Here is a 57671-nt window from a genome sequence, read left to right as displayed (position 1 = left end):
CCTGCGCCGCCCAGCGAGCATGCAGCGCATTCGGCTGCTTCGATCAAGGCCTGTGCCGCATCTGCGCCAATCATCTGCTGAAGAGTTCGTTCCCAAGCTGCAACGATTTCACGAATGCGTACGAGCTTGTCACGGCCCCGGTCGGACACGTGTACGGTGATCCGTCTGCGATCCGTGACGGCCGGCAAGCGATAGGCACAGGCCGTGTCTTCGAGCGCGTCTACCGTTCGACTCAGGCTTGCATTGGCCATACCCGACGCCTCCGCCAGCTCCCCCATCGTCGGTGAGTCGAGTCGCTCTAAAGTCTCCAAAATTCGCCACTGGTCGGGCGTTGCGTTCTCTTCCGATAGCGCAACCGTCAACCCGAGTGCGAGACGCCGTTCGAGGTTGGACAGCGTCCAGACCAACTCCGCGAGCGGGGCCGCGAATTTTGGCCCCGGCCGTACGCTGGGCAAGTCCTCGACCATTCCACTCCTTGGCAAGTGCGTGTGATGGTACCTGGTATTTCCTAGGCATAATAATGGGCTTATGACGTCACTGGTCAGCATATTACTCCCGAGCGAAGTTCTGCTGAGCGGCCCCGATCCGCACGTGCTTCGACTGGGACTTCTTGCACCGCTGTCGGGCTTGCTGGGCGTGGCCGGCCCGGCGATCATCAATTGTGCAATCCTGGCCGGGGAAGAAATCTGTCTGGCCACCGAGACAGTCATGCAACTCGTCCTGATCGATGCGGGCGGAATGCCCGACGCCGTCGCACGCGAAGTCGACCTACTGGTCGGAGCAGGACTGGTCAACGGCTTGGTCGGTACGCATACGTCCAATATTCGAGTAGCCGTGGAAGCTCGTATTGCCGATCGGGTGCCCTACGTTTTTACTCCCCCGCACGAATTCAGCCGCGCTCGCGCCGGGAGCGTTTTTCTCGGAAGCGATCCCCAGGAACACCTGCGCCAGGCGATCGCATGGTTGGCCAAAAATCGACGGGTGACCCGATGGGCGCTCATTGGCAATGATTATGTGTGGCCGCGCCAGGTTCATGCAGCGGCGAGTAGGGTGCTTCGTGAGCTGGGGCAGCGCGTCGTGTTGGACCGACTGGTGCCGATGGGTCACGTCGACGTGGCCGAACTCGTGGCGGTAATCCGGCAATCAGGCGCCGAGGCGGTTCTGGTTTCGCTGGTTGGCCGCGACGGCATCGAATTTCATCGGGGGATTACCGAGCTGGATGAGGGCCACTCCTTTCTCAGACTTTGTACCGCCCTCGACGAAAACTGCCTGCTCGCCGCGGGCGGCGACTCGAGTGGTGGGCTGTATTCCGCCATGCCCACGTTCCTGCAGCAGCGGGATGACAGACACCTTCGGCTGTTGGAATCCTACGTTGCACGCTTTGGGCTAACCGCACCCCTTCCAGGTTCCTACGCCGAGGGCTGCTACGACGGCGTGCACGTGCTGGCTGCTCTGTGTATGAGTGGCTTACTCGCAACCGACTCCGCTCTCAACGCGGCCAGGCAATTGTGTGCCGTAGGCGCGGGATTTTCAGCAGGTGGGCCGGAGCACGGATTCGACCTCACACGTCGACCGATGCGCCTGGCGCGTGCCAACGACACCGATCTGGAGATTGTCGGGATGCCCAATGGGGTGTAGCCTGATAAACATTTCCACTGGGAAACAATGACGTCTGTCAACGACGATTGGACCACGCTTGAGCACCACGACCAACCCTGGTGGCACGGCCACTTCCGGTATCGAACAATTTGGTTATAAGCAGGAGTTGAAGAGAACGCTGACGTTCAGCGATCTCATCATCTATGGCCTGATTTTCATGGTTCCTATCGCACCATTCGCCATCTTCGGCGGTGTCTTCCACGACTCGGGCGGGATGCCGCCGATCGCGTACATCATCGCGTTGGTCGCCATGATGTTCTCGGCCAATTCGTACTCGCAAATGGCTCAGGCCTTCCCGATGGCCGGGTCCGTTTACACCTATGCCGGTCGCGGAATCAACCGCCCGGTCGGCTTCATCGCCGGTTGGATGATTCTGCTCGACTACATCCTCATTCCGACATTGCTGTATTTTGTCGCTGCCATCGCGATGAACGGAATCATCAGCCAGATTCCAATTTGGCTGTGGCTGATCCTCTTCGTTGCACTGAACACATTAATCAACTACCTGGGAATCCACCTTGCCGCCGTCGTGATCCGCGTCATGCTGGTGCTCGAACTTCTGGTACTAGCTATTTTCCTGATCGTTGGCATTGTCGCCGTCTCACAGGGCAAGGGTCAGGGATTCAGCTTCGACGCGTTCTACAATGCGGATACCTTCTCCCTCCCCCTGCTCTTTGGCGCCGCTTCCATCGCCGTGCTGTCGTTTCTGGGCTTCGACGGAATCTCCACCCTGGCCGAAGAAAACAGCGGCAGCAGCAAATCTCTCGGTCGCTCGATGATCGCCGCGCTCTGTCTGCTGGGCGTTTTGTTCATCGCACAGACTTGGGTCGCCTCGATGCTGGTGGAAGACCCTGCAGCCCTGATCGCCAACGGCGACCCGACGGGAGTGGCCTTCTATGAGGCGGCCGCCGTCGCTGGTGGACCATTCATGTATATCCTGACCGCAGCCTCGACCGCCATCGCTTGGGGCTTTGCCAATGCACTCGTCGCTCAAGCATCGACGTCTCGCCTGCTCTACGCGATGGCGCGCGACCGCCAGTTGCCCAAATTCCTCGCCAAGGTGAGCGAGAAGCACAGCGTACCGGTCAACGCAACATTTCTGGTCGCCGCGATCTCTCTCGTCCTCGGACTGTTCCTGACTATTCTGCCGGACGGGCTCGGTGCCATCGCCGCGCTGGTCAACTTTGGCGCGCTGACCGCATTCCTGCTGCTCAACGTGTCGGTCGTGTGGTGGTTCATCGTCAGGCAGAAATCCCAGCGTTGGTTCGTGCACCTGGTTTTTCCGGTACTGGGCTTCGCGGTCCTCTCTTTTGTGCTCTACAACGCCCGAGTGTCCGCGCAGATCCTTGGCGTGGCCTGGCTGATCCTCGGAATTGTGGTCGCGGTTGTCCTCTACAAATCGGGTCGCATGACCAATCCCATCCCAGTCGAGTCCGAACAGACTGGGACGAGGTAGCAACATGGTCGTTCACCAGCTCACTCCGCTTCCCGAACAGTATTCCTACGTGTTCGGGGGGCGTGCCCCCTTGCTGAGCGTGCGCCCCGGCGACATTGTCGAGGTCAGCACGGAGGACTGCTTTGGCGGACGGGTAACGAACCCCCGTGACATTCCCAGTCAGATCGTTCCGTTCAACGAGCTCAATCCAGTCTCCGGTCCAATCGAAATGGTCGGCGCGGAACCCGGTGACCTGCTGGCCGTACATTTCGTTTCGATCGTCCCGGCGCGCCCATACGCCATCTCGAGCACTTTCCCACTCTTTGGTGCGCTCTCCGCGACGCACGAGACGGCGATGCTGCACGAGCCGCTCGAAGAGCGGGTATGGTTCTACGACGTTGATTTGGATGCTTGGACGGCGACTTTTCGCGCCAAGAATTCAGATTTTACGCTCGCACTCCCGCTCGATCCCATGCATGGAACGGTGGGAGTTGCTCCGCCTGGCGGTGAAGTTCGGTTGGTCGTGACGCCCTCCACCCACGGTGGCAATATGGACACACCGGAAGCGCGAGCCGGAACAACTCTCTATCTTCCGGTCAATGTCGCCGGGGCGATGCTGTCGCTCGGAGACGGTCACGCGCGCCAGGGCGAGGGCGAGGTGTGTGGCACCGGACTCGAATCGGCCATGCACTCGGTGATCGCCCTCGACCTGATCAAGGGCGGTGCCTCGGCATGGCCGCGGCTCGAAAACGATGAGTTCATCATGAGCACCGGGTCAGCGCGCCCGCTGGAGGACGCCTTCCGGATCAGCCAAAAAGATCTCGTGAACTGGGCCTCCGATCTCACCGGTCTCGACACCCTTGATGCGTACCAGCTCGTCAGCCAGATGGGACTCGCGCCGGCCGCAAACGTGTGCGATCCCAACTACACGATGGTGGCGAAACTGCCTAAGTGGACCTTGAAGGATGCACAGGCCTACGGTGGAGCTCACAGTCGGTTGCGCGCCACAGCCGAGGAATACACTGCGGCACGGTAGCCTTGGCGCTAAAATCCCATAGATTCAGTGCGCACTCGCCGGCGCTGATGATGAGTCGATGGCGCCCGCATGAGTGTGGCTGATTAGAATTGGTACTGCCCGCGAAATTTCGAAATCAGCCACCACGTTCACGCCGGATCGCGCGAACGACTGTCGTGACCTCGGCCCTACAGCACGTACCGGTGGCGAATGTGGTGGCGATCACTGCTCGCCTGCCAAAACTCCACCTCCGTGGGATGCAGGGCAAAAAGCTGCCAATCGGGGTTGTCACGGCCGTCGGCGCCGGGACGCTCATCCCAGTCGCGAGCGGATGCCTCGGCCGAAAGCAGGGTGACCGCGCCACTAACGCGCACCTGGCGACCAAATTTCGCCCAGTAGAAATTCATGGCGGCTTGCGGATTTGCGGTCAGTTCCCGGCCTTTGCGGGAACCTACCGTGCTGGCAAAGTGCCAGGCGCCCTCGTCGATGTTTTTCAGAATCATCATGCGCGAGGAGACCTGACCGGTTGCAGTCGTCGTGGCAAGACTGAACGCATGTGGCTGCGGTACCCCGTCCGCGAGCGCGGCTTCAAGCCACTCGAGAAACAGGTCAACGGAATCGGCCGGCGCAGTGGCTGGATCAAATTTCGGGAGATCGTTCGGAAAATCCGGGAGGGCCCGGAGGCGTTGACTGAAGGATTCGCTCACGCCGCGAGCTTACCCGCAGCTGCCAAAAATGACCGTTAGAGCGCTGTGGATGATCGACCTGGCTGGCACCGCCTCGAGCACTACCACCACTTACGCCGGAGGGTCTGCCGGACCCCCGGTCGGCGGTATCCGCAACTCGCGCTGCACCAGCAGCGCAAGTTCGCGCAATAGCACCTGGTCAACCTCGGCGAGCGAACGCGGGGCCGGATCAAAGACGCACAGCGATCCGATGCGTTCCCCCGACGGCGATTCGATCGGAAAACCGGCATAAAAACGAATGAGCGAATCACCGAGCACGAGCGGATTCTGGCTGAACCGCTGGTCTTTTTGGGCGTCTTCCACCACGAAAGGTCCGTCTCCGGCAATCGTGTAGGCACAGAGCGAGTCGGCGCGCGGAATCTCCGGTGCTGCCACTCCGACCCGCGCCTTGTGCCACTGCCGATCGTGGTCGATGACGCTGATCACCGCCGACTCGGTTTCAAACAGTCGCTGTGCCAGAGCAACGAGTTCATCGAATCGGGCCTCCGGCGGGGTGTCGACGATACCGAGGCTATCGACGGCCGCCTGCCGGGTGCGTTCCACACTGGCAGCATCCGTTAGCCGTTGACCGCCGTGTTCCTCATGGATGCCGAGGCGTGCCGCGTCGAGGGTGTCGGCCATGGCACCAGCCAGCAGCAGGGCCCAGTCCCGGTAGTCGGCTGGGCTGCGATGGCGGTCGGGCGTGAGCGTGGTCGCGGGTGAAAAGGGCAGAAAGGTCGTGCGCGGTGCCTCAGCAGCCAGCTGCGCGCTGACCCGGTTGAGATCTGCTGCGGAATGATCGGCGATGAATCCGAGCGGGAGGTTGAAGATCTCGATGCTCCGAATCGGTGCGATCCCAAGAATGTAGAAGTGGGTACTCTGCGAGGCCTCGCGTTGGAGCACCGTGAGCAGTTTTCCGAGTCGGGTGCGCCATTCGCGACGACTCACCAGTGTCAAAGCCTCATTGACGCCAATTGTCAGCACAACGGCGTCGAAGCGGCTGAGCCTCTGGACGTTCAACGCGGGGAGCGCGTTCGCCGCCGTCATGGTGCGACTGGCTACGAGGTCGATGTCTACTCCGCGGCCGGTGAGCACCGACAGCTCCCGGGCAAGCGATCCGGGCAGCGCGAGTTGGTGGCTGAGCACACCCCAACCGACAGCCGGTCCGCAGCCCAGAATGAGCACCCGATCGCTGTCGATTCCGGGAGCATGCGCCTGCGGGACATCGCTCGGCCGCGGTAGGTGGCGATCTTGACGCTCGGCGAATGCCGCCCACACGCGCATCAGCGGCCGGACGGCCCACCTGGTCAGGTCGTGCATTTGGCGCCTTTCGGGAATAGCAGAAAGATTAATTCTGCCCCGAATAAGGGGAAGCCCAAATACCCCAAAGGTAATTTTCAGCTACTTCTCGGGCTGTCGGCTCACATCAGCGCGGCCACCGCGTGCGCGAATGTGAAAATGGCCAGGCCGGCGAGAGCGCCGACCACGGTTCCATTGATGCGAATGAACTGCAGATCGCGGCCCACCTGCAGCTCGATCTTCTCGGCCGTTTCTCGGGCCGGCCAGCGCTCCACGGTTTCGGTGATCACCCCGGCGATCTCGTGACGATAGGTGGAGATGACATGACTGGCGGTGTCGGCGAGCCAGCGGTCAATGCGGGAGCCGAGGGCGGCATCCGTTGTGAGGCGGTTACCGATATCGTGCAGAGTCGAGCGGATGCCCACCAACAGCGCGCTCGTCGGATCGTCGAGCGCCTGCGTGAGGGAGGCTTTGATGGCTTGCCAGGTGTCGCCGGCAAATTCACGCAGCTTGGCATTGTCGAGAACCTCGGTCTTGAGGTTTTCGACGCGGTTGATCATGGCCGGCTCATATTGCAGGTCATGCATGACCTCGCCCAGGTAGTCGTCCAGCGCCTTGCGCACCGGATGCTGCCGGTCGTGGCGGGCGGACGCCACAAAAGCCAATACTTCACGGTAGGCCTTGTCGTCGACGAGCTTGTCGACGAATCCGGGCAGCCAGGTAGGCAATCGCTGCGACACGACGCGACCGAACGCTTCGGGGTGGTCGCGCAGCCAGCCGTCGGCGCGGTCGAGCAGCAGGTCGACGGCCGCGTGCTGCTGCCCGCTCGTGACCAGCCGTTCCCCGACCCGGCCGAGGCTCGGGCCCCACTCTGGTTGGATCAGGTGTTCGCGCGCGACGGATTCGATGAGGTTCTTGATGGCGTCGTCGCCGAGCAGGTTGAGTATGCCCTGGCCGGCGATCGCGAGCTCGTCAGTGAGCCTTGCAGTGTTCTTGTCGTCGCTGAGCCAGGCGCCGATGCGGCGGGCTGGTTCTACCGATTCGAGTTTGCCGCGGATGACGGCCTCGGACAGAAAGTTGGTCTCGACGAACTCGCCGAGGCTCGCGCCGATCTCGTCCTTACGGTTGGCGATGATGTTGGTATGCGGAATACGCAGGCCCATCGGGTAGCGAAACAGGGCGGTCACTGCGAACCAGTCGGCGATGGCGCCAACCATGCCGCCCTCGGCGGCGGCGCGCACGTATTCGAGCCAGGGGTAGCGCTCTTGTAAGGCGAACGAGACGGTGAAGATGATGGCCATGAGGGCGAGCAGGCCCGCCGCGAGTCGCTTCATGCGGGTCAGCGCGGTGCGGCGGTCGGTGTCGTTCGGGGATTCGGCGGGGGGTGCCGTGTATGTGCTCTGCGCCATGACGTAAGCCTGCCCGATTGCGCGGCAGAGTGGTGCTCATTCATGCGAGTTCCGCTCGGACGTGTGCGAATGCGCTACGTGGAGGCACGCTGTCCACTGGCACCACGCCCATACCCACGGCGACGAGCTCTGCAGCGCCAACCGTGCTCATCGGTACCGAAACAGAGAAAGGGATACCCTAAGGGGGTATGCTTCGACAGTATCGGCAGATTTGAAAATCGAGGAACGACATGACACAGCCCAACTCGAACCACGACGCGCATGGCAGTACGGCTCACCTGAAGCCGGATCACGCGGCCATGACCACGACGCTATGGACCACGGCGCCATGAACCACGATGCGATGGACCACAGCGCCATGAACCACAGCGGGCACGGCGATCACGTCGGGCAGTTTCGGCGCCTGTTCTGGACCATGCTCGTCATGGCGGTGCCCGTGGTGGCGTTCAGCCACATGTTCGGGGCGCTCGTCGGGTATGCCCTTCCGGATATAGCCGGCGTGACCTGGATCTCCCCCGTTCTCGGAACCGTCATGTATGTCTGGGGTGGACGACCGTTCCTGAGCGGAGCGGTGTCTGAGCTGAAGGCTCGCACGCCCGGAATGATGCTGCTGATCGCCTTGGCGATCACGGTCGCGTTTCTCGCCTCCTGGGGCGCGAGCCTGGGCCTCATCGACGCTGAGCTCGATTTCTGGTGGGAACTCGCGCTGCTGATCGTGATCATGCTGCTCGGCCACTGGATCGAAATGCGCTCGTTGGCGCAAACATCCACCGCACTGGAGTCGCTCGCTGCGCTGCTGCCCGATGAGGCCGAGCGGGTCGAGGATGATGGCCTCATCAGCGAGCACAGTGTCATGGTCTCACCGAGCGACCTGGTGTTGGGCGACCTCGTCGTGGTGCGGCCGGGCGGGCGCGTGCCCGCCGACGGCCAAGTCACCGAGGGCACGGCCGATGTCGACGAATCTATGATCACCGGCGAATCTCGGCCGGTGCAGCGCTCCCCCGGTGACCAGGTCGTGGCCGGTACGGTCGCGACCGATTCCGCCCTGCGGGTGCGCGTGAGCGCCATCGGCGATGACACCGCGCTGGCGGGAATCCAGCGGCTCGTCACCGAGGCACAGAACTCATCATCACGGGCGCAGCGCATCGCCGACCGGGCCGCCGGCTGGCTGTTCTGGTTCGCGCTCAGCGCCGGTATCGTCACCGCACTCGTCTGGACGCTGCTCGGCCAGCCACAGGATGCCGTCGTGCGCACGATCACCGTGCTCGTGATCGCCTGCCCGCACGCGCTCGGGCTGGCGATTCCGCTCGTGGTGTCGATCGCCACCGAACGCGCAGCGAAGGGCGGCGTGCTCATCAAGGATCGCCTCGCCCTTGAGAGCATGCGTCAGGTCACTTCGGTATTGTTCGACAAGACCGGCACGCTCACCAGGGGCGAGCCGACGGTCAGCCACGTAGCCGTTGCAAGCAGCCAGGCGGATGCCGCGGCGCGCGGCCCTGAAGCCGGCGCGGCTTCAGCGGGCGCCTCGCTGGGCGCTGACCTGTTTTCGAGCGACGATGTGCTCGCGTGGGCGGCGTCGGTGGAAGGTGACAGTGAACATCCGCTGGCTCGCGCCATCGTGACGGCTGCCCGCGGGCGTGGGCTGACCGTGCCGCGGGCGAGCGAGTTTCAGACTGCGGCGGCGATCGGCGTGACCGGCCTGGTCGACGGGCACAGCGTGAGCGTCGGCGGGCCGAGCATGCTCGACCAGCACGGGGCGACGCCGCTGGCCGAGACCGTGGCGTGGCAGAGCCAGGGCGCGATCATTCTGCACGTGTTACGCGACGGTACGGTCGTCGGCGCGATCGGCCTCGCCGATGAGATCCGCGAGGAGTCGCGGCAGGCAGTGGATGCCCTGCACCGACGGGGTATCGAGGTCGTCATGATCACCGGCGACGCTCAGGCTGTGGCCCAGTCGGTTGCAGCCGAGCTCGGCATCGACCGGGTGTTCGCGGGCGTGCATCCGGAGGACAAGGCGCGCAAAGTGGCCGATCTGCAGCGCGAGGGCCGCCGCGTGGCGATGGTCGGCGACGGAGTGAACGACGCCCCGGCGCTCGCGCAGGCCGACGTCGGCATCGCGATCGGTGCCGGGACCGATGTGGCGATCGCATCGGCGGGAGTCATTCTGGCCAGCGACGATCCGCGGTCGGTGCTCTCGGTGATCGAACTGTCGCAGGCGAGCTACCGCAAGATGAAGCAGAACCTCTGGTGGGCAGCCGGGTACAACCTGCTGTCGGTTCCGCTCGCCGCGGGTGTGCTCGCGCCCATCGGCTTCGTGCTGCCGATGGAGATCGGGGCCCTGCTCATGTCGGTGTCCACCGTGGTCGTTGCCCTGAACGCGCAGCTACTGCGCCGCCTCAATCTGCGCCCGGAGGCGAGTGTGCGCAAGCCGTAGGGCACGCCGGTCAGGCCAGGGGCCGTGGGTCTTGCGCACATTCAAACGATTAGGCGCCCCGAAACTCACGGCTGGGCGAAGGTGTGCGCTGACCGGATCACCCCAACGGGTACTCACCCCACGTTCAGACGGTGGCTGGCTTCGATGCGCTGGCCCCAGAACGTTCCCACAATGATGAGCACGGCACCGAGTGCCCCGATGAGGCCGAGGGCTTCGCTGCCGAGTGACACCCCCACGAGCACCGCCCAGATCGGTTCGGTGCCCATGAGGAGGCTGGCCCGTGCCGCCGAGGTGCGGCGGATCGCCCACATCTGCGCCAGAAACGCGAATACGCTGCAGGCCAGGCCCAGGTAGAGCACGCCCATCCACGCAGCTAAATCGAAGGTCGAAATCGCCGCGACGAGGCCACGGATGTCGAAGGCGGTGAAGACGACCGCCCCGACGAGCGCCTGCAGCAGGGTGAGCGTGATGGTGCTGTCGCTGCGCCCGCGAATCAGGTGGCCCATCATCGTCACGTGCAGGGAGCGCACGAGCGCCGCCGCCAGAATGAGCAGGTCGCCCACATTCGGCTGCGCAAACCCGTTATCGGAGACGAGCAGGGCAACCCCGACGACGGCGAGCACCGCGGCCACGAAGAAGGGGCGCGGCAGCCATCGACGGGCCGCGACCGACTCTAGCACCGGAGTGACAATGATGGTGAGGCTGATGATGAGGCCCGCGTTCGTGGCCGACGTGAATGCCACGCCCTGGGTCTCAAGCCAGAGGATGCTCGCCTGGGTCACCCCGAGCAATACGCCGACCCCGAACGCACGCCGTGACGGCAGGCGTTCGCGCCGCATCACCCAGACGATCAGCAGGGCGAGCGCCGCGACCAGAAAGCGCAGCGCGAGCACGGCCGATACGCTCGCCTGCTCGGTGAGCACCTTCGCACTCAGGTAGCTTCCACCCCAGACCAAGGCCACGAGCAGCAGCACGAGATCGACGCGATAGCGCCCGAGGTGCGGCAGCATGCGGTGCGTCAGGGTTGTGGTCACCTAGGGTTGGCTCTGCGAGTCGAACCCGGCATGACGGATGCCCCAGCGCACGATCCACTCCTCCCCCGGTTGCAGCCAGTGCAGGCCAGCGCCGGAGTTGAAGGCGTCGGCGGGCGCCGTCATCGGTTCGATGGCGATCGCCTGGCCGCGGGATGGCTCGGTGGCTCCGGTGCGAACCGGAAAGATGTGCGGCGTGAAGACCTGTACGTAGCGCATATTCTCATCGCCCCAGAGGGTGACGCTGCGGCCATCCGCTGCGGTGAGGGTGTGTTCGCCGGGCGTGCCCGAGCCGGGACGGGCCAGACCGACCCCGCCGAAGCCATCATCGAGGTCGAGGTCGCCGACCGCGACGCCCCCGCGCAGGTCGAACCGGGTGCCGTCGACGGGGGTTTCGCCGGTCGGGTTGAGGCGGTCGTCTACGTCGATGTGGGTTGCGGCATCCACTCGCACGATGAGATCGCCGGTCGGTACGTCGCCGATTTTCAGATACGGATGCGCCCCCACAGCGACCGGCGCCGCGTCGGTACCGACGTTGGTCAGTCGGTGTGTCACGTTCAGACCGTTGGGAGTGAGCGCATAACTCACCTCGGTGTCGAGGTGAAAGGGGTAGCCGGACTGCGGAAAGACCGTCGCGGCGAGCGTGACCGAATCGCTCTGCCTCGACACCTCGCGGTAGGAAGTGAAGCGGAGCAGCCCGTGGATGGCGTTGTGGCGCGCCGGCTCGGTGAGCGCGAGCTGGCGGGTGACCTCGTTCTGCGTCCATTGACCATCGCGAATGCGATTGGGCCATGGCACGAGAACGATGCCCGCAGCCATGGGAGGCTGCGATAGCTCGGGAAAAGTCTCAACCAGGTCGATTCCGTTCACGGAATATGCCCGGAGGCCAGCAGCCACCTCGGTCACGACGGCGCGGGCTGTTCCCCTCGCTGTCTGCACGGTTAGATCGTATTGAATCCCAGTTGGTGCGCGCATTCGTTCAGCCTAGGGCCGGTCCGGTGTCTGCGGCGCAGTTTCGGTTAGCTCGACGGTTAGCTCGACGGGGAGCAAGACTCTCAGTCCGACCTCGCGCAGCGACTCCAGCATCGCCGGATCTGCAGCGGCATCGGTGATGAGCGTGTGGAAGTCGCCGAGCGGGCCCACCCGGCCGAGATGCACCTGACCCAGCTTGGAGTGGTCGGCCACGACGACCACCCGCTCCGCCGCGGTGAGCATGAGCGCTTTGATTCCGGCCTCGGGCAGGTTGATGTTGGTGACACCGCCGGCGATGTCGACTCCATTACAACCGATGAAGGCCAGGTCGGCATGAACCTGGCTGAGCATCAGTCCGGCGAGCGGCTCGACCAACGAGTGCTGCAGAGGGCGCAGTGAGCCTCCGGTGACGATCACCGTGAACCGTGGGATGGCCTGTTCCAGTTCGAGGGCGATGCTGAGTCCATTGGTGATGATGACAACGTCGTGCAGGTCGTCCCGCGCAACCAGCGCTCGGGCCACAGCGTGAGTCGTGGTTCCCACGTCAAGAATCACGCTCTGCCCGCTGTGCACGAGCCCGGCCGCGATCTGGGCAATTTGTTGTTTGGGAACGATCGAGGCTTCCAGAGCTTCCTCGAACGAGTGCTCGCGTTCGGCGCGAAAACTTTCGCCCTCGCCGAGGGAATGCGCCGGCACCGCTCCGCCGTGCACGCGCCGAACAGCGCCCTGAAGCTCCAGGGCGTCAAGATCAGCCCTGGCTGTCACTCCGGAAATGTTGAAGGCGCTCCGTAATTCGCTCACGCGCACAAACCCGCGTTCGTCCACCAGGCGTTGTGCTTGCTCGCGGCGAACGTGAGCGGGAAGCGGATTGGGTATCGGGCTGCGCGTTGGTTCGGTCGCGGTCATCACATCAGTATCACTTAGTTTCTTTTGCTTATCAAAACGCAGTCATGTGGTTTCGCTTGCGCAAAAATTTGCTACTGTGACACTGCCATGACGAATCCACGCACCCACCGCCCGCACTTTGTCGCCGATGAGACGATCGGGCGGCAGTCCAGCACCCTCGCCGACGGTCGCGACCTGGTGTATTTTGACGACCCTGACACCGTGCTGTCGCCGGATCGGGCGCCCGACCTGCGTGAACCCGCCGAACGTGCGACCACCGCGACCATGCGCCAGGACGCACTGACCGGGGAATGGGTCTCCATTGCCGCCAATCGCCAAGATCGGGTGTTCTTGCCGCCGGCCAACCTCGACCCGCTCGCACCACAATCCCCCGACAATGCCTCGGAGATTCCGAGCAACTACGACGTGGCCGTCTTCGAGAATAAGTCCCCGTCATTTGGTCCTCTTTTGGCGGATGCCGCCACGCCGGTCGATCTCGCCGATTTTGACCGCATCGGCATCGGCCGTACCCGCCGGTCCGTTGGCCGCTGCGAGGTGGTGTGCTTCAGTCCCGAGAACGAGGGATCCTTTGCCAGCCTGTCGGTGATTCGAGCCCGAACCGTCATTGAGGCCTGGGCAGAACGCACCCACGTGCTGTCGCAGTTGCCCGGCGTTGAGCAAGTATTCCCGTTTGAGAACAGAGGTGAGCAGATCGGGGTGACCCTGCGGCATCCGCACGGTCAAATCTATTCGTACCCCTATGTCACACCAAGAACCCAGCGCTTGGTCGACTCGATCGAACGCTATGGACCAACCCTCTTCGCCGATATTCTGGTGAGCGAACAAGCCAGCGACCGGGTGATTCTTCGCGGCGAACACTGGACCGCCTTTGTTCCCTTCGCGGCGCGCTGGCCAATCGAAGTGCACATGCTGCCGCACCGCCAGACACCCGACTTCGCCGAAACCACCCTCGCTGAACGCGATGAGCTGGCCGTGTTGTATCGTCGGCTGCTGCGCGGCATCGACGCGATCTACTCGACTCCGACTCCCTATATCGCCGCGTGGCATCAGGCGCCGGTGCGGACGCACCGGGCGGACATCCGTTTGATGCTGCAACTGACCAGCCCGCGACGCGCCGAGGACAAGCTCAAGTTTCTCGCCGGGTCGGAGGCCGCCATGGGCGCCTGGATCGGCGATGTCACTCCAGAAGATGCTGCCGCCCTGATTCGCGCGGCCGTCGCGCGCGCCGCCGAGGCGGACTTTGCCACAGTGGCTTCGAGGACACACCCGTGACGGGCCAAAATGCTGACGGCCCCGGCATCGTCAGTACGTTGGATCGCGCGGCCCAGGCGGGCTTTCAGAGTCGCTTTGATCGATCGGCGACAGGCCTGTGGTCGGCGCCCGGCCGGGTCAACCTGATCGGTGAGCACACCGACTACAACGACGGGTTCGTGCTGCCTCTCGCCATCGACCGGCGCACGGTCGTTGCGCTCGCGACCAGGACCGACCGCGTCGTTCGCGTGGCGAGTTCCTTCGCGGCCGAGACCGTCGAGGTTTCCCTCGACGAGCTGGTTCCCGAGAACCTCGACGGCTGGTCGGCGTACCCGCTGGGCGTGGCCTGGGCACTCGGGCAGTTCGGAGCTGACCTCACCGCCGTGCCGGGATTCGAGGTCTATATCGACTCCGACGTGCCGGTAGGCGCCGGGCTGTCGTCGTCAGCAGCGCTCGAAAGCGCCGTTGCGATAGCCCTCAACGACGTGTGGGACCTGAGCCTCGACCGTGCAACGCTGGCCCGTGTTGGCCAGCTCGCCGAGAACCGGGTCGTCGGCGCCCCGACCGGCATCATGGACCAATCGGCATCACTGCTCGGCGAGGCCGACGCTGCGGTATTTCTGGACTGCCGACGCCTCGCGGCCGAGGTCATCCCGCTCGGACTCAATCCGGCAGGCCTCGAGCTACTCATCATCGATACCCGGGTGACTCACTCGCACGCGACGGGCGGGTACGCCGCCCGCCGAAAGTCGTGTGAGGCCGGAGCCCGCGCTCTGGGCGTTCCGGCACTGCGCGATCTCAGCCTGGACGATCTCCCCCGAGCGCAGACGATGCTCGACGACGAGACTTTTCGCCGAGTGCGTCACATCGTGACCGAGAACCAACGTGTGCTCGACACCGTGCAGGCCTTGCGATCGAGCGGATGCACCGCGATCGGACCACTATTGGATGCGTCACACCGGTCGATGCGGGACGACTTCGAGATTTCAGCGCCCGAACTGGACCTGGCCGTGGACACCGCCCGCCGTGCGGGTGCCATCGGCGCGCGCATGACCGGTGGCGGCTTCGGTGGCGCGGCCATCGCCCTGACCCCGACCGAGCTCGTGCCGGCGGTGACGGCCGCCGTGCTGGTGGCCTTCACCGAACGAGGCTTTGCCACCCCCGACGTGTTCGTGGTGCACGCTGCCGATGGGGCAGTCCGCGACAGTGGCGTGCGCCCCTGAGCCGTCACGCCCCCGACCCGACTATGTTCTCGCCGTACAGCACGCTTTAACGGCAGCCCAGGATCCGGCAACGCATGGCCCCGGGAGCGGCTCAGCTAGGCTGACGCGTATGACTGCCGATAGCGCTGCCCGAATCATCGTTCTGCCGCACACGCCGGCTCCGAGCATCGCCGAGACGGCGTTCGTCGCCCCCGGGGCCGTCGTTGTCGGCAATGTCATCCTCGCCGACCGGGCCAGCGTCTGGTACAACTCTGTGCTGCGCGCCGAGCTCGAGCCGATCACGATCGGGGCCGACTCGAACCTGCAGGACAACGTCTCCTGCCACGTCGACACCGACTTTCCACTCACCCTCGGTACCGGAGTCTCGGTCGGGCACGGCGCCGTGCTGCACGGCTGCACAATTGAAGACAATGTGCTCGTCGGAATGGCCGCGACCATTCTGAACGGCGCCATCATCGGCACCGGATCCCTCGTGGCTGCCGGAGCCGTCGTGCTCGGTGGCACCGTCGTGCCAGCCGGCTCGCTCGTAGCCGGTGTCCCCGCCAAGGTTCGACGCCCGCTGACCGACGACGAGATCGCCAGCATCCGTCATAACGCCAAGAATTATCTCGAGCACACCGAACTGCACCGCGCAGCCCTCGCCCAGCAGTAGTTTTTCGGCACGAATGGATTCCCCGCCGCTAAGGCCGGTCGATCTGCGACGCGCCAAGCCAGATGCGCTGAGGTGACGGCGTGTCGCTAATTTACCGGCGTGAGCTACGGCCGCCCGAACTCCCGATCGAGCCGCTACGCCAGCAGGGACTGCTCGGCGGCCTTGACCACGTTGGAGAGCAGCATGGCGCGGGTCATCGGACCGACGCCGCGCGGGTTCGGCGAGAGGTGCCCGGCGACCGAGGCCACGTCGGGGTGCACGTCACCGGTTAGCCGACCCTTGCCGGTCTCTTCGTTGTGCACACGGGTGATACCCACGTCGAGCACGGCGGCGCCCGGCTTGATCCAGTCGGCCTGAATCAGGTGTGGCACGCCAACGGCGGCCACGACGATGTCGGCGCGGCGTACCTCACCGGCGAGGTCGACCGTGCGCGAATGGGTCAAAGTGACGGTCGCGTCGAGGCCTTTGCGGGTGAACAGCAAGCCGAGCGGGCGACCGACAGTGAGACCCCGGCCCACTACGACGACCTTCTTGCCGACGATCGGCACATCGTAGCGGCGCAGCAACTCGACGATTCCGGCCGGGGTGCACGGCAGCGGTGAACGCAGTTCGCCCTCGATCCCGAGTACGAGGCGCCCGAGGTTGGTCGGGTGCAGGCCGTCGGCGTCTTTGGACGGATCGATGAGTTCGAGCATCGCGTTCTCGTTGTGGCCGACCGGCAACGGCAACTGGATGATGTAGCCGGTCACCTCGCGGCTGTCGTTGAGATCCTTGATGGCCGCACGGACATCCGCCGAGGTCGCCGAGCCGGGGAGGTCGATGCGCAGCGATTCGATGCCGACCTCGGCGCAGTCACGGTGCTTGCCCGCGACGTAGGTCTCGGAGCCCGGATCGTTGCCAACGAGCAGGGTGGCCAGGCCGGGCACCACGCCGTGCGAGCGCAGGGCAGCGATGCGGCCCCGCAGCTCGGCCTTGATGTCGGACGCGGTCTTGACCCCGTCGAGTGTGATTGCCGTCATCTTGGTTCCCTCTGTTGTCGATCGATGCACTTCGCTCGGACGGGGCCCGGTCCCCGTCCACGGGCCCAGGTTATAACCTGGGCCCAGGGTCGGGGCCCGGGCCCCGACCAATGGCGGTGACTGGGGGCGTGCGCGCGAGGATGCCGCTGGCCGGCTTGGCCAGCGGCATCCGCTCTCGGGAAAGTTACTGCTGCAGGCCGGAGTACAGCGGGAACGCCTGCGTCAGGACGCCGACACGGGCACGAAGCGCGGCGATGTCGGCGCCGGGCTTGAGCGCCTCAGCGATGACGTCGGCGACCTCGGTGAATTCCACGTCGCCGAAGCCGCGGGTGGCCAGGGCTGGCGTGCCGATGCGCAGGCCCGAGGTGACCATCGGTGGGCGCGGGTCGAAGGGAACGGAGTTACGGTTCACCGTGATGCCAACCTCGTGCAGGGCATCTTCGGCCTCTTGGCCGTTGATCTCGGAGTGGCGCAAATCGGCGAGCACGAGGTGCACGTCGGTGCCGCCGGTGAGCACGTCGATGCCGTGCGCTCGCGAGTCGTCGGCGGTGAGGCGGTCGGCGAGAATGCTGGCACCGCGCAGGGTGCGCTCCTGGCGTTCCTTGAACTCGGGCTCGGCGGCGAGCTTGAACGCGGTGGCCTTGGCGGCGATCACGTGCATAAGGGGCCCGCCCTGCTGGCCGGGGAACACGTTGGAGTTGAGCTTCTTGGCCAGGGCCATGTCGCGCGAGATGATCAAGCCCGAGCGCGGGCCGGCGAGGGTCTTGTGCACGGTGCTCGACACGACGTCGGCGTAAGGCACGGGCGAGGGGTGCAGCCCGGCGGCGACGAGTCCGGCGAAGTGAGCCATGTCGACCCAGAGCAGCGCGCCAACCTCGTCGGCGATGGCGCGGAAGGCTTCGAAGTCGAGGTGGCGCGGGTAGGCAGACCAGCCGGCGATGATGACCTTCGGCTTGCTCTCGAGCGCTTTATCGCGCACGACGTTCATATCGACGCGGAAGGTTTCCGGGTCGACACCATAGGCGACTGGGTTGTACAGCTTGCCCGAGAAGTTGAGCTTCATGCCGTGGGTGAGGTGGCCGCCGTGGGCCAGCTCGAGACCGAGGATGGTGTCGCCGGGCGTGGCAATGGCGGAAAGCACCGCGGCGTTGGCGGTGGCGCCGGAGTGCGGCTGCACGTTCGCGTAGGCGGCACCGAAGAGGCTCTTGGCCCGGTCGATGGCCAGCTGCTCAGCAACATCGACGTACTCGCAGCCGCCGTAGTAGCGGCGCCCGGGGTAGCCCTCGGCGTACTTGTTGGTGAGCACCGAGCCCTGCGACTGCAGCACGGCGCGCGGAACGAAGTTCTCGCTCGCGATCATCTCGAGGTAGTCGCGCTGGCGACCGAGCTCCAGCTCGAGCACGGCGGCGATCTCGGGGTCGACGACCGAGAGTGGTTCGTTGAAGGTTGATTTCAGAGCAGTGGCGGAATCAGGCACGGAGTTCTCCTTATATGTGGATGTTGCGGCCCAGGCGTGCGGCCACTAACCGTGTCAGTCGCTCCCCGATGGTGACCCATCTTCGTGCTACGCCAGTTGCGACTCCACCAGCATATCAGCGGATGCTGCCGGCCGCGATCTCGGCATCCGTTTGCGCGTCGGCACCGAGCGACCCACCGAGGGAATAGCCCGGGACGATCCACCGTTATCATCGATGTACATGCAGACGCATTGAATTTTGGAGGATGGCATGCAGTTCGGAATCTTCACGGTCGGGGACAGGACCACCGATCCCACCACGGGCGACACCCCCACCGAGAACGCCCGGATCAAGGCCATGCTCACCATTGCGCAGAAGGTCGAGGAGGTGGGCCTCGACGTCTTCGCGACCGGCGAGCACCACAATCCGCCGTTCGTGCCGTCGTCGCCGACGACCCTGCTCGGCTTCATCGCGGCGCAGACCCAGCACATCATCCTGTCGACCGCAACGACACTGATCACCACGAGCGACCCGGTCAAGATCGCCGAGGACTTCGCCATGCTCCAACACGTCGCCGACGGCCGGGTGGACCTGACGCTCGGGCGTGGAAACACCGGCCCGGTCTACCCGTGGTTCGGAAAAGACATCCGCGAGGGCATCCCGCTGGCCCTTGAGAACTACGCCCTGCTCCGCCGGCTGTGGCGCGAGGATTTCGTCGACTGGGAAGGCCAGTTCCGCACCCCACTGCACGGATTCCAGTCCACCCCGCGGCCGCTCGACGGTGTGGCGCCCTTTGTCTGGCACGGCAGCATCCGCAGTCCTGAAATCGCCGAGCAGGCCGCATACTACGGCGACGGCTTCTTCTCGAACCACATCTTCTGGCCCGCCTCGCACACCGCGAAAATGGTGCAGTACTACCGCCAACGCTTCGAGCACTACGGCCACGGCACAGCCGCACAGGCCATCGTCGGGCTCGGCGGCCAGGTCTTTATGAGTAAGAATTCCCAGGACGCCAAACGTACGTTCCGCCCCTACTTCGACAAAGCCCCGGTCTACGGCAATGGCCCGAGTATGGAAGACTTCACCGCGCAAACCCCGCTCACCGTGGGCAGCCCCCAGGAAGTCATCGACCGCACCCTCGGATTCCGCGACTACGTCGGTGATTACCAGCGCCAGCTCTGGCTGATGGACCACGCCGGCTTGCCGCTGAAGACCGTACTCGAGCAGCTCGATCTGCTCGGCGAAGAGGTCGTGCCCGTTCTGCGCAGGGAATTCGCCAAGAACCGCCCGACCGACGTACCGGATGGCCCCACTCACGAGACCCTGCGTCTGGCCGCCCTGGCTCCGGTTTCTCCGTAGCACTCGCGGCACTCGCCGTGGATGCGGGCACCCCGAGGTCGGGGTGCCCGCATCCACGGTCAGTGCCGCGAGCGATGCCGCCGGTCAGCGGTCTTTCAGTTCGTCGACGATGAGCAGGTCGGGCCGCAGGTGCTCGGTCTCGTAGGCCGCCCGGCCCACCAGGTGCGCGGCCATCGGCGCTGTCAGGGCCTGGAAGACGACGATCGCAACAACGAGGGTCACGGTGCCGACCGAGAAATTGTTGATCGCAACATCCGTTGTCACGGCCATAAGACCGAAGATCTGCGGCTTGGTCGCCGCGTGCAGGCGCGACAGTACGTCAGGAAAGCGGATGAGCCCGATTCCGGCGGCGAGGCACATGGTTGCGCTGGCGAGTACAAGAATCGCCGTGAGCACGTCGTGCAGCATCGCGCTCATCCACTCACCGCCAGCCGGCCGAACAGCGGGGCGCTCATGCGCTGTCCCGGCCGGGCAGAAAGCGGGCGACGCTCAGCGATCCGAGTACCGCGAACAGGGCCAGTACGAGCAGCACCGGCAGGTTGTCGGTGTGCCGGTTCAGCGCCATCTCCGCGCCGAGGGCGCAGATGACCGTCGCGACCAGCACGTCGGAGGCGATGACCCGGTCCAGCACGCTCGGGCCGACGACGATGCGATACACCGAGAACAGCGCCGCGATCCCGAACATGATCGAAGCGACCACGGCCACAATCTGCAGAATCATGATGCTCCCTGTTTATTTTGGTCGGCGCTGCGAGCGGTGCGACGATTGGCGGGCGGCACCCCGCGCATCCGTTCGACGTCTTCGCGTGAACCGAACCCGCGCACAATACGCCGCTCGGTGTCGAGTACCTGCCGACGAAAACTCTCGATGTCAGCGGCGCTGTGCATGTCGAGCACGTGCAGATACAAAATAGAGGATTCCCGGTCGATGTCCACCACGATCGAGCCGGGCACGATCGATGTGGCAACGGCGGTCCAGGTGAGAATGAGGTCACTGCGGGTGTGCAGCCGAATCGCCAGGATTGCGTTGCTCGTGACCAGCTTCGGCTTGATCGCCAGCCAGGCCACGTCAATCGACGCCCGCACGATATCCACGATGAGGCGCACGAAGAAGACGATGGCGTGCAGCGGATGCACCCGACCGCTCAGTTGCACCGGCACCAGGTAGAACGCCACGGTCACCACGATGCCCACGACGAAAGCGACCAGCAGGTTGAGCCAGGAAAACTCGCCCCACAGCAGCATCCACAGCACGATCAGGGCGATCAGCGGCGGAATCTGATTACCTACGGCCTCGAGGCGTTCACGCGGTGTGATCATTTGGCGCCACCTTCGAAGTTGGTGCCCACGTTACTCTCGGCGATAGAACCGGTGCCGTTCGGAAACACGGCGCTGATGTACGTCGACGGCGAGCTGATATTGGCGGCTGCCCGAGTGGTGAGGTCGAAGATGGGCCCGGCGAACACCGTGAGGGCCAGGGTCAGCACGAGCATGGAGGTGGTCGCGCCGATCATGAGCGGGGAGATCGTCTTCTTCACCACGATTCCCTCGTCGTGTGGGTCTTCCACGAGCGATACCGACATTGACGAGGTGTAATCCGTGACCTGCTGCTTCGGCCGCCAGAACGCCATGTTCCAGGCCCGGGCCAGGGCATACAGGGTGAGCAGCGAGGTGAGCGCCCCGACCCCGATCAGCACGTAGATGATCGGGTCGCCCACGATCGTGCCGGCCTGAAACAAGGCGATCTTGCCGAGAAAGCCCGAGAACGGCGGGATCCCTCCGAGGTTGAGGGCACCCAGGAAGAACAGGATGGCCACGAGCGGCGACGACCGCAACAGCCCGCCGAGGCGCGAGAGCGACGTGGTGCCACCGACACGGTCGATCAGCCCCGTGGTGAGGAACAACGTCGTCTGCACAACGATGTGGTGCACGACGTAGAAGATGGTCGCGGCAATAGCCAGCGGGGTGCCAATCGCGATGCCGAACAGCATGTAGCCGATGTGGCTGACCAGGGTGAACGAGAGCAGTCGTTTGATGTCGGCCTGGGCGAGCGCACCAAGGATACCCACGAGCAGAGTCAGTGCGGCGACGATCATGAGCGGCATCGAGAACTGGTTGTCGGGAAAAAACAGGGTCTGGGTGCGCAGGATCGCGTAGACACCGACCTTGGTGAGCAGCCCGGCGAACACCGCGGTGACCGGTGCCGGCGCCGTCGGGTAGGAGTCCGGCAGCCAGAATGACATCGGGAATACGGCCGCCTTCACCCCGAAGGCGATCAACAACAACAGCCCGAGAATCAGCTGGATGTCGGCGGGGAGGTCGGGCATCCGCTCGGCGATCAAAGCGAGGGTGACCGTGCCGGTGGCGCCGTAGATCAGGGCGATCGCGCTGAGAAAGAGGATGGACGACACCAGGCTCACGACGATATAGGTGATGCCCACCCGAATGCGTGCGCCGGTGCCGCCGAGGGTCAGCAGCACATAACTGGCCGAGAGCAGCATCTCAAAACCGACGTACATCGAGAACAGGTCGCCGGCGACGAAGGCGTTGAACAATCCGGCGGCGAGCACGAGATAGGTGGGGTGAAAGATCGAGACCGGAGTCTCGGTGTCACCGTCGATGATGCCCTGGCCCACCGCAAACAGCAGCACGCCGAGCAGCATGAGCGCCGAGATGAGCAGCATGAGCGCCGAGAGCCGGTCGACGACGAGCACGATGCCCCACGGTGCCTCCCAGCCGCCGACCTGCACCACGGCCGGGCCAGTCCGGTCGACCAATACGAGCAGCACGGCGCTCATCACCGTGGCGGCGGTGAGGCTCAGCACGCTGACCAGCACCTGTAGGCGGCGGCGCCGGCCGAGTATCAGCGCGACGGCCGCCCCGAGCAGCGGCAGGCAGACGATGAGGGGAACGAGGGCGGTCACCGCGCGTCCCCCGGGTGGGAAGCGGATGCGGCGGCCCGGCCGGCAGCATCCGTTTTGGTGGAGACGGTGTCTTCATCGCTCGTCGCGCCGTCACCGCGCTCGAACTCGTCGATCGACTCGGCGACCGCGTCGTCGTCGTCAGCGGAAGAACGGAACGTGGCGTCGGCATCGTCGTCACTCTCGGTGGCGTGTTCGTCGGTGAGGGTATCGCCCTCGTCACCGAGCTGGGCCAGCCACCACGACCGGTAGATGAGGGCGAGCAGCAGTGCGGTGATGCCGAAGTTGATCACGATCGCGGTGAGCATGAGCACCTGCGGAATCGGGTCGACCATATCTTCAACGCTCGCACCGGTGACAATCGGTGCGCTGCCCGGCCGGCCGCTCATGATGAAGATGAGCAGATTGGTGGCGTTGCCGACCAGCAGAAAGCCGATCAGCACCCGGGTGAGGCTGCGTTCAAGCATCACGTAGACCCCGGCTGCGTACATGACGGCCATCACGATGACGAGGGTCAGGGAGGCGCTCATAGTACGACCTGCTCGGGAGTTGTCGTGGATGCGCCCTCTGGAGCCGTGTCCAGCGGCGGCCCGATCTCGTCATTGTCACTCTGCCGGTCGATCTCGCTGCCGAGGCTGCGCAGAATGTCGTAGGTCAGGCCGATGACGACGAGGTAGACACCGATGTCAAAGATGGTCGAGGTGCCAAACGACAGGTCGCCGAGCACGGGCACGGTCGCCGTGAAGTAAGCCGATTCGAGTGGCAGGCCGTTGAAAAACAGTGAGACGACGGCCATGCCCACGGCGAGGATGACGCCCAGGCCGAGAAGCTTGCCCGGGTCGATCGGGGCCGCTTCGCTGAGCTCGTAGCGTCCGCCGGCGAGATACCGGGCCACGAGCGCCAGGCCCGCCAGCAGTCCCCCGGCGAAGCCGCCGCCGGGCAGGTTGTGGCCGGCGAAGAGCAGGTAGATCGACACGATCATCGCGGGGTGGAAGAGCAGCCGCACGAGCACTTCGATGAGAATCGACCGGCTGCGCGGATCATTTTTGCGCCCGGCGAGCAGGAAAGCCTGCCGGGTGACGGCGTGGCCCTCGCTCGAGAGTTCGGGGTCGGCGACGACTCGGCGACGGTTGGCCGCCGAGCGCAGGCTGCGGGATTCCTTCAGGCGCGGCACGACCGCATTGCGACCCGAGACGAATAGCAGGCTGGCGACGCCGGTCGCCACGACGATGAGCACCGAGACCTCGCCCATGGTGTCCCAGGCGCGTATGTCGACGAGCATCACGTTGACGATGTTGTCGCCGTGACCGTCCTCGACCGCCAGTCGGGGCAGGGCGCCGGCGATGCTGTCGAACTGGCGCGCGCCGAGTGCGATGAAGCCAATTGTTCCCATGACCAAGCCCACAAGGCTGCCGATCAGCAAGCGGCGTTTGGGGCGCACCGGTGTGTTGTGCTGGGCGATGTTGGCCGGCAGTCGGCGCAGAACGAGCACGAAAATCACGAGGGTGATCGATTCCACCAGAGCCTGGGTGAGGGCGAGGTCGGGCGCGCCGTGAAAAGCGAACAGGGTGACGAGGCCGTAACCGGTGATACCGGCAAGGATGACTGCGGTCATCCGCTGGCCGACCCGCGCCGCCATGACCGCGCAGATAGCCATGATCAGTGCGATGAGCACCTGGCCGGGGTAGTCCCACCACACGATCGTGTCGGGCCAGGTGCGGTTGACGAAGGCGGCACAGCCGAGGGTGAGCACGAAAACGCTGAGGATGGTGCCGAGGTATTGCGGGAGCCCACCACGCTGGGCGAAATGGGTGACCCGTGCCGCGAGACGGTCGACACCGCGAATGGCCTTGCCGTAGCCGCGGCCGGCATCGATAACGTCAGGCACCTTGGACTGCAGTCGCAATACTTTGCGGCGAGCGCGGAACATGAGCGCTCCGAGCAGCAGGACAACCGCGCTCAGGTACAGTGCCGGTTCCAGCCCATGCCAGAGCGCCAGGTGATACGGGGGTTCGGTCAGACTGCCGACGCCCGGCACCGTGTCAGCGTAGGGCGTGAGCAACGGGTCGAGCACCGAGGCGAACAGACCAAGGCCGATGGTCGCCACCGTGAGCACACCGGGGGCGAGAAGCGTGTCCCACGGACTCGCGTGCAGCACTGTGGCCGGCTGCTTCTTGCGCGTTCCGAACGCGCCCCAGAAGAAGCGGATGCTGTAGGCCACGGTGAGAACGGATCCAATGGCCGTGCCGATCAGCGCCGCATAACCCCACCCGGAACCGCCGACACCGGCGTCGAGTAGTGAGGTGAACACGGCTTCCTTGGCGACGAAACCCAGGAACGGCGGCAGGCCTGCCATCGACGCGACCGCCACGAACGCGATGACGGCGAGCACCGGGGCGCCGCGACCGACGCCGCTGAGTTTGCGCCAGTCTCGGGTGCCTGCCCGGTGGTCGATGACTCCGACCACGAGAAAGAGTGTGGCTTTGTACACGGCGTGCGCCAGCAGCAGAGCGGCGCCGGCGAGCGCGGTGTCGCGGGTGTTGAACCCGATCGCGATCATGAGAAAGCCGAGCTGGCTGACCGTGCCGTAGGCCAGCAGCAGCTTGAGGTCATACTGCCGAAGCGCCCGCCAGGCCCCGACGACCATGGTCCAGACGCCGAAGGTGACGAGCACCGGCAGCCAGCCGTCGCTGTCGGCATACCCGGGGGCGAGCCGGGCGACGATGTAGATGCCGGCCTTGACCATGGCGGCGGCGTGCAGGTAGGCGCTGACCGGGGTCGGCGCGGCCATCGCGGCGGGCAGCCAGAAGTGGAACGGCACGAGGGCGCTCTTGGAAAGCGCCCCGACCAAAATGAGCAGAATCGCCCAAGTGCCCATCTGGGTGGTCACCGGGTTCGCCACGATGTACGCGAGGCTCGTGGTGCCGGAAGCGACCGAGATCATCACGACGCCGACCAGCATCACCAGACCGCCGAAGGTCGTCACGATCAGGGCCTGCAGGGCGGCGCCGCGGCTCTCGCGTTTGTGCGTGTAATGCCCGATCAGCAGGTAGGAGAGCACGCTCGTGATCTCCCAGAACATGAACATGATCACCAGGTCGTCGGCGGTGACCAGCCCGTACATGGTGCCCGCGAAGGCGAGTAACAGCGCGGCGAAACGACCTAGGCTGGGTTCTTGATCGGTGAAGTAGCGGGCGCAATAGACCAGTACAAGGGCGCCGATCCCCGTGACGACGAGGGCGAGCAACCAAGCCAGGGTGTCGACCCGAAAGGACAGGCTGATGCCGAGCTGCGCAATCCACGGAATCGACTGCCTTACGGCCCCGCCGGCGGTGACCGTGGCCGTCTGGGTGAGCGTGTAGGCGAAGGCACCGGCCGGCAGCAGCGCGATCAGGTAGAAGACCCGGGTACCCAGATACCGGGTGAGCCAGGGCGTGAGTACCGACAAAACGATGAACGCGAGGAGGAATGGAACCATGCGTCCTCCGGGCTTATCAGGTCGGGCTGGTCAGGTCAGGCGTGTCTGGTCAGGGCGTGAAACACAATTCTACCCGCCGTTCGGTGCCCCGGACGGGGAAGTGGACGTCCGGCGCATCTCCCAGCCGGGCACATCGGACCGCGGGGTAGGGTTACGGTATCCACCCGGCCGACGTCACCCGCCGCCATGAGCGAGCGAACTGACCGTTTCCGGCCACTTTCCGCGCCACTTTCGACCGTTTCTTCGAATGCACTGTTTTCGTTCTGAAGAAGTTGCTCGTGAGCGTCCGGCCAACGAAACCGAGAACCGTTGTGAGCCCCATCCGCGGCCAGAAGCCCTCCTCCACCCCCGCGCCGGGTGCCGCTCCTTCTGAGCCGCACGGACATCACGACCACGCGAATCCGCCCGGAGAGACCCCCTTCGAGCACATCGAAGACGCCCTGAGCGTGCACGAAGATGACGCGCTGCATAAGGGACTGAAGTCTCGCCACGTGCAGATGATTGCGATCGGCGGAGCGATCGGCACCGGGTTGTTCCTCGGTGCTGGCGGGCGCCTGGCCAGCGCCGGTCCCGCCCTGGTCTTCGTCTACGCAATCTGCGGCTTCTTCGCTTTTCTCATTCTGCGGGCGCTCGGTGAGTTGGTGCTGCACCGTCCGAGTTCCGGCTCCTTCGTGTCATACGCACGCGAGTTCTTCGGCGAGAAGACGGCTTTCGTGACCGGCTGGCTGTACTGGCTGAACTGGGCCATGACCGCCATCGTTGATGTGACAGCGGTTGCGCTGTACATGAACTTCTTCGCCACCTACTGGGCACCGTTCGGTTCGGTGCCGCAGTGGTTGTATGCCCTCGCGGCTCTCAGCCTGGTCATGTTGCTGAACCTCCTCTCGGTGAAGGTGTTCGGGGAGATGGAATTCTGGTTCGCGCTCATCAAGGTGCTCGCGATCGTGGCGTTCCTGATCGTGGGAACGTGGATGGTGATTTTCGGCACGCCGCTGGACGGTGCCACGGTTGGGTTTGCGCTGATCGGTGAAAACGGCGGCTGGCTGCCCAACGGGCTGATCGCATCCGTTCTGGTCGTACAGGGCGTCGTTTTTGCCTACGCTTCGATCGAGCTGGTCGGCACGACAGCGGGCGAGACGAAGAACCCCGAGAAGGTGATGCCGAAGGCGATCAATACGGTCATCATTCGCATCGCGGTGTTCTACGTGGGCTCGATCCTGCTGCTCTCGCTGCTCTTGCCGTACACGGCCTACAAGGCGGGCGAGAGCCCGTTCGTCACTTTTTTTGCCACGATCGGGGTCGATGGCGTCGACGTGATCATGAACCTCGTCGTGCTCACAGCGGCGTTGTCCTCGCTCAATGCCGGCTTATATTCCACTGGACGCATACTCCGGTCGATGTCGCTCGCCGGTTCGGCGCCGCGCTTCGCGGGCAAGATCAGCCGCAACGGGGTACCGTTCGGCGGTATCCTGCTGACCGGCGCCGTGACGCTGCTCGGCGTCGGACTCAACGCCATCGTGCCCGACAATGCCTTCGAGATCGTGCTCAACATGGCTGCGATCGGCATCGTGAGCGCTTGGGGAATGATCGTGCTGTGCCAGCTTCGACTGCAGGCCTGGGCCAAACGGGGCATTCTGGTGCGCCCGGTGTTCCGCATGCCGTGGGCGCCATACTCCGGCTACGTGACGCTCGTGTTCCTGGTCGGGGTGCTCGTATTGATGGCATTCGACTGGCCGGTCGGCACACTCACGATCAGCTCACTCGCGCTCATCATTCCGGGACTGATGATCGGCTGGTATGCCTGCCGCGGCCGCATTCTCGAGATCGCCGCGGCCCGCGAGGGCTTCACCGGCCACGTGCCGGTCGTCGCCAACCGTCCGTTGTCCGACCGGCCCCGTCACTAGCCATCCGCCTTCCCTGAGCCACGCGCTGCTGCGGCGTTCAGCTGCTGCGGCGGGTCGCCATGTGGTCGGTAATGATCACGAGCACAAGCGCCACGACCAGCACCCCGACGTATACGATCGGCACCGTTTCGAGCCCGACGCTGTCGATGAGCACCGCGCCGAGCAGTGCGCCGCCGCCGATACCAGCGTTGAACGCGGTGGTGTAGAAGGCACTTGCGGTATCGCGGATATGCGGCGACGCGGCGTGCAGCATCCGCGTTTGCATGAGCGGGGGCAGCATGCCGAACATCATGCCCCAGAGCACGAACGCGGCGATCGCGACGGGCAGGGTCGCCGTGAACAGGGCGAGCAGGCTCACGCTGACGGCGCTCGCGGCGAGGCCCAGAACCAGGCCGAGGCTCGGTCGGGAACCGAAAACCGTGCCGACGAGCAGCAATCCGCCAGCACCGGCCACGCCATAGGCGAAGAGCAGCGGGGCCAGGAGAACGGGGTCGACGCCGAGCCCATCGAGCAGGAACGGCGTGATGTAGGTGTAGAAACTGTAGTGGCCGATCATCGTGATGCCGGTGATGCTGCAGATCAGCACCACCGCCGGCACGGTCGCGTCCCGACGGTTTTTCGTTGCCGATTCGGTCGGGTCAGCAGATGTCGATGCGCCCGTAGAGTGCCGCGCCACCGGCGGCAGAAACTTCCAGACCAGTACCGCACCGACGAGCATCAGGGCGGCGAGCATGACGAAAGAGAGCCGCCAGCCGAGCAGATGCCCACCCGCAGTGCCGAGCGGAACCCCGAAGACGAAGGCGAGCGTGCCGCCCGCGACCGTGATGGAAACCGCGCGACCGATCTGCGCCTTCGGCACGAGGTGGGCCGCGTAGGCGCCGACAACCGACCAGAACAGGCCGTGCGCGATGCCGCCGAGCACTCGGGCGGCAACGACGAACTCGTAGGTCGGAGCGATGGCGGTGAGGATATTGCTCACCGCGAAGATGATGAGCACGACGATGATCAGGCCGTGGCGCGGAAAGCGTCGGGTCCAAATTGCGACCGGGGCGCTCGTGAGCACGACGGTGAAGGCGAACCACGAGACCAGAAGCCCGATTTGCGACTGGGCGACACCCAGGCTGCCGCTCATTTCAGGGAGCAGGCCGGTCGGCAACATTTCGCTCGTGACTGAGAGGAATACGGCAGCCGAGAGGGTGATCAATCCGACCCAGGGAAACGGAGGTTCGCTCGCGCGGATGCGGGTGGGAGGCACGACGGGGATCGACCCGGTGGGCAGAAAAATATTGGCTGTATTGGTCATGTCTGCATTCATGCTGAGAGTCGAAGCCGACCGGTGAAAGCATTCACACCGAGGTCAAAACCACTCGACTGCGCGCCGACGTGCGCGCCCGGGGCCGGCTTGTTCAGTACGACCAACCGGTAGTCTACCCACACGAGGTGAGGCGGCAGACTGGTCGGACCACGGCATCCGCTTGACCGCCCGGTATTCTGAGTCAATGACTTCTTCCACCCCACATCACTGGGTTATCACGCTGGTCTGTGCCGATCAGCCCGGAATCGTGCACGCGGTCAGCGGGGCGATCGTGCAGGCGCAGGGTAATATCTCCGAGAGCCAGCAGTTCTCCAGTGATGACACCGGGCGGTTTTTCATGCGGCTGCAGGTGCAGTCGCCGGCGACCCGGCCCGAGCTCGAGGCGGCGCTCGCGCCCGTGATCGAACGCTACGCGATGGCGTCGATCATCGATGTGGTCGGGCGTCCGCTGCGCACGCTCGTGCTCGCCTCGTCGGCCGGCCACTGCGTGAACGACCTGCTGTTTCGCCAGCGTGGCGGGCAGTTGCCGGTCGAGATTCCGCTCGTGCTGAGCAATCACGGTAGGCTGCGCGACCTGGTCGGGTTTTACGGCGTTCCGTTCGAGTCGTTGCCGATCACGGATGCCGCCAGCAAGGCCGCTTTCGAGGCCCGCGTCATCGACGCTGTCGACGAGCTCGATATCGAACTCGTCGTGCTCGCCCGCTACATGCAGATTCTCTCGCCCGAACTATGCGCTCGGCTCAACGGTCGGGCGATCAACATTCACCACTCGTTCCTGCCGGGGTTCAAGGGTGCCAACCCCTACCGCCAGGCGCACGCCCGCGGCGTGAAGCTGATTGGGGCGACGGCGCACTTCGTGACCGGCGATCTCGATGAGGGACCGATCATCGAGCAGAACGTGGTGCGGGTCGATCATTCGCGTACCCCGACGGAGCTGGTGTCGATCGGACAAGACGAGGAGAGTCGCACACTGACCCAGGCGGTGAAGTGGTTTGCCGAGAACCGGGTACTGCTCGACGGCGCACGCACGATCATCTTCAAATAGCCGCGCGGGTTCGTGGGCCCACCTTCTGGCCCGGGGCCCAGTTTCTATCCTGGGCCCCGGGTCCGGGCCCAGGCCCGGGCCGCAGGGGCAGAGCGCTTCGCTAAGCTTGACGGGTGACAGATACGCGCGGACTCCCGAAAATCGGCCCCAACGACATGCTTCGGTTCGTGCTCGAACTCTTCGCCTTCATCAGCCTCGGATTCTGGGGCTTCATCGCCTGGCCACTCCCCTGGCCCGGCATCGTGTTCGGCCTCGCCACCCCGGCTTTCGCGATTCTGGTCTGGGCCCTGTTCCGGTCCCCGAAGGCCGTGTTCCGCCTCGATCCGTTCGGTAAGGCCTTCATCGAGATCGCCATCTTCGGCGCAGCCGCGATCGCTTGGTGGGACCTCGGCTTGCCCATGATCACCGTGGTCTTCGCTGTCGTCGCCACGGTGAGCGGCGTCATCTCGGGTCGAAAAGAACTTCGCTAACCCGCTCGAGAGGGACAAGTGCCCGGTGGAACGGACACGTCGCACACTCGCGGCCGGCTACAAGACGGCGCCCAGCCAGGCCACCGCGGCGGCAACATCCGTTTCGGTAATGCCGTGGCCGCCGGGGCGCACCTCCTGCTGCACCTGCGCGCCGCGCGCTTCGAGCAACGTCACGAGTTTCTGAACGCTCCGCAGCGGTGCCATTGGGTCGCTGCGACCGTTCAGGAGTAACAGAGCGGATGCCGTCAGCTCGCTCCCGGCGGTCCGCGCGTCAGGTACAGCATTCGATGCAGGCCGGTCGAGCGGATGCATGCCGGAGAACGCGATCACCCTCGCCACCACCTCGGGGTGTATCAGCGCCGTCGCCAGCGCGATGTTGGCGCCGTTCGAGAATCCGACGGCGACCAGCGGGCGATCGCCCAATTCGTAGTGGTCACGCGCCCAGACCAAAAATCCGGCCAGCTCATCGGCTCGTCGAACCACATCGTCGACGTCGAAGACACCCTCGGAGAGGCGCCGGAACCAGCGGTTCATACCGTTCTCCTGCACGCGCCCACGCGGGGCGAGCACGGCGGCGTTTCGGTCGAGCGCAGCGGCCAGACCACTGACCTGCTGTTCATCGCCGCCGGTACCGTGCAGCATCAGCAGCACGGGCGCGTCGACAGAACCGGGCCGGAACAGGTGCGGCCACTGGGCATTCTCGTTCACGGCGCTCATGCGGCCGGTCCGCTCGACGTGTGCGCGGCGACGCTCATTCGGTGGCCGAGGCGGCAACCGAGACCGGCGCTGCAGCATCCGCTGCCCCGGGGTTGTTCTCGCGCGGCAGGGTGATCGGCACGACCGCATTCTCAATGGCCTCGCGGCTCGGCTCGAGCCACGGCGGAAGCTTGAGCGACCGCCCGAGTTCGAGGAGCGGCTCGTCAATGTCGAATCCGGGGGTGTCGGTGGCGATTTCGAACAAGACGCCACCGGGTTCGCGAAAGTAGATCGAGGTGAAGTACTGGCGGTCGAGAATGGCGGTCACGCCGTAGCCGCGGTCCACGAGCTGCTCACGCCATTCGACTTGGGTGGCCCGGTCAGGCGCTCGGAAGGCCACGTGGTGCACGCTGCCACCGGCGGTCAAACCGGGCTCCTTCGTGGGATCGGCCAGCACGTCGACGAGGTTGCCGGGCGCGCCATCGCCGGCACCAACGCGAATGCGACCATCCGTTTCACTGATGATCTGCATGCCGAGGTCTGCTGTGAGCACCTGCACGGTCTGCGCCGGGTCGGCCACGGTGAGCACGGAGGAGTGCTGCCCGCGCACCGCGAGCTCGGCGGGAACGGATGCGGAATCCCAAGGATTACGCGGATCCACCGTCGACGACGCCACCAGATCGAGCTGCAGCCCGTCCGGGTCGCGCAGCGAGAGCCGCTCCTCGTGGGAGGAGCGCCCGGTCACGTCGGACTCCACGCCGAGCTTGGCGAAATGGTCCTTCCACCAGCCGATACTGCCGGCCGGAACCGAGAACGCGGTCGTCGTCGATTGGCCGGCCCCGATACGACCGCTCCGAATGCCGGTCCAGGGAAAAAAGGTGAGCAGCGAGCCGGGTCGGCCGGAATCGTCGCCGTAGTAGAGGTGATACGTTCCCGGGTCATCGAAATTCACGGTTTTCTTGACGAGGCGCAGGCCGAGCCCGGTCACGTAGAAGTCGATGTTGCGCTGTGGGGCGCCCGCGATCGCAGTGACATGGTGCAGTCCGGTGGTGTGAACGGTCATGAGGTCCTCTCCTGGGCAAATCAAACGTTCGATATTCATGCAAACGCATGTATGCCGGGTTTCATTCCCAAATTCTCAGACGCGCCGTTCCGTCGGCATCCGCACTGCATAGAGGGCCGCGACGACCAGGAAAATCCCGCCGACCGCGAACCCGGCGGAGAACGAAAAGGTGTCAACGAGCAGGCCCGCGACGAGCGGACCGACGATCGCACCGGCATCCGCGCACATGGAGAACACCGACACCGGGCGGCCCCCGTGAGCACCGGCGGCATCGCCTACGGCTGCGGCCGGCGCCGTGCCCATGAACGCGGCGGCAACTCCGTAGACGCAGAGCAGAGCGCCGAGAACCCAGATATTCGGTGAGAACGCGATCGCCACAATCGCGAGTCCGGCGACAGCGAACGCCCCAATGATGGCCAGTCTACGCCCAACGGTGTCGACGAAGCGGGCGGCCGGAGCGAGGGCGAGGGCCTGGGCCACGGCAGCGGCGGCGAGGGCGAGGCCGGTCCACGAGCTCGTTCCGCCGAGAACCACGACGACGAACAGAGGAATGAGTGTCGTGCGCACCCCGAGCGAGGTCCAGCCCTGAGCAAAGTTGGCAATGCAGGCCGCGCGAAACCGCTCATCGCGCAGTACGGTGCGAAACGGCAGGCGCACGGCGGATACGTCGCCTCCGGCCAGCGCGCCGCCTCGCCCGCCCGAGCGCAACAGAAACAGCCCGACCAGGCCAGCCACGGTGAGGGTACCGGCGTAGAAGAAGAAGGGCGCCGTCAGGGAGATCGTGGCGAGCAGACTGCCGATCGCCGGGCCGGCCATGCCGCCGATGAGAAATCCACCCTGATAGAAGCCGATCGCGCGGGCCCGTCGGCCCGGTTCCGCCGTGCGCAGCAACAGCGTCATCGCCGACACCGAGAACATGGCTGAGCCGATACCGCCCGCGCCGCGCAGCAGCAACAGTTGCAGGTAGCTGTCCGCTGCGCCCACCAGCCCGCTGGACAGGGCGACGATTCCGATGCCGATTGCCAGCACGGCGCGCTCCCCCGCCCAGTCGATCAGGCGTCCGCAGACCGGACTGAACACGAAACGCATGAGCGCGAACGCCGAGACGACCGCCCCGACCTCGAGGTTGCCCACCCCGAAACTCTGCACATAGACCGGAAGCACCGGAACGACGACGCCGAACCCCACCATTACGAAGAAGGCAATGACACCGAGCACGATCACGTCGCGATTCAAACGGGGCTTCTGGCTCGTGCTGCCCGGGTCTGATCCGGGTACAGCGGATGCCCGGCGTCGCCCCCGCATCCATTCCGCCACTCGCATCCCTCCAGCCTAAGCTGCCCCGCCCCTCGCCCCGTGCCGAGTCCGGGCCCACCTTTTGACCACGGGCCCAGTTTCTAACCTGGGCCCATGGACGGGGCCCGGGCCCCGTCCGGAGAAAGAGGGACGGGGCCCGGGGTGCGGGCGAGCGGCGGGACTACCGCACGATCAGCAGAGAACGCGCCGGACTCGTCGCGGCCGCGACCGCGTCGTTGCCGGCGTAGTGCCCGACGACCTTGTACAGGCCACGACCGAGCTTCGGCAGCGTGATGCTGCCGTGCCCATTCGCGTCGAGCGCCACGGTGAACCGGCGCTTATCGACGGTCACGGTCGCCGTGTCGCCGACCGCACCCTTGCTGGTGACCGTGACGGACACCGTGACCCGGCTGGAGAAGAACACGGCCCGGTGGTTGATACTCAGGGCAACCTTCGCGGCATACTTCACGACGACCCCGGCCGACGTCGCCGTGGCACTCGGCCCGCCGGGCACCGTAGCGGTCACCACCACGGTCACTGTGGTTCCGGCGAGCGCCTTGGTCGCTGTGAAGCTCGCCGAGGTCGCACCGGCAATATCGACGCCGGTGCTCTGCCACTGGTAGCCGAAGGCGAGGCCCTCAATGTTCCACTGGCCGGGGTCAGCGGTCAGTACCGCCCCGATCTCTGCCGTACCCGACACCTTGGGCGCCACCGTGTTCACCGGGGCATCCGTTTGGCCACCCTCGCTGGCAGCCACGGTAAGGATCGTCGACGCAGCACTGTCACCGTAGTCGACCACACCGAGGTACGGCGTGTTCGGAACGAGGCCGGCCCAGCTCAGCGTGTACGTGACCGGAACGCCCTGCGGTCCCTGGATCGCGGGCGGGGTCGCTGCGAACCCATTGCTGGGCTCCCCCGACGAAACCGAGAAGGTGTTCACATCGAACGCGGTCGAACCGGAGAACACGTCAACGATCACCTGGTAGAAACCAGCCTCGGGGTCGTTCAGGTCGACGTGCTCGTCGGCCGACCCGGTGGCCGACTGCCAGCCGGCCACCGGGTCGCCACCGGGGCCGTCGAGCAACAGTACGAACAGGTCGAGGTCGGTTGAGTCATCGACGGCGTTCAGATCGAACCGGGCCAGCCGGCCTTCCTGAATCTCCACCTCGTAGGTGAACTGATCGCCGGTTGCGCCCACATTGGTGTGCGGGCTGGACGGGTTGTCGGCGTTGTTTTGATGTACCCCGTTGGCGAGGCCGGCGAGGTTCAGCGCCACTGGCTCTGAACCGCCTGGGGCCACGGTCACGTCGACCGTGCCGTCCACTCCGGCGCCAGCCACCTCGGTCGGGGCGACGACAGTGACCGGACGAATGGCGATTGGGCTGTGCACTACGTCGAAGAAGTCGCCCGGGTCACCCGAGCCACCGTTTCCGAAGCCCCAGTCCAGTGCGCCGGTCGTGTACACGTCGAGCGGAGCATCCGTTCGAGTGAACGTAACCGTGTAACTCTGCTTCTCACCGACCGCACCGAACGTCATCCCAGCCGGCGAAACGACGGCGTTGATGCCGGGAATCACGATCGGCAGGGCCGTGTAGGTGCCGACCCGCACTGCGGTGACCGTGCGGGTGATCGTCTCGGGCGCGGTCAACGCTCCGATCTGAATCGACGGCAGGTTCAGGTTGCTCGCATCGATCGGCTCTACGCCGGCATCGAATCCGATTCCCTGCAGGTAGGCCAGCCAGTCGGCCGGGCCGCTCTGGTAGACCAGGCCCGGAAAGTCGAAGGACGAGGGATTGACCTGCCCAGCGCCCTGCGCGAACGGGTCGGTCACCCGGTCACCGTTGGCGTCGAGCGTGTCGCTCGCGGTCGTCATCATGACTGATTTGATCTCGGACGGGGTCGCGAGCGGCCGAAAGCCCAGAATGAGCGCGGCGAGACCGGCGATATGCGGACTGGCCATGGAGGTACCCGAGAGAAACTCGAACGTCGGGTCGGCCCCGGCCGCGTTGGCGCCGTCGGCCAGGATGCTGACACCGGGTGCGGCAATATCGGGCTTGAGCAGGTCGCCGCCGTCGGCGGTAACCGGTCCACGAGAGGAGAACCCGGCTACCTGGGGCACCGGAGTCTTCGTGGCGGTGCTGTTGTCGGGCGTGAACGTGACCGTCGCGCCATCTGATGCCGAGTACGCGAAGACCGGATCGAAGGCATTCGCGTCCAGGTGGATGCTCGGCACCGAGTGCTCGTCGGTGTCCACGTCAGCCGGTGTGCGGTTGATCAGCAGCATTCCGCTGCCGCCGGCCCGCAGTACCTCGGCCGACTTGGCTACTCGGTCGTAGACGCCGCGCTGGCAGAACACGATTGCGCCGGCCACCTTGACCGGGTCGAGTGAACCCGGCGCGCAGAGCAGCGCGTCGGCGGGGTCGAAGCCGTTCACCGATACGAGGTCGGCTCGCACGAGATCACCGGAGAGCGGGGTGGCTCCCGGCGTGCGGTCAACGGTGATCGAGGCACCGACGTATTGCGAGCCGTCACCCAGAGTGGCCGTCGCCTCATAGGACGGGATCGTGCTCGCCGCGACCGTGGTGATCCACGGTGATGCGTTGTCGAGGGTCGACGGCGTGGGTCCGGCGTTGCCGGCAGAAGCGGCCACGAAGATGCCAGCTGCCGCCGCCCCGAGGAAGGCCTGGCCGGTGGGTGAGAACGTAGTCTGGGCCGGGCCGCCGCCGATCGAGTAGTTGATCACATCGACGCCGTCGGAGATGGCCTGGTCGATGGCACGCAGAATATCGGTGTCCGTGCATCCGTCATCGGTCGTGACCGAGTTGTCGGGGCCGGACCAGCACACCTTGTAGGCGGCGATCTTGGCGGCCGGAGCCACACCGGAAATGGTGCCGAAGTCAACGCCGTTCAGATTCGCGGCAACGTCGACGTTTCCGCCAGCGGTGCTCGCGGTGTGCGAACCGTGGCCGTCACCATCGCGCGGGGAGACATATTCACCCGTTGACGCGTTACCGATCTGGCCGGCGCCGAATCCGTCGAGAAAGTATCGCGCGCCGATCACCTTGGTGCTGCAGGCATCCGCTGTGAACTGTTCACCTGTCTGGCAGGTGCCGGTAAAGGTGGTCCCGTCGGCTTTGTTCATGGTGATCGTGTCGCCATCGAGCCACGGCTCCTCGCCGGGAGTCGTGCCGAGCGATGAGCCGGCAAAGGAGGGGTTTTCCGGAGCGATGCCGGTGTCGAGCACGCCGATCACCACGCCCTTGCCGGCCTCACTCGATCCGCCCAGCTTGGACCACAGTCCGGTCGGCCCGCTCAGGCGCAAAAAGTCAGTCGACGACTCGGCGGTCACGTGACGGAGGGCGTCGGGGACAACCGACACCACGTTCTTCTTGATAGCGAGGGCTGCCGCCTGTTTGCCGGTCAACTGAGCGGCGAATCCATTTACCGCGAGCGTGTAGGAATACGCCACCGTGGCGTCAACGGATGCTGCGACCTCACTCTGCAGTCGGGTGAGATAGTCCTTGTAGGTCTCGGCCGAGCGGCTTTGCGCGTCGAGCTTCGCTCCGGAATCCGGCATGGTCGCCGAGAAACCGTTGACCCCACCCTGATACAGCGCGACAGCCTGGTCGCTGAGGGTCACGATGAAGCGTCCGGCAGTGAAGTCCATCCGTTGTCCGCCGGGAGCGGCGATGCTGCCGAACAGGCCGGTCGCAGCGGGGGCAGCGCCGGCGGGCAGGGTACCGCCGATGAGCACTGACGCGCCCACCAGGGCGACGGTGACGGTGGCCGCAATTGTGGCGCGGCGACGTGTGCGGGATGTTGGCGCCGGGTTCAGCGCTGAATCCGGCGCAGACATCATGCGCCTAAAGAAAGAACTCACGTTGGTGTCCAATCCGATAAGGGTGCGAGGTGGTCTCGTTCCACAGCGGGAACGGTTCGCTGTTCCGATGCGTGGGACAGTTCGCTGGTGACCGTAGCGCGCTGACCGCCGTGCGGATAGGGGCATTCCGCAGGTACGTCAGGCAGTGCTGCGCGTCGGCGCGCACGCAAACGCGCCGCAGAATCCGCCTCGAAACGGATGCTGCGGCGCGCGCCCGCCTGCGCCCCGGCGACCGCACAGTCAGCGTGCGCGGCTTGCTCGTCGCCATAGCCACGAGGTCACTGCCCGCATATTCCGCGGTCAATGTGTAGGTGCCGCGGTTGAGGTCGGTCAGGGTGAGCGACCCCCGGCTCATCTGATCGAGGGCGATGTCGTAACTCTGGTCATCGACCAAAACCTGCACCGTCCCGAGCTGTGCAGAGCGCGGGGCGTCGGTCTGCACGGATACCTCGAATGTCACGCCCGTCGAGTGAGGATTGGCCCTCGAACCGATCGTGAGGTCAACCGTGGCACCGTACCTCACAACGACCCCGGCCGAGGTGGCCGTGCCGGCCTGTCTACTGTTGGGTGTCCCGGTCTGTGCGTTTCTTCGTGCGTTTCGGCAGCGGCCGATGCCGCACCGACCGGTACCCGCCGCGCTGCAGCCTCGTCCCGCTGACCACCGATCGCACGCAGCACGTTCACAATGGTCACGAGGTCGACGATCTCCGGGCTGATGGCGCCCGCGGTCGCCGGAATCAACCCGAACGCCGCAATCACCCTGAGTCACTCGGCAGGCAATCCGCCCGCACATGCACGATACCCACCTGGCCGGCGACGTGCTGGGCAGTGGCGCGCGCATCGCCGGTGAGCATAAGACTCTCCCGCACACCGAGGCGTGCAAGGTCGGCGACGGTCTGGCGGGCATTGTCGCGCACCTGATCGCTCGCCACGATACTGCCGGCGAACCGCCCATCGTCGGCCACGTACATGGCGAGTTCGCCGCTGGAGAGGTGGGTAGCCGTCGCATCCGCTGTCCCGTCATGAATGAATGCGAGCTTGCCGACCCGCACCACACCGGCTGCGAATCGGGCCTCGACGCCGAAAGTTGCGGCCTCACTCGCCGAGTCCGCCGCGCGCAGCTCGAGACCGCGCTCGTGTGCCGCTGTAATAACGGATGCCGCCAGCACGTGACTCGAATATTGCTCGGCCGACGCCGTGAGCGTCAACAGCCCAGCGGCGGTGAAGTTCGCTTCGGGGCGCACTTCGGTGATCGCGGGGGTGCCGTAAGTAAGCGTTCCGGTCTTATCGAAGACGACAGTTTTGGCGCGGGAGAGTGCTTCGAGCACCCCGGCACCCTTCACGATGATGCCGTTGCGGGCGGCTCGACTCATGCCGCCCATGAACGCGACGGGCACGGAGCAGCAGATCCCCCACACACACCTCGGTGGCGGGCACATCCGTGGCTTCACCGGAGTCCGGGTCGAGTCGATGCGCGATTTGCGGGGCTCGTTTCAGCAGCGCGTCCAGTTCCCGCGCCGCTCGCCCTGCGGCGAAGTCTTCGAGGGCGGCTCCGCCGGCGAGCATGAGCACGATGAGCACCGTTGCCACGTATTCGCCGACGAGGATGGTCGCGACGATCGCGATGATTGCGAGCAGGTCGATGCCGAAGCTGCCTCGGCGCAGCCGGCGCAGCATCCCGACGAGTTCGATCAGGGCGATGACGAGGCCGTAACCGCTGAACAGCCACCGCACCGCAGCGGTCGCTTCGACGGCCCACAAGGCCAGGCCGATCAGTCCGACGACGATCGTCGCCGCCACGATGCGAGACCTCACAACGAAGGCCGGGATGCGAGTCATGGCCCGAGTCTGGCCCCTGCGCGCCCGCGCCGCCACAGTGTCCTGTCCGCCACTTGGGGACACCCGCGACCGGCATTTGCTCGCAGCAGCAGACAGGCCCCGACCAGAACTGGTCGGGGCCTGTCTGCTACTGCTATCAGCGCTTACGCCAGGCGGCTCTGCAGGTTCTCGGCGATCGAGGCGAGGAACTCTTCGGTAGTTTGGTAGCCCTGGTCGGGGCCGACCAGAAGCGCGAGGTCCTTGGTCATCTTGCCGCTTTCGACGGTCTTGATCACGACGTCTTCGAGGGTCAACGCGAACTCGGCCAGCGCCGGGTTGTTGTCGAGCTTCGCGCGGTGCGACAGCCCCCGGGTCCAGGCGTAGATCGACGCGATCGGGTTGGTCGACGTGGGCTTGCCGAGCTGGTGCTGGCGATAGTGACGTGTCACGGTGCCATGGGCGGCCTCCGCTTCGACGATCTTGCCGTCGGGGGTGGAGAGCACGCTGGTCATGAGGCCGAGCGAGCCGAAGCCCTGGGCGACGGTGTCGGACTGAACGTCACCGTCATAGTTCTTGCAGGCCCAGAGGTAACCGCCCTCCCACTTCATGGCCGAGGCGACCATGTCGTCGATCAAGCGGTGCTCGTAGCTGAGGCCGGCCGCTTCGTAGGCCGTTTTGAACTCGGCGTCGAAGATGTCCTGGAAGATGTCTTTGAACCGACCGTCGTAGGCCTTGAGGATGGTGTTCTTGGTCGAGAGGAAGACCGGCACGTTGCGCTCGAGGCCATAGGCCAGGGTGGCGCGAGCGAAGTCGGTGATCGACGAGTCGAGGTTGTACATGCCCATGGCGACGCCGTCGCCAGGGGACTCGAACACCTCGAACGTCGACGGCTCGGTGCCGTCCTGCGGCGTGAAGGTCATGCTGAGCGTGCCCTTACCCTTGAAACGAAAGTTGGTGGCTTTGTACTGGTCGCCGTAGGCGTGACGGCTGATGATAATCGGCTTGTTCCAGCCCGGAACCAGGCGTGGGATGTTGGAAATGACGATCGGCTCACGAAAGATGGTGCCGCCGAGGATGTTGCGGATGGTGCCGTTCGGCGAGAGCCACATCTTCTTCAGGCCGAACTCTTCCACCCGAGCTTCGTCGGGGGTGATGGTCGCGCACTTTACTCCGACGCCGTGCTTCTGAATGGCGTAGGCGGCGTCGATCGTGACCTGGTCGTTGGTTTCATCGCGCTTTTGAATCGAGAGATCGTAGTACTCGAGGTCAATATCGAGGTACGGGTGAATGAGCGTTTCTTTGATGGCGTGCCAGATGATGCGGGTCATCTCGTCGCCATCGAGTTCGACAACTGTTCCCTCAACCTTGATCTTCGACAAAAATTTCTCCTCTTTGTTCAGTGTGGCCGTCACGACCATCGACGAGCTTACTAGAAACTCACAACTATCTTGACATCGAGATAAATCTGCGAGTGAATTGAGGGTATCGACGCTTTGATCGACTACCGGCGACCCCGGGCGCACGTTAGCCTGATCACATGGGTGAGCTGACGCTGGAAGAACTATCCGCCCGCAACATCGTTGCGGCCAACAACCTGAGCTTGAAGCCGGGCCAGGAGCAATTCATTGCACCGGTCTCGTATTCGGTTGCCGCTTCGGTGATCAACCCGGCCACATCGTGGCAGCGCGTGGTCCTTCTCGACGGCGTCGTCGCGGGGTTCATCCACGGCAACTTCGACCCTAACTCCGAGCACGAAGAGTTTCGCGCCTGCATCTGGCGCATCAACGTCAACGCTGACACCCAGGGTCAGGGCGTCGGCAAGTTCGCCGCCGAAGCGCTGGCCACTGAAGCCCGCGATCGTGGTTTCGATCACGTCAACGTCATCTGGGAGCCCGGCGCCGACGGCCCGGAGGCCTTCTTTCACCGCCTGGGCTTCGTCGACGTCGGCGAGACCCAGTACGGCGAGGTCATCGGTTCGCTGAAGCTCTGAGCCGCGTTCAGTCTGCGCATGACCACACCGGAGCCCGATGATTTCGTCTCGCGCGTGCTTGGCGTGGTCGAATCCATCCCGACGGGTCGTGTGATGACGTATGGCGGCGTGGCGGCGGAGCTCGGCTCCCGTGCCGCCCGCGCTGTCGGCCACGTCATGGCCCGCTATGGCTCTGACGTGGCGTGGTGGCGGGTGATTCGCGCCGGCGGGTATCCGCCCATCGGGCACGAGGCCCGAGCGCTGCCGCACTACGAGACCGAGCACACACCGCTGCTAGGCGTGGTCAAGGATCGGGCGACAACGGATGCCACCTACCGCGTCGACTACGCCGCTGCCCGCTGGGCGCCGCGCACGAAACACCAAAGCCCGCCGAACAGCTGCGGCGAAGGTGCAATCGCGGGTCAGGCTACACCGCCGGACGTGTTGTGCTGCCCCGCACGATGAGTTCGAACGGCATGTTGATGTTGAGCCCGGTGCGCGACTCCGGGTGCGGTCGGAGTTCTTCCATGAGTACTTCGACAGCCTTCTCGCCCTGCCGTTGCGGAAACTGTGCCACGGTGCTGAGCCCGAAAAAAGTCGCCAGTTCATGGTCGTCGACACCGATCACCGAGATGTCCCCTGGCACGGCAAGCCCCAGGTCTCGCGCGGCCAGAATACTGCCGATGGCCATTTCGTCGGAGGCGGCGAAGATGGCAGTCGGGCGTTCGTGCGGCCGCCCAAGCAACTGCTTGGCCGCCTGATAGCCCCCGGCAGTGGTGAAATCGGCCGGACGAAAATCATCGCGGCGCGCTTCAATTCCCGCGGCCACGAGGGCGGCCTCGTAGCCGAAGCGCCGATTGGTCGGCAGGTTGAAGTCCAGGTCGAATGCCTTGTCACCACCGATGTGCGCGATGCGGGTATGACCGAGTGCAATGAGGTGCTCCGTCGCGAGGCGGGCGACGGCGAGATCATCGACGGTGAGCGTGCGAACGCCGGCCAGCGGACCGCCGACGCCCACGAGGGGCTTGTTCAAGGCGTGTAACCGGGCCACCTCGTTTTCGGTGAGCTCGAGCGAAACCGCGATGACAGCATCAACTCGTTGACGCAGCAGAAAGTGTTCGAAGACGCTGCGGCGAGCTTCGAGTCCGCCGGTGAGGTTGTAGAGAGTGAGGTCGTACCCGTGGCGTTGCAGCGCTTGTTGGGCGCCTTCGACGACGCTCGCGAAAAACCAGTGATTCAAGAACGGCACGACCACGCCGATATTCTTCATGCGCCCGGACGCCAGGCTGGACGCGTTCGACGACACGACATACCCCAGGTGCGCAGCGGATTCCTCGACGCGCAGGCGAGTGGCTGGCGACACGTGGTGACCGCCGCTGAGCGCGCGTGACACGGTGGCCGTGGACACTCCGGCATGACGCGCGACGTCTGCAATATTGATCATGAAGTCCTCAAACGTGCCGCCCTCGTTGGTGGCGCAGTTGATATGTTACACATTTTTCAGACACTGCAAGCGATTGCAAAATGATTCACCCCCGACTCGAGCGACGCTGAGTTTGTTGTCATTTTGTGACCTAATTATGGTGATTTTGGACTAGCCTCAGTGCAGGCACGTTGTGCAATCGCTTGCAAAACGAGCCGGTCATAGCCGGTCTGCACCGCTGCAGGCACTATTTTGCGAAAGGCTCCACACCAATGACGGTGAATACCAAGAACCTGCTCCGAGTCGGCGCTCTCGCGGTCGTCGCATCTCTGGCCCTGGCCGGATGCTCCCCCGCGTCGTCCGATAACACCAATAGTGACAACTCGTCCGCCAACGCCTTGACCGTGTGGGTTGACGCCGAACGAGTCGAGGCTCTGAAACCCGCCGCGGCCGCTTACACCGAAAAAACCGGTGTCGAAGTCGATCTCGTTTCGAAAGACAACGCCACTCTCAAGGACGACTTCATCCAGCAGGTACCCACTGGCAAGGGTCCCGACATCACCATGGGCGCCCACGACTGGCTTGGCGAACTGGTCACCAATGGGGTCGTGAGCCCGATCGAACTCGGCGACAAGGCCGACGATTTTCTCCCCGTCGCCATTACAGCGTCCACCTACGACGGCCAGGTGTACGAGCTGCCCTATGCCGTCGAGAACCTCGCCCTGTTGCGCAACGCGGATCTCGTCCCCGAGGCGGCCAGCTCCTATGAGGACATGATCGCCAAGGGCACGGCCGCCGGGGTGACCTACCCGTTCCTCGTCGAGCAGGGCGTTGACGGCAACCCGTACCACCTATACCCATTCGAAACCTCCTTCGGCGCTCCGGTCTTCGGCACCAACGCTTCCGGCGGTTACGACGCCACAAAGCTTGAGATCGGCAATGCCAGCGGCGAGGCGTTCGCGAGCTGGCTCGCCAGCCAAGGCAAAAACGGTACCGGGGTGTTCAACACCGAGATCACCGGTGACATCGCCAAGACCGCGTTCACTTCCGGCGACGCGGCCTTCTGGCTGACTGGACCGTGGAACGTCGGCGCTGCGCTCGAGGCCGGCATCAATCTCGCCGTCGACCCGATCGCCGCTCCCTCAACGGGTACTGCGGCTCCCTTTGCCGGCGTCAAGGGGTTCTTCATTAGCGAGCAGAGCGCGAACAAGGTCGCCGCCAACGACTTTCTGGTCAACTACATGGCTACCGAAGACGTACAGACCGCATTGTTCGAGTCAGGACAGGTCCTTCCCGCGCTGAAGGCATCCGTTGAAGCTGCTTCGAGCGATCCCGTGGTTGCCGGCTTCGCTGCCGTAGGCGCTCAAGCCGTGCCGATGCCCGCCATCCCCGCCATGGGCCAGGTCTGGCAGTTCTGGGGAATCGCCCAGGCCGCCGTCATCAACGGTGAAGATCCGACCGTTACATGGCAGAAACTGGCCGCCGACGTACAGGGCGCCATCGGCTAGAAAGCGCACGTTCTCGCGCCACACCAATGGCTTGTGGCCGCCCGTCCGGCGGCCACAAGCCAGATACCCGTTCACCGTTTGAAAGCAGAACTATGCGCACCGATGACACGGATGCCAGCACAACGAAACCGTCGAAGCGTCACCAGCGCGCCGCGATGATCGCCGAGGCGGCGTCCGGTGGCCTCAAAACCATCCTGATCAAAATCACGCTCCTCGGCATCGTAGACGCGATCGCCCTCTACGGATTGTTCATCCTGTTCCTTCAGCAGCAGTGGATCATCTTCGGACTCGTCGCCGCGGTCACTCTGGTCGTCAACTGGATCTATTTCACGCCCGGCAAGCTACCGGCCAAGTACCTCACCCCCGGCGTCATCTTTCTTGTCGTGTTCCAGATCTTTGTGGTCGGTTACACGGCCTATATCGGCTTCACCAACTACAGCACCGGGCACAACAGCGACAAGGCGCAGGCCATCTCGGCGCTGATGAGCAGCGCCCAGGAGCGTGTGCCCGATTCCCCGACCTACGCGGTGACGGTGCTCGACCAATTCGGCACCCTGAGCTTTCTGGTCACCGACCCCAATGGTGAGGTCAGCCTCGGTTCGGCCGACAGCCCACTGTCCCCCGTCAACAACGCCACCATCGACGGCGGCGAGGGCGTCGGCCTCACCGGCTATACGACCCTCAGCTTTCAGGACATCCTGTCGCGCACCACCGAAATCACGGCCCTGGCTGTTCCGTTCTCCGATGATCCGAACGACGGCGCCCTGCGCACCAACGACGGGAGTAGCGCGTACCTGTATCTCTCCTCCCTCGTCTACGACGAGCAGGCCGACACGATGACGGATGCCAAAACCGGCACCGTCTTCACCGACACCGGTGACGGCGCGTTTGTTTCCGCAACCGGCGAGGAGATGCTGCCGGGCTGGCGCATCAACGTGGGATTCGACAACTTCGCCCGCGCGTTCACCGAAGAAGGCATCCGTACCCCGCTGATCAGCGTAACCCTGTGGACCATCACCTTCGCCGCCCTGTCGGTCGCGACCACGTTCTTCCTCGGGCTTTTCCTCGCGATCGTATTCAACGACATGCGCATGAGGGGCCGTAAGTTTTATCGTGTCGCCATGATCTTGCCGTACGCTTTTCCCGCGTTCCTGTCCGCGCTGGTCTGGGCTGGAATGCTCAGCGAAAGCTTTGGCTTTGTCAACCAGGTTCTACTTGGCGGCGCTGAGATTCCGTGGCTGACCAATGCCTGGTTGGCCAAGATCAGCGTTCTCGTGGTGAATCTGTGGCTGGGCTTCCCGTACATGTTCCTGGTCTGCACCGGAGCGCTGCAATCCATTCCGGCGGAGCTGGAAGAAGCGGCCACGGTCGACGGCGCCAAGCCCTGGGCGGTGTTCCGGCTGATCAAGCTGCCCCTGCTCCTCGTCTCCGTTGCCCCCCTGCTCATCGCATCGTTCGCCTTCAATTTCAACAATTTCAATCTCATTTACATGCTCACCGGCGGCGGGCCGCGCGATGGCGCGGCCGATGTGAACGTCGGGGCCACCGACATCCTGATCTCGATGGTGTACAAGGTTGCGTTCACCGGTCAAGCGCGCGATTACGGACTCGCCAGCGCATTTTCGATCATCATCTTCATTCTGGTTGCGGTCATCTCCGTGGTCGCGTTCCGCAAGACCAAGGCACTCGAGGAGTTGAACCGATGATGACTGTCGACGGGGCCACACGGGTAATCCCGCTCAAACGTCCGTTCGCACTTCGGCGCTGGTTTGCTCGCACCGGCTGGCGTCACCTGGTGGGCATCGTCATGGTCGTGTTCTCCGGCTTTCCACTGCTGTACGTGCTGTCGGCGTCGCTCAATCCGCAAGGCACTCTCACCGGATCGAACCAGTTGTTCTCGCGCATCGGCTTCGATGCCTACGCTCGCATTCTCAGCACGCCCGAAGCCCCCTTCGGGTTGTGGTTTGGCAACACCATTATCATCGCCGCGACGACGGCGATTCTCACCGTGTTCCTCGGCGCCCTCGCGGCATATTCTTTTTCTCGCATGCGTTTCACCGGTCGCCGCGTGGGGCTGCTCACCCTCGTCCTCGTGCAGATGTTTCCGCAGTTGCTCGCCGTCGTTGCGATCTTTCTGGTGATGAGCACGATCAGCGATCTCTTCCCGGCAATCGGCCTGAACACGCAGATCGGGCTGATCATGGTGTACCTGGGCGGAGCTCTCAGCGTGAACACGTACCTCATGTACGGGTTCTTCAACACCATTCCCGCATCGATCGATGAGGCCGCCAAGATCGACGGAGCCAGTCACGCGCGTATTTTTTTCACCATCATTCTGCGGCTCGTCGCTCCCATTCTGGCCGTGGTGGGACTGCTCTCGTTCATCGCGACGACGAACGATTTCGTGGTCGCCAGCGTACTGCTGATCGACCCGGACAAGCAGACCCTCGCCGTTGGACTGTACCGGCTGGTATCCAACCCGAACTACGCCGACTGGAGTGCCTTCTCGGCCGGGGCAGTGCTGGCCGCCCTGCCGGTGATGGCGTTGTTCCTCTACCTGCAGAAGTACATCGTGGGCGGCCTCACCGCTGGGTCGGACAAGTAGTGAACGGCTGGTCGACCGTGGCAAGTCGATCAGCCCGGCACTGTCTACGGGGTCGACCCGGCGGACGTTTTGGCAACGGTTTCGGTGGCAGGCTCGGTCGGGCCCTGATCCAGTCGGAACGGAGGGTATTCATCGCGCAGCAGCGCCGTGTACGTCACGACGCGAAACACCCAGCGATTGACCCCCAAGATAACGTCGAACAGCGGCCGCTGATACCGGCCGGTGAAGAGCAGGATAACCCCGGCGACCACGACGAGAATGCCGAGGAGCGATACTCCGTCGGTTCCGCCAGCACCCGCGCCGCCGTCGCCTCGCCAGGGGTGGGCCCCGGCCGCCCCGCCGCCGACGAGTACCGTGAGCAACACCAGGTGCGGAATGGCGAGCAGCCAACTCTTCACGAGCACGAGGCCCCGCGACAGTCGCTCGGGGTACTCGACGTCGAAGTCGGCGGGGTAGTCGGTGCGCGCGAGGGTGAACGGCGGGTACCGGTCGGTACCGAAGGCTGAATAGGCGTAGAACGACACGCGCCAGCTCCACCGCAGCACGCCCACGTTGAAATGAAAGATCGAACGCGGGTAACGACCGGTGAACAGAATCGCAAACGCCGCCACCACCGTCGTGACCAGGAACGCGAACCACAGGCCGGCGAGCACTACGAAGTGCGGAACGGCCAACAGCCATTTGATCAGCCACAGCCCGCGGGAGAGCACGGGGTCGAGGTGCCCGGTCAATACTGCCCGGTACACGGGTTTAATCGAGTCAGAAGGGACCAGAACGGATGCCTGCCGCGCGGTCGCCGCTCGGGCGACTCGCTGCGGGGTGACCGAGCCTGTCGCATCCACTCGGCCGAAGGCGGGCGGCTGCATTGGCGTGCCAGCATCACCGAAAGCGCCGGGTGCGCCGGGTGCGCCGGGCGTCGGCGTGAGCCTTCTCCCGAGGCCGACGGCACCGAACACGACGAGAAGAACACCGAGCAGAAAAAGGATGCCACCGCCCAGGACGAGCCCCATGCTGATCGGCCCCAGCAGATCGGTCTGGATGCCGGCTGCGAGGTTCACTGCGATTCCGGGCCTGGCGTCGGCATTCATTACCACGACCGACCAGTCGCCCGCGGCGGGTTTCCAGATGATCTCCTGAGGTCCCGAGCCCGCTGCAGATTCGGTCCAGAAAGTCTGGTCGGCGGGGGCGGGGGGCGTTTGAGTACCGGGAACGTCGAGGTAATCAACCCGAAACGGTGACGTCTGCACGTCACGCAGCTCGCTGTGGTTCACGTCGGCGAGGTACGCATCGACGTCGGCGCGTGGCGCAATGCCGATGAACACGTCTCGGTCGGTCGCGACATTGCTGGCTTGCAGGCGCAGCGTGGCCAGGTCGAATCCGACTCCGGTCGGCACGTCGAAGTCTCTGCCAATGTCAAAACTCGGCGATGTGATCGCAACCGAATCGGTCGTGAAAGTCTCGGCCTGCGACGTGAAGTATCCATCATTTCCCTGGGCCGCCGTGGCGACGGCGAGCGCCGTTCCCCCGGACAGCATGCCAGCACCGACCAGGCCCAGCACCGTGCCCAAAACGAGCATGATGATCGCACCCGGGCCTGTCCCTGACCCTACGCGTCCATGAAATGTGGGCGCTGAATCGGAAGGGGGCAGCGCGGGTCGGGTCGGAGGATTCAGGTTACTCATCGTCTGGCAGCCTTTCTGAAAACGTTTATGCCCAGGGAATGAACGTCCGAGTTCAGCATGCCCCACCTTCGCAGGCCTGACCAGTGACCAAAGACCCGACCATAGTCTGCTGTGCAGGCCGTCGGTGCTACCGTGCTGACATGCAGAGCGATCCAGTCGTCACCAACCCGCGGTTCTATCGGGTGATCTTTGAAAACGAGCGGGTCCGGGTGCTCGAATACCTCGACCGGCCCGGCGACGAAACAACGCCGCATCGGCACCCGGACAGCGTCATGTTCACTCTCACGGCCTTCACCCGGCGGCTGACCACCGATGGTCGATCCGTGGACCTCGAGCTGCCGGAGGGCGTGGCTCGGTGGCTCCCCGCCCAGGAGCATTCCGGTGCGAACATCGGAGAAACGGCCACGCACACCATTTTCGTGGAACTCAAGGAACCTGCCCCGGATCCGCTCGCTCCCGGCTCCTCCGAGCCCCTCGGCCCCGTGCCTGATTGAGCTGGTCAACTCCACTTGACAAGCCCTTGGTTGTCCGGCTGTCGCTCTGCGCTATATTGATGACATGTTATTAAATGATGCGTCATCTAAACATGTTGGGACAGTTCGACCGACAGTCGTGTGCGTGCCGTGCTTTTCGGGTGCGCCGTGGGACTTGACCGCGCTTCCCGGTCTCGCTGGTCTTCCAGCGCGCACAATGCGACTGCCAGAGGACGTTGCTGACGTTGAAAGTTACGCCACCGCCCTAGCTGAACAGGTTCACGGTCTTACGTCGTACGTTCTGGTGGGAGATTCGTTCGGCGCTATCATTAGCTTTGCCCTCGCCGCCCGGCAACCGGCAGGCCTTGTAGGACTTGTGCTTTCCGGAGGCTTCGCCGCAAACCCGCTCCCGAGGTGGAAGGGCGTCGCCGCGAAACTGTCGAGGTTCGCCAATGGCGCCGTCTACCGGCACGGCACGCTCCGTTTTCACGCCTTCCAGCTCGCTTCACGCTTCGACGCTGAGGCAGAAGTCCCGCATACTCAAAACGACTACCGAGACCTCTTTGTGCAGAACACTCCGCGATCGAGCTATACGGCGCGAGTGACGTCCATCACCCGCTTCAATATGATCAACGACCTGGCACGAGTCGTTGTACCAACGCTCGTGCTGACGCCGGCAGATGACCGACTGGTCGGCGCGGAAGCTGCGCGCCAACTGCTCGACGGCATCAGCGACTCGTCGGAGATTGTGTTGCCCCAAACGGGTCACATGTTCCGCTTCACTCATCCCACCCTGTATTCGAACGCCATCCGCACCTTCGTCGACAGCGTGCACCGGGTGGACGATTCAGCCGAATTCAGCGCATCATGAATGCATCATGAATGCATCCCAAGAGCTGCGATATCTTGTTCTCGCAGCCCAACGTGAAGGCAACCGAATCCTTCTCGGTCTACTTCGCCCCCTCGGTGTGTCACCATCCCAGGCTGAGGTGATTCGGGTGGTGGCTGATCACGGCCCTCTTTCCTTGGTCGACCTCGGAGTGTTGCTGGTTTGTGAGACCGGCAGCCCCAGCCGTCTGGTGGATGGTTTGGTGACCGCGAGCCTGCTCGAGCGGATACCAGCGCTCGACGACCGGCGCCGAGTGGTCCTCTCCCTGACGGATACCGGTCGGGAGAAAGAAGTCAGTATTCGGGGCGTCGAAGCCGTACTTCATAGCTTCATCGAGCAATCGATGACTGCTGTTGAGATTGAGAGCGTCAACACGTTACTTCGTAAGTTCGTCTCTGGCCGCCCGGCCGGAATCGCGGTGGACCGCCGCTCGTCAAGCTCTTCGGCGAGTTGAAGAGCGCTGTCCCTCGGTGGGTTCCCCTTGCGTGTGGTCCGACCGAAAGCACGTTGAGAATGAGCATCGGCAGTGAGGCTCGTTGCCAGGCAGCGGTACTCACTCTCGACTGACGAATATGGCAAGCGCCGGTTGGATGCTCGCGGCGCTCACTATCGCCACCCGCGGGCCTGAGGCGTTGGCCTTATGCATTTCGCGGGCATGGCGACCACCAACAGTGCCGACATTCGACAGTCGGCGGTGTCGCCTACGAGCCTTTCGAGCAGTTTCAGGTGCAACGTGGTCTGCACCACAAAGGACCAGTTCCGGATAATCGAATTTACTGACCTCAAGACGACGGTCGCGAAGCTCGGCCTGCTTCTGCGCCGCGTAGGGGGCATACCGCGTCCGTTCCTTCGGGCCAGCCTGGGAAGGCGTTCCTCGATGACCCACACCGGCGTGTGCTGGGACAACAGCATGGCTGAATCTTTTTTCTCGCTGCTCAAGAACGAGTGCGTCTACCGCACCACATGCGCGACGAAATCACACGCTCGCAGCGACGTCATCCGGTGTGTTGAACCGTTTACAACAGCCGACGCCGGCATTCCGCACTGGGTTATCGCCAGCCTAATGACGCCCATTATGGTCATCCACGGCCAGCACTGGCAGTGTCGGAGAATCCACAAATTCCACTGTTCGAAATGCCCGCAGCAACTCATACCGAAGCTGACGTTCGATCTGCACGACCGTCGTGGTCTGTGAATGTTCCGTTTCCGGGAGCGACGAAGATGCTCGCCGCCTCCCGGGAGCGGCTACACGAGGGACTCGCGCCAGGCGGCGTGCATGGTCGCGAAGCGGCCGGTTCCCGAGATGAGGTCTTTCGGCGTTCCGTCCTCCACGATGCGACCGTGTTCCATCACGAGCACCCGATCGGCGATTGCGACCGTCGACAGGCGGTGGGCGATGATCACGGCCGTGCGATCAGCGAGCAGGGTTTGCAACGCCTCCTGCACGAGCCGTTCGCTCGGGATATCGAGCGACGATGTAGCCTCATCGAGGATCAGCACCGCCGGGTTGGCGAGAAAAGCGCGCGCAAACGAGATCAATTGGCGTTGTCCGGCTGACACGCGCCCGCCACGCTTGTTCACGTCGGTGTCATAGCCATTCGGGAGATTCTCGATGAATTCGTGAGCACCGACGGCAGCCGCGGCGGCGCGAATTTGCTGCGCCGACGCATCCGGTTTGCCTATTGCGATGTTCTCGGCGACCGAACCGCTGAACAGGTAGGCCTCCTGGGTGACCATGACGATCGCGCGCCGCAGGTCTTTGGGATGCAGGTCGCGCAGGTCGACGTCGTCGAGCCGAACCCGGCCATCCGTCGGGTCGTAGAACCGGCTCATCAGCTTGGCGAGCGTCGATTTACCGGCTCCGGTCGACCCGACCAATGCGATGGTTTGCCCGGCCGGAATATCGAGGTCGAAGTGCGGCAGGATCTCCCGATCCGTCTGATAGGCGAACTGCACATTGTCGAACCGCACCCGACCATGAGCCTCCCAGAGGTCCACTGGGGCGACTGGATCGGGCACCCCAGGGCGCTCCTCGAGCACGCCGGAGATCTTCTCGAGCGCCGCAGCGGCCGACTGGTAGGAGTTGTAAAACATCGCCATCTCCTCCATCGGGTCGAAGAACCGGCGGGTGTAGAGCAGCGTCGCGAGCAGCGCGCCGATGGCGAGTTGGCCGTCAGCGACCCGAAAACCATTGACCAGCAACACGGCCGCGACCGTCACGTTGCCGATCAGCACGAGCCCAGGGTCGAACACCCCGAACAGTTGAATCACTCGCGCGTTGACCTCGCGATAGCTCTCGACGAGTTTGCCGAATACCGTCCCGTTGTGCTTCTCCGTGCGAAACGCCTTCACCGCGCGGATGCCGGTCATCGTCTCGACGAAACGCACTATCAGGCTCGCCGACGCGACCCGCGACTGCCGGAACAGACTCTGCGAGCGCACCTGGAACCAGCGCGTGAGAATGACGAGCGGCAGCACGGCGCCGAGCAGTACGAGTCCGCTAGTGCCATCGAACAGCACCAAGACGACCGCGGTGAACGACATATAGAGGATGCCCTGCACCAGCTGGTTGATGCCGGAATCGAGCAGTTCGCGAATGGCATCGAGGTCACTGGTCTGGCGCGAGATGATACGACCGGAGGTATACGACTCGTGAAATTCGAGGCTGAGCTTCTGCGTGTGCAGAAATACCCGCTTGCGCAGGTCGATCAGTACGCCCTGGCTGATGCGGGCCGACAGCACGGTGTACCAGGCGATCAGCAGCGCGCCCATCACCCCGGCCACGAGATAAACGCCGCCGGTCGCAGCCAGCGGCAGCCAGTCCTGCTCCAGCAGCGCGGGCAAGCCGCGGTCGATGCCGACGGCAATCAGCGCTGGACCGGAGACCTGGGCGGCAGTCGAGACGACCACCACGAGCATGGCGAGCACGACCTTGGCCCGCACCGGCAAGAGCAGCGAGCCGAGCAGCCGCAGCGAGCGAGCGCGAATCTGTTTGCTCTCGGCCTTGGTGAAGTTATGGCGTTCCTCGCCCTTGACGCCACTGACGGTCACAGCTTTTCCTCCGCTCGGTTCGATTCTCTGCGTTCTTCGTCTTCGAGGCTGGAGATGACGAAGGTGTAGTGCGCGCTGGTGCGCAATAGCTCGGAGTGCGTTCCGACGGCGGTGATGCGACCGTTTTCGAGCAGAGCCACGCGGTCGGCGAGCATGACCGTTGACGGTCGGTGCGCCACGATAAGCGCGGTGGTATCGACGAGCACCTCCCGCAGCGCGTTCTCCACCAGCGATTCCGTGTTCACATCGAGCGCCGACAGCGGATCGTCCAGAATGAGAACGGATGGCCGCGCCGCGACCGCGCGGGCAAGCGCCAGACGCTGCCGCTGCCCGCCGGACAAGCTCATTCCCTCTTCGCCGACGAGGGTGTCGACACCGAGGGGCAAATCGTGCACGAAATCAGCCTGCGCGATCTGTAGGGCCTGCGCGAGTGCGGCATCCGCTTCGGGACTACTGGCGGCCAGGTCGGCGCGGCCGAGTAGGACGTTGTCACGAACGGATGCCGAGAACAAGGTGGCGTCCTCAAATGCCATCGCGAGGTGGCTGCGCAGTTCCTCGCGGCGCAGCGCCCGCACGTCGACACCGTCGAGCGTCACGGCGCCCGCAGTCACGTCATACAGCCGGGTGGTGAGGGCCGTGAGTGTGGACTTGCCGCTTCCAGTGAGGCCGACGAGCGCCATGGTCTCCCCCGGTTCGAGAACGAGGTCGATGCCGTTGAGCAGGTCAGGAAGGCGCTCGGGCGAGTCCGGGTAGCGAAAGTGCACGTTATCGAACGAGAGTCGGCCGAGCGGTGCCGCCACGGTGGCCGGGTCCGTCGGGTCGGTGATCTCGTTCGGGGCGTCGAGAATGTCGAAGAAGCGGTCGGTCGCAGTGCGCGCGTCGAAGGTCATCGAGAGCAGGAACCCAATCGATTCCACGGGGAACCGCAGCACCGTGGCGGTGGCGAAGAAGGCCAGCAGCTCACCGCTGCTCAGGGCATCCTGACTGGTGAGCCAGACGCCGACCACGAGGCAGAGCGCGAATGCAACGTCGGGCACGAGTAGCAACCAGAGCCAGATGCCCGCAATGGCGCGGGCCTTCTCAATCTCGGTGCCGCGCAGGCTTTCCGCCTGCGAGGCGAAGTTCTTCAGCGCGAACGACCCGCGGCCGAACGCTTTGAGCACGCGAATTCCGTGCACGGACTCTTCGACGGCGGTTGCGAGGTCACCGGCCTGGTCTTGGCTGCGCCGGGTGATCACGGAGTACTTCTCTTCGAAGACATAGCCGTAGATCCAAATCGGAATCGAGCAGACCACGAAGATCACGCCCAGCAGCCAATGCATCCAGAGCAGAATGACGATGCCGACAACGATGGTGAGAAAGTTGACCACGAGCAGCAGGAGCCCGAATGACATCCAGCGGCGAATGAGGTTGAGGTCGCTCACGGCGCGCGAGAGCAGCTGCCCGCTCGGCCAGCGGTCGTGAAAACTCACCGGCAGGTCCTGCAGCCGGGCATAGAGGTGGTTGCGCATGCGGGCCTCGATGTGGGTGCCCGGGGTGAGTACGAACCAGCGGCGCAGGGCGATCATGATCGCCTCGAGAACACCGAGTCCGAGAACCATCCACACGGCCGGCCAGACCTGTACGGCGCTGTCGCCGTTCCCCACCGCGCTGAGCGGGCCATCGACGAGCCAGGCCAGCACCTGCGGTATGGCCAGGGCCACGAGACCGGCGAAAAGCGCCGCGGCCATGCCGCAGTAGATACGCGGCAGGGCCGGTTTGGCATAGGGATAGAGCCGTTGCAGGCTGCGAAAGGTGTTGCTGCGTGCTGGGGCGTCATTGCTGGGCGGCGGCGGCGCCTTCGGTGCGGTGGTGGTCATGGTCCAGTCCTATTGTGGTGCGGTCGCGCCTCGGGTTGCGCCGGGCAGCGGATGATTCTGGTCGCGGACAGCGTGCCGACAATGAGCTGGCAGTGCCGACGAGAACGTACTGCAGTGGTGAAGCACCCCGCGCGGCGGTACGGTGCGGCTGGGTTGGCTCATGGGCACATCTGCTGAGTGCTTGCCCTGACGAGCACGATGAAACTAGCCGGCGCAGGCCCCAACGGCGGTGGTGCGGGTCGTTGGGCGGGCGGGAGAAGAAACGCCACAAGAAGCGCCGTGGTTCGCAGCCGTTGCGAGCACTATCGGTGCTGTCTTGGTCATGTCTGCCTCCTGGGCGCCTCAAGTATGTCTGTCACATGCCCCCGAAACAGGCAGCCTTTCAGGATATTGGGAAGCGGGGGCAGAACACAAGTATTTTCTCAACCGGGAGCATCCGTTCTCGTGGCGGGCAGACCCGCGCCGAGCCCGGGCAACCCGGCATATCCCAGCATCGCGTCACGTAGTCTGGAGTCTGCGCCTCTCGTCGGCATGGCCATGCCCCGCGCTCGCTTGTTGGAAGGATTCTTCATGCTGCCCACCCTGTTCGGAATCGATTTTCTTGACTCTGAGTGGCTGATCCACTCGTTTGGATCGTTCGTGCTGCTGGGCGTCGCCGTTATCGTGTTCGTCGAGACCGGTTTCATCGTGTTGTCGTTCCTGCCGGGCGATTCGCTGTTGTTCACGGTCGGTCTGCTGACCGCGACCGGCGTCGTGCCGCTGCCTATCTGGGTGACCTGCCTGGTCGTGTTCGCGGCCGCATTCGCCGGTGACCAGCTCGCCTACGTCATCGGCCGAAAGGCTGGTCCCGCCGTGTTCTCGCGCGAGAAGAACCGGTTCTTCAACCCGAAGAATGTCGAGCGCACCAACGCCTTTTTCGCCAAGCACGGTGGTAAGTCCATCATCCTGGCCCGTTTTCTGCCGGTCTTCCGCGCCTTCGTACCGGTTGCTGCTGGCGTTGGCAAGATGCGTTACCGCAGCTTTGTGATTTACAACGCGATTGGCGCCTTCGCCTGGGGTGTCGGCCTCACCCTGGTTGGTTTCTTCCTCGGTCAGATCGCGTTTGTCGAGGCGTACTCCGAGTACTTCATCATCGGCATCATTCTGCTTTCCGGAATTCCGATCCTCACCGAGCTGGTCAAAGCCGGTCGCACCACGCTGAAGGAGCGTCGTGTGGCCGCCCGCGTTGTGCCCACCATCCCGGTCGACCTGCGCGAGTAAGCCTTACGTGACCGCGCATGCTCTCGGTGGCCACTACGGTAATCGTGCGTAGCGGCCACCGAGATGGGGCGCGCTAGCTGGCGGCGTTCAGGCGGGTCACGGCGAGCAGTTCGGCGGCCGCGAGGGTCGTGATCTCGTTCGCGCTGGCATCCGTGAAAATCTGCGTGAGCACGGACCCGATGGCCGCAACGCGCTCGGTGATCTTGGCGCGATCGGCGTTCGGTTCGCTCGCCAGGTCGAGGTAGACGACGCCGCCGGCGTTGACGACGAAATCGGGTGCCCAGAGAATGCCCCGCGCATCCAACTGGGCGGCGCCGGCCAAATTCTCAAGCTGGTTGTTGGCGGCGCCGCAGATGCCGAGCACGTTCAACTCCGCGATCACGGCGGATGTCAGCACACCACCGAGGCCGCACGGCACGAACAGATCGGCGTGTACCCGGTGCGCATCAGCGACCGGCACCCAACAGGCGCCGAGTTCGTCAGCGAGCGCGCGCTTGTCGGGGTTGATGTCGGTGACGGTGAGGGTGGCGCCGGCGGCAGCGGCGGCCATTGCGACGCGGCCACCAACCTGGCCCAGGCCCGAGATCACCAGGTGGCGGCCGCGCACCTCGCGGCTGCCGAACAGTGCCTCCAGGGTGGATTCGATGCTCGCGTATACGCCGGCCGCTGTGGCATCCGCTGGCTCGCCAACGCCGCCGCTCGCGGCAGGCAGCCCGCAGACGTGGTTGGTGCGTTCGGCCACGATCGCCATGAGCTCGGCGCTCGTTCCGACGTCTTCGGCCGTCATGTACGCGCCCTTCATGCTCTCAATGGCATCGCCGAGGTCGAGCATCGCCAGCCGCTTCTCGGCGTCTGTCAGCACCGTGCCGAGCGGCAGATAGATGACGCACTTCCCACCACCGCGGTTGAGGCCGGCGGCCGCATTTTTCAGGGTCATGGCTGCGGAAAGGCGCAGGGCGTCGGCGACCGCGTCGGTCCAGCTTGCGTACTGCCATAGGCGCACGCCGCCGAGGGCTTGGCCGAGACGGGTCGAGTGGATGGCCACCGTGATCATCAGCCCAGATCGTTTTCCGGTTTCGATCAGTACTTTTTCATGGGAAAGTGAAATCTGCGCGAGGGAATCGAGGGCTGCGGCAGGGTGCGTGAGGGTCATGGAAACTCCGTTGTTTCGGGCCTTGTGGGCCGGGTGCGGCGGCGCCGGTGTGTGGCACCGCCTCGAT

At 64.5% G+C, this 57671-nt stretch carries 49 protein-coding genes, 1 pseudogene and 1 riboswitch (1 of these 51 only partly in view); of the genes and pseudogenes, 21 read left to right on the top strand and 29 right to left on the bottom strand.

The genetic code is table 11. The annotated features are described in order from the left end of the window. On the bottom strand, window positions 1–467 hold the 5' portion of the coding sequence (locus CXY72_RS12275; RefSeq protein ID WP_158252555.1) for a MarR family winged helix-turn-helix transcriptional regulator. Its footprint begins 43 nt before the window's first position; 467 of the gene's 510 nt are visible here — the first part of the coding sequence; it begins with the start codon at window positions 465–467; its stop codon lies beyond the left edge, outside the window. Window positions 468–528: 61 nt separating this feature from the next. Here CXY72_RS12275 and CXY72_RS12270 point away from each other — a divergent pair, with 61 nt between their 5' ends. Genes CXY72_RS12270 through CXY72_RS12260 form a run of 3 tightly spaced genes read left to right on the top strand, consistent with a single transcriptional unit; the run spans window position 529 to window position 4130 of the window. Further along, window positions 529–1638, top strand: coding sequence for an ABC transporter substrate-binding protein (locus CXY72_RS12270; protein ID WP_104127954.1), 1110 nt, complete (start codon window positions 529–531; stop codon window positions 1636–1638). A 58-nt stretch (window positions 1639–1696) separates the two neighbouring features. Next, the gene (locus CXY72_RS12265) at window positions 1697–3115 is read left to right on the top strand and encodes an APC family permease (RefSeq protein ID WP_233197802.1); all 1419 of its coding nucleotides are present in this window, start codon (window positions 1697–1699) and stop codon (window positions 3113–3115) included. 4 nt (window positions 3116–3119) lie between these two features. Further along, window positions 3120–4130 carry an acetamidase/formamidase family protein gene (locus CXY72_RS12260; RefSeq protein WP_104127953.1) on the top strand — a complete coding sequence of 337 codons (1011 nt, stop codon included), beginning with the start codon at window positions 3120–3122 and terminating at the stop codon, window positions 4128–4130. A 167-nt stretch (window positions 4131–4297) separates the two neighbouring features. Here CXY72_RS12260 and CXY72_RS12255 read toward each other — a convergent pair whose 3' ends face one another. The 3 genes from CXY72_RS12255 to CXY72_RS12245 all read right to left on the bottom strand — a co-directional run bounded on the left by CXY72_RS12255 (window position 4298) and on the right by CXY72_RS12245 (window position 7542). Further along, window positions 4298–4816, bottom strand: a complete 519-nt coding sequence (locus CXY72_RS12255) for a pyridoxal 5'-phosphate synthase (RefSeq protein WP_104127952.1) — start codon at window positions 4814–4816, stop codon at window positions 4298–4300. Between the two features lie 90 nt (window positions 4817–4906). Then, window positions 4907–6154 (bottom strand): GAF domain-containing protein, encoded by a 1248-nt coding sequence (locus tag CXY72_RS12250; RefSeq protein WP_104127951.1) that lies wholly within the window; start codon window positions 6152–6154, stop codon window positions 4907–4909. Between the two features lie 101 nt (window positions 6155–6255). Next, window positions 6256–7542: a DUF445 domain-containing protein gene (locus CXY72_RS12245; RefSeq protein WP_104127950.1), complete on the bottom strand. Its 1287-nt coding sequence runs from the start codon at window positions 7540–7542 to the stop codon at window positions 6256–6258. Between the two features lie 313 nt (window positions 7543–7855). On the opposite strand from CXY72_RS12245, the gene CXY72_RS12240 reads away from it, so the two are divergent. Beyond that, window positions 7856–9976: a heavy metal translocating P-type ATPase gene (locus tag CXY72_RS12240; protein WP_104127949.1), complete on the top strand. Its 2121-nt coding sequence runs from the start codon at window positions 7856–7858 to the stop codon at window positions 9974–9976. 113 nt (window positions 9977–10089) lie between these two features. On the opposite strand, the gene CXY72_RS12235 is transcribed toward CXY72_RS12240, so the two are convergent. From CXY72_RS12235 to CXY72_RS12225, 3 genes are read right to left on the bottom strand one after another with little or no spacing between them, the layout of a single operon-like run. Then, window positions 10090–11010: a DMT family transporter gene (locus tag CXY72_RS12235; protein ID WP_199184032.1), complete on the bottom strand. Its 921-nt coding sequence runs from the start codon at window positions 11008–11010 to the stop codon at window positions 10090–10092. Further along, entirely contained in the window at window positions 11011–11982 is a 972-nt protein-coding gene (locus CXY72_RS12230) for an aldose 1-epimerase family protein (RefSeq protein WP_104127948.1), read from the bottom strand. Window positions 11983–11991: 9 nt separating this feature from the next. Beyond that, window positions 11992–12885, bottom strand: coding sequence for a DeoR/GlpR family DNA-binding transcription regulator (locus tag CXY72_RS12225; RefSeq protein WP_199184031.1), 894 nt, complete (start codon window positions 12883–12885; stop codon window positions 11992–11994). An 87-nt stretch (window positions 12886–12972) separates the two neighbouring features. Between CXY72_RS12225 and galT the strand changes: the two genes are divergently transcribed. The 3 genes from galT to CXY72_RS12210 all read left to right on the top strand — a co-directional run bounded on the left by galT (window position 12973) and on the right by CXY72_RS12210 (window position 16011). Beyond that, the gene (gene galT, locus CXY72_RS12220; protein ID WP_104127947.1) at window positions 12973–14157 is read left to right on the top strand and encodes a galactose-1-phosphate uridylyltransferase; all 1185 of its coding nucleotides are present in this window, start codon (window positions 12973–12975) and stop codon (window positions 14155–14157) included. A 38-nt stretch (window positions 14158–14195) separates the two neighbouring features. Then, entirely contained in the window at window positions 14196–15359 is a 1164-nt protein-coding gene (gene galK, locus CXY72_RS12215; protein ID WP_233197814.1) for a galactokinase, read from the top strand. 109 nt (window positions 15360–15468) lie between these two features. Next, on the top strand, window positions 15469–16011 hold the full coding sequence (locus CXY72_RS12210) for a gamma carbonic anhydrase family protein (RefSeq protein WP_104127946.1): 543 nt from the start codon (window positions 15469–15471) through the stop codon (window positions 16009–16011). A gap of 134 nt (window positions 16012–16145) precedes the next feature. Here the strand turns inward: CXY72_RS12210 and CXY72_RS12205 are convergent, their stop codons facing one another. Further along, window positions 16146–17030 (bottom strand): bifunctional methylenetetrahydrofolate dehydrogenase/methenyltetrahydrofolate cyclohydrolase, encoded by an 885-nt coding sequence (locus CXY72_RS12205; protein ID WP_104127945.1) that lies wholly within the window; start codon window positions 17028–17030, stop codon window positions 16146–16148. Between the two features lie 184 nt (window positions 17031–17214). Next, window positions 17215–18507 carry a serine hydroxymethyltransferase gene (gene glyA / locus CXY72_RS12200; RefSeq protein WP_104127944.1) on the bottom strand — a complete coding sequence of 431 codons (1293 nt, stop codon included), beginning with the start codon at window positions 18505–18507 and terminating at the stop codon, window positions 17215–17217. 21 nt (window positions 18508–18528) lie between these two features. Beyond that, a riboswitch (ZMP/ZTP riboswitch) is annotated at window positions 18529–18617 on the bottom strand. 140 nt (window positions 18618–18757) lie between these two features. On the opposite strand from glyA, the gene CXY72_RS12195 reads away from it, so the two are divergent. Continuing rightward, window positions 18758–19846, top strand: a complete 1089-nt coding sequence (locus tag CXY72_RS12195; protein WP_104127943.1) for an LLM class flavin-dependent oxidoreductase — start codon at window positions 18758–18760, stop codon at window positions 19844–19846. Between the two features lie 84 nt (window positions 19847–19930). Here CXY72_RS12195 and mnhG read toward each other — a convergent pair whose 3' ends face one another. The 6 genes from mnhG to CXY72_RS12165 are packed head-to-tail and all read right to left on the bottom strand — an operon-like array spanning window position 19931 to window position 26245. After that, window positions 19931–20263, bottom strand: coding sequence for a monovalent cation/H(+) antiporter subunit G (gene mnhG / locus CXY72_RS12190; RefSeq protein WP_104127942.1), 333 nt, complete (start codon window positions 20261–20263; stop codon window positions 19931–19933). Window positions 20264–20297: 34 nt separating this feature from the next. Beyond that, the gene (locus CXY72_RS12185) at window positions 20298–20567 is read right to left on the bottom strand and encodes a monovalent cation/H+ antiporter complex subunit F (protein WP_199184030.1); all 270 of its coding nucleotides are present in this window, start codon (window positions 20565–20567) and stop codon (window positions 20298–20300) included. Beyond that, window positions 20564–21166, bottom strand: coding sequence for a Na+/H+ antiporter subunit E (locus CXY72_RS12180; RefSeq protein WP_104127941.1), 603 nt, complete (start codon window positions 21164–21166; stop codon window positions 20564–20566). The genes CXY72_RS12185 and CXY72_RS12180 overlap by 4 nt, the downstream gene beginning before the upstream one ends. Continuing rightward, window positions 21163–22770 (bottom strand): Na+/H+ antiporter subunit D, encoded by a 1608-nt coding sequence (locus CXY72_RS12175; RefSeq protein ID WP_104127940.1) that lies wholly within the window; start codon window positions 22768–22770, stop codon window positions 21163–21165. Before CXY72_RS12175 ends, CXY72_RS12180 begins: the two co-directional genes overlap by 4 nt. Then, the gene (locus CXY72_RS12170; protein WP_104127939.1) at window positions 22767–23297 is read right to left on the bottom strand and encodes a sodium:proton antiporter; all 531 of its coding nucleotides are present in this window, start codon (window positions 23295–23297) and stop codon (window positions 22767–22769) included. The genes CXY72_RS12175 and CXY72_RS12170 overlap by 4 nt, the downstream gene beginning before the upstream one ends. Next, a complete protein-coding gene (locus tag CXY72_RS12165; protein WP_104127938.1) occupies window positions 23294–26245 on the bottom strand; it encodes a Na+/H+ antiporter subunit A in 2952 nt (983 codons plus the stop codon). The genes CXY72_RS12170 and CXY72_RS12165 overlap by 4 nt, the downstream gene beginning before the upstream one ends. A 428-nt stretch (window positions 26246–26673) precedes the next feature. On the opposite strand from CXY72_RS12165, the gene CXY72_RS12160 reads away from it, so the two are divergent. Beyond that, complete coding sequence (locus tag CXY72_RS12160; protein ID WP_233197813.1) at window positions 26674–28149, top strand: amino acid permease; 1476 nt, start codon at window positions 26674–26676, stop codon at window positions 28147–28149. Between the two features lie 37 nt (window positions 28150–28186). Here the strand turns inward: CXY72_RS12160 and CXY72_RS12155 are convergent, their stop codons facing one another. After that, entirely contained in the window at window positions 28187–29452 is a 1266-nt protein-coding gene (locus CXY72_RS12155) for an MFS transporter (RefSeq protein WP_104128060.1), read from the bottom strand. A gap of 196 nt (window positions 29453–29648) precedes the next feature. Between CXY72_RS12155 and purU the strand changes: the two genes are divergently transcribed. Then, window positions 29649–30509: a formyltetrahydrofolate deformylase gene (purU, locus tag CXY72_RS12150; protein ID WP_104127937.1), complete on the top strand. Its 861-nt coding sequence runs from the start codon at window positions 29649–29651 to the stop codon at window positions 30507–30509. Window positions 30510–30622: 113 nt separating this feature from the next. Next, on the top strand, window positions 30623–30979 hold the full coding sequence (locus CXY72_RS12145; protein WP_233197801.1) for a YrdB family protein: 357 nt from the start codon (window positions 30623–30625) through the stop codon (window positions 30977–30979). A 57-nt stretch (window positions 30980–31036) separates the two neighbouring features. Here CXY72_RS12145 and CXY72_RS12140 read toward each other — a convergent pair whose 3' ends face one another. From CXY72_RS12140 to CXY72_RS12110, 8 genes are all read right to left on the bottom strand, one after another. Next, entirely contained in the window at window positions 31037–31696 is a 660-nt protein-coding gene (locus CXY72_RS12140; protein WP_104127935.1) for an alpha/beta hydrolase, read from the bottom strand. Window positions 31697–31730: 34 nt separating this feature from the next. After that, window positions 31731–32738, bottom strand: a complete 1008-nt coding sequence (locus tag CXY72_RS12135; protein ID WP_104127934.1) for a ring-cleaving dioxygenase — start codon at window positions 32736–32738, stop codon at window positions 31731–31733. A 75-nt stretch (window positions 32739–32813) separates the two neighbouring features. After that, window positions 32814–34061, bottom strand: coding sequence for an MFS transporter (locus CXY72_RS12130; protein WP_233197800.1), 1248 nt, complete (start codon window positions 34059–34061; stop codon window positions 32814–32816). A gap of 154 nt (window positions 34062–34215) precedes the next feature. Beyond that, entirely contained in the window at window positions 34216–37914 is a 3699-nt protein-coding gene (locus CXY72_RS12125) for a S8 family serine peptidase (protein ID WP_233197799.1), read from the bottom strand. Then, window positions 37898–38374: an Ig-like domain-containing protein gene (locus CXY72_RS12120; RefSeq protein WP_158252554.1), complete on the bottom strand. Its 477-nt coding sequence runs from the start codon at window positions 38372–38374 to the stop codon at window positions 37898–37900. The genes CXY72_RS12125 and CXY72_RS12120 overlap by 17 nt, the downstream gene beginning before the upstream one ends. Window positions 38375–38669: 295 nt before the next feature. Next, complete coding sequence (locus tag CXY72_RS20150; protein ID WP_233197798.1) at window positions 38670–39287, bottom strand: HAD-IC family P-type ATPase; 618 nt, start codon at window positions 39285–39287, stop codon at window positions 38670–38672. Further along, on the bottom strand, window positions 39199–39753 hold the full coding sequence (locus CXY72_RS20145) for a hypothetical protein (RefSeq protein WP_233197797.1): 555 nt from the start codon (window positions 39751–39753) through the stop codon (window positions 39199–39201). The genes CXY72_RS20150 and CXY72_RS20145 overlap by 89 nt, the downstream gene beginning before the upstream one ends. A gap of 143 nt (window positions 39754–39896) precedes the next feature. Then, complete coding sequence (locus CXY72_RS12110) at window positions 39897–41111, bottom strand: NADP-dependent isocitrate dehydrogenase (RefSeq protein ID WP_104128059.1); 1215 nt, start codon at window positions 41109–41111, stop codon at window positions 39897–39899. 158 nt (window positions 41112–41269) lie between these two features. On the opposite strand from CXY72_RS12110, the gene CXY72_RS12105 reads away from it, so the two are divergent. Beyond that, the gene (locus tag CXY72_RS12105) at window positions 41270–41722 is read left to right on the top strand and encodes a GNAT family N-acetyltransferase (RefSeq protein ID WP_104127929.1); all 453 of its coding nucleotides are present in this window, start codon (window positions 41270–41272) and stop codon (window positions 41720–41722) included. A gap of 18 nt (window positions 41723–41740) precedes the next feature. Continuing rightward, window positions 41741–42166, top strand: a complete 426-nt coding sequence (locus CXY72_RS12100; protein WP_104127928.1) for an MGMT family protein — start codon at window positions 41741–41743, stop codon at window positions 42164–42166. Here the strand turns inward: CXY72_RS12100 and CXY72_RS12095 are convergent. After that, a complete protein-coding gene (locus CXY72_RS12095) occupies window positions 42129–43145 on the bottom strand; it encodes a LacI family DNA-binding transcriptional regulator (RefSeq protein ID WP_104127927.1) in 1017 nt (338 codons plus the stop codon). The two genes, CXY72_RS12100 and CXY72_RS12095, sit on opposite strands and share 38 nt — an antisense overlap. A gap of 251 nt (window positions 43146–43396) precedes the next feature. Here CXY72_RS12095 and CXY72_RS12090 point away from each other — a divergent pair, with 251 nt between their 5' ends. The 3 genes from CXY72_RS12090 to CXY72_RS12080 all read left to right on the top strand — a co-directional run bounded on the left by CXY72_RS12090 (window position 43397) and on the right by CXY72_RS12080 (window position 47237). Beyond that, window positions 43397–44632 (top strand): maltose ABC transporter substrate-binding protein, encoded by a 1236-nt coding sequence (locus CXY72_RS12090; RefSeq protein ID WP_104127926.1) that lies wholly within the window; start codon window positions 43397–43399, stop codon window positions 44630–44632. A gap of 92 nt (window positions 44633–44724) precedes the next feature. Beyond that, entirely contained in the window at window positions 44725–46338 is a 1614-nt protein-coding gene (locus CXY72_RS12085; protein ID WP_104127925.1) for an ABC transporter permease subunit, read from the top strand. After that, window positions 46335–47237 carry a sugar ABC transporter permease gene (locus tag CXY72_RS12080; RefSeq protein ID WP_104127924.1) on the top strand — a complete coding sequence of 301 codons (903 nt, stop codon included), beginning with the start codon at window positions 46335–46337 and terminating at the stop codon, window positions 47235–47237. The genes CXY72_RS12085 and CXY72_RS12080 overlap by 4 nt, the downstream gene beginning before the upstream one ends. Window positions 47238–47281: 44 nt before the next feature. Here the strand turns inward: CXY72_RS12080 and CXY72_RS12075 are convergent, their stop codons facing one another. Then, on the bottom strand, window positions 47282–48814 hold the full coding sequence (locus CXY72_RS12075) for a DUF4389 domain-containing protein (protein WP_233197796.1): 1533 nt from the start codon (window positions 48812–48814) through the stop codon (window positions 47282–47284). 245 nt (window positions 48815–49059) lie between these two features. On the opposite strand from CXY72_RS12075, the gene CXY72_RS12070 reads away from it, so the two are divergent. The 4 genes and pseudogenes from CXY72_RS12070 to CXY72_RS20140 form a co-directional block, all read left to right on the top strand. Continuing rightward, window positions 49060–49413 carry a cupin domain-containing protein gene (locus CXY72_RS12070; protein WP_104127923.1) on the top strand — a complete coding sequence of 118 codons (354 nt, stop codon included), beginning with the start codon at window positions 49060–49062 and terminating at the stop codon, window positions 49411–49413. A gap of 64 nt (window positions 49414–49477) precedes the next feature. Then, window positions 49478–50263: an alpha/beta fold hydrolase gene (locus tag CXY72_RS12065; RefSeq protein WP_104127922.1), complete on the top strand. Its 786-nt coding sequence runs from the start codon at window positions 49478–49480 to the stop codon at window positions 50261–50263. A gap of 7 nt (window positions 50264–50270) precedes the next feature. Continuing rightward, on the top strand, window positions 50271–50735 hold the full coding sequence (locus CXY72_RS12060; protein WP_104127921.1) for a MarR family winged helix-turn-helix transcriptional regulator: 465 nt from the start codon (window positions 50271–50273) through the stop codon (window positions 50733–50735). A gap of 393 nt (window positions 50736–51128) precedes the next feature. Continuing rightward, window positions 51129–51382 (top strand): annotated as a pseudogene (locus CXY72_RS20140) (integrase core domain-containing protein); the annotation flags it as partial. A 144-nt stretch (window positions 51383–51526) separates the two neighbouring features. On the opposite strand, the gene CXY72_RS12050 reads toward CXY72_RS20140, so the two are convergent. Together CXY72_RS12050 and CXY72_RS12045 are read right to left on the bottom strand one after the other, a co-directional pair. Continuing rightward, window positions 51527–53332, bottom strand: a complete 1806-nt coding sequence (locus CXY72_RS12050) for an ABC transporter ATP-binding protein (protein ID WP_104127919.1) — start codon at window positions 53330–53332, stop codon at window positions 51527–51529. Continuing rightward, the gene (locus tag CXY72_RS12045; RefSeq protein WP_104127918.1) at window positions 53329–55191 is read right to left on the bottom strand and encodes an ABC transporter ATP-binding protein; all 1863 of its coding nucleotides are present in this window, start codon (window positions 55189–55191) and stop codon (window positions 53329–53331) included. The genes CXY72_RS12050 and CXY72_RS12045 overlap by 4 nt, the downstream gene beginning before the upstream one ends. 444 nt (window positions 55192–55635) lie before the next feature. Here CXY72_RS12045 and CXY72_RS12040 point away from each other — a divergent pair, with 444 nt between their 5' ends. After that, window positions 55636–56451, top strand: a complete 816-nt coding sequence (locus tag CXY72_RS12040; protein ID WP_233197795.1) for a DedA family protein — start codon at window positions 55636–55638, stop codon at window positions 56449–56451. Window positions 56452–56524: 73 nt separating this feature from the next. On the opposite strand, the gene CXY72_RS12035 is transcribed toward CXY72_RS12040, so the two are convergent. After that, on the bottom strand, window positions 56525–57604 hold the full coding sequence (locus tag CXY72_RS12035; RefSeq protein ID WP_104127917.1) for a Glu/Leu/Phe/Val dehydrogenase family protein: 1080 nt from the start codon (window positions 57602–57604) through the stop codon (window positions 56525–56527). Between the last annotated feature and the right edge of the window lie 67 nt (window positions 57605–57671).

The organism is Cryobacterium sp. Y57 (genome assembly GCF_002929505.1).
GTDB lineage: Bacteria > Actinomycetota > Actinomycetes > Actinomycetales > Microbacteriaceae > Cryobacterium.
Note: the sequence above shows the minus strand (reverse complement) of the source record. Positions and strands in the feature narration are given on the sequence as shown.

Excerpts from the sequence above, each read along its gene's own strand:
- CXY72_RS12270 (WP_104127954.1), top strand. The coding sequence starts at position 529 with ATGACGTCACTGGTCAGCATATTACTCCCGAGCGAAGTTCTGCTGAGC.
- CXY72_RS12260 (WP_104127953.1), top strand. The coding sequence starts at position 3,120 with ATGGTCGTTCACCAGCTCACTCCGCTTCCCGAACAGTATTCCTACGTG.
- CXY72_RS12250 (WP_104127951.1), bottom strand. The coding sequence starts at position 6,154 with ATGCACGACCTGACCAGGTGGGCCGTCCGGCCGCTGATGCGCGTGTGG.
- CXY72_RS12245 (WP_104127950.1), bottom strand. The coding sequence starts at position 7,542 with ATGGCGCAGAGCACATACACGGCACCCCCCGCCGAATCCCCGAACGAC.
- CXY72_RS12240 (WP_104127949.1), top strand. The coding sequence starts at position 7,856 with ATGGACCACGGCGCCATGAACCACGATGCGATGGACCACAGCGCCATG.
- CXY72_RS12230 (WP_104127948.1), bottom strand. The coding sequence starts at position 11,982 with ATGCGCGCACCAACTGGGATTCAATACGATCTAACCGTGCAGACAGCG.
- CXY72_RS12225 (WP_199184031.1), bottom strand. The coding sequence starts at position 12,885 with ATGACCGCGACCGAACCAACGCGCAGCCCGATACCCAATCCGCTTCCC.
- galT (WP_104127947.1), top strand. The coding sequence starts at position 12,973 with ATGACGAATCCACGCACCCACCGCCCGCACTTTGTCGCCGATGAGACG.
- CXY72_RS12210 (WP_104127946.1), top strand. The coding sequence starts at position 15,469 with ATGACTGCCGATAGCGCTGCCCGAATCATCGTTCTGCCGCACACGCCG.
- CXY72_RS12205 (WP_104127945.1), bottom strand. The coding sequence starts at position 17,030 with ATGACGGCAATCACACTCGACGGGGTCAAGACCGCGTCCGACATCAAG.
- CXY72_RS12195 (WP_104127943.1), top strand. The coding sequence starts at position 18,758 with ATGCAGTTCGGAATCTTCACGGTCGGGGACAGGACCACCGATCCCACC.
- mnhG (WP_104127942.1), bottom strand. The coding sequence starts at position 20,263 with ATGAGCGCGATGCTGCACGACGTGCTCACGGCGATTCTTGTACTCGCC.
- CXY72_RS12185 (WP_199184030.1), bottom strand. The coding sequence starts at position 20,567 with ATGATTCTGCAGATTGTGGCCGTGGTCGCTTCGATCATGTTCGGGATC.
- CXY72_RS12180 (WP_104127941.1), bottom strand. The coding sequence starts at position 21,166 with ATGATCACACCGCGTGAACGCCTCGAGGCCGTAGGTAATCAGATTCCG.
- CXY72_RS12170 (WP_104127939.1), bottom strand. The coding sequence starts at position 23,297 with ATGAGCGCCTCCCTGACCCTCGTCATCGTGATGGCCGTCATGTACGCA.
- CXY72_RS12165 (WP_104127938.1), bottom strand. The coding sequence starts at position 26,245 with ATGGTTCCATTCCTCCTCGCGTTCATCGTTTTGTCGGTACTCACGCCC.
- CXY72_RS12155 (WP_104128060.1), bottom strand. The coding sequence starts at position 29,452 with ATGACCAATACAGCCAATATTTTTCTGCCCACCGGGTCGATCCCCGTC.
- purU (WP_104127937.1), top strand. The coding sequence starts at position 29,649 with ATGACTTCTTCCACCCCACATCACTGGGTTATCACGCTGGTCTGTGCC.
- CXY72_RS12140 (WP_104127935.1), bottom strand. The coding sequence starts at position 31,696 with ATGAGCGCCGTGAACGAGAATGCCCAGTGGCCGCACCTGTTCCGGCCC.
- CXY72_RS12135 (WP_104127934.1), bottom strand. The coding sequence starts at position 32,738 with ATGACCGTTCACACCACCGGACTGCACCATGTCACTGCGATCGCGGGC.
- CXY72_RS12130 (WP_233197800.1), bottom strand. The coding sequence starts at position 34,061 with ATGCGAGTGGCGGAATGGATGCGGGGGCGACGCCGGGCATCCGCTGTA.
- CXY72_RS20150 (WP_233197798.1), bottom strand. The coding sequence starts at position 39,287 with ATGAGTCGAGCCGCCCGCAACGGCATCATCGTGAAGGGTGCCGGGGTG.
- CXY72_RS20145 (WP_233197797.1), bottom strand. The coding sequence starts at position 39,753 with ATGACTCGCATCCCGGCCTTCGTTGTGAGGTCTCGCATCGTGGCGGCG.
- CXY72_RS12105 (WP_104127929.1), top strand. The coding sequence starts at position 41,270 with ATGGGTGAGCTGACGCTGGAAGAACTATCCGCCCGCAACATCGTTGCG.
- CXY72_RS12100 (WP_104127928.1), top strand. The coding sequence starts at position 41,741 with ATGACCACACCGGAGCCCGATGATTTCGTCTCGCGCGTGCTTGGCGTG.
- CXY72_RS12095 (WP_104127927.1), bottom strand. The coding sequence starts at position 43,145 with ATGATCAATATTGCAGACGTCGCGCGTCATGCCGGAGTGTCCACGGCC.
- CXY72_RS12090 (WP_104127926.1), top strand. The coding sequence starts at position 43,397 with ATGACGGTGAATACCAAGAACCTGCTCCGAGTCGGCGCTCTCGCGGTC.
- CXY72_RS12085 (WP_104127925.1), top strand. The coding sequence starts at position 44,725 with ATGCGCACCGATGACACGGATGCCAGCACAACGAAACCGTCGAAGCGT.
- CXY72_RS12080 (WP_104127924.1), top strand. The coding sequence starts at position 46,335 with ATGATGACTGTCGACGGGGCCACACGGGTAATCCCGCTCAAACGTCCG.
- CXY72_RS12075 (WP_233197796.1), bottom strand. The coding sequence starts at position 48,814 with ATGCTCGTTTTGGGCACGGTGCTGGGCCTGGTCGGTGCTGGCATGCTG.
- CXY72_RS12070 (WP_104127923.1), top strand. The coding sequence starts at position 49,060 with ATGCAGAGCGATCCAGTCGTCACCAACCCGCGGTTCTATCGGGTGATC.
- CXY72_RS12065 (WP_104127922.1), top strand. The coding sequence starts at position 49,478 with ATGTTATTAAATGATGCGTCATCTAAACATGTTGGGACAGTTCGACCG.
- CXY72_RS12060 (WP_104127921.1), top strand. The coding sequence starts at position 50,271 with ATGAATGCATCCCAAGAGCTGCGATATCTTGTTCTCGCAGCCCAACGT.
- CXY72_RS12045 (WP_104127918.1), bottom strand. The coding sequence starts at position 55,191 with ATGACCACCACCGCACCGAAGGCGCCGCCGCCGCCCAGCAATGACGCC.
- CXY72_RS12035 (WP_104127917.1), bottom strand. The coding sequence starts at position 57,604 with ATGACCCTCACGCACCCTGCCGCAGCCCTCGATTCCCTCGCGCAGATT.